This window comes from Aeromicrobium flavum, from assembly GCF_007992115.1.
Classification (GTDB): domain Bacteria; phylum Actinomycetota; class Actinomycetes; order Propionibacteriales; family Nocardioidaceae; genus Aeromicrobium; species Aeromicrobium flavum.
In genome coordinates, this window is the sequence record NZ_BJZQ01000006.1 from 110,417 (window position 1) to 165,984 (window position 55,568).

General features: G+C 69.9%; 53 protein-coding genes and 1 other RNA gene (1 of these 54 cut by a window edge). 8 read left to right on the forward strand and 46 right to left on the reverse strand.

The window, feature by feature from the left end:
• Positions 1 to 210, reverse strand: partial view of an LLM class flavin-dependent oxidoreductase gene (locus AFL01nite_RS08250; protein WP_146827193.1) — the beginning only. Its footprint begins 819 nt before the window's first position; only the first 210 of its 1,029 coding nucleotides appear in the window; its start codon is at positions 208 to 210; its stop codon lies beyond the left edge, outside the window.
• Between the two features lie 54 nt (positions 211 to 264).
• On the opposite strand from AFL01nite_RS08250, the gene AFL01nite_RS08255 reads away from it, so the two are divergent.
• Positions 265 to 1,296 (forward strand): aminotransferase class V-fold PLP-dependent enzyme, encoded by a 1,032-nt coding sequence (locus tag AFL01nite_RS08255; RefSeq protein ID WP_146827194.1) that lies wholly within the window; start codon positions 265 to 267, stop codon positions 1,294 to 1,296.
• Positions 1,297 to 1,394: 98 nt separating this feature from the next.
• Here the strand turns inward: AFL01nite_RS08255 and AFL01nite_RS08260 are convergent, their stop codons facing one another.
• Genes AFL01nite_RS08260 through AFL01nite_RS08280 form a run of 5 tightly spaced genes read right to left on the reverse strand, consistent with a single transcriptional unit; the run spans position 1,395 to position 5,809 of the window.
• The gene (locus AFL01nite_RS08260; protein ID WP_146827195.1) at positions 1,395 to 2,222 is read right to left on the reverse strand and encodes an oxygenase MpaB family protein; all 828 of its coding nucleotides are present in this window, start codon (positions 2,220 to 2,222) and stop codon (positions 1,395 to 1,397) included.
• Positions 2,219 to 3,184 (reverse strand): alpha/beta hydrolase, encoded by a 966-nt coding sequence (locus AFL01nite_RS08265; RefSeq protein WP_146827196.1) that lies wholly within the window; start codon positions 3,182 to 3,184, stop codon positions 2,219 to 2,221. The genes AFL01nite_RS08260 and AFL01nite_RS08265 overlap by 4 nt, the downstream gene beginning before the upstream one ends.
• Positions 3,185 to 3,239: 55 nt before the next feature.
• Positions 3,240 to 4,931 (reverse strand): DEAD/DEAH box helicase, encoded by a 1,692-nt coding sequence (locus tag AFL01nite_RS08270; protein ID WP_146827197.1) that lies wholly within the window; start codon positions 4,929 to 4,931, stop codon positions 3,240 to 3,242.
• Positions 4,928 to 5,203 (reverse strand): DUF3039 domain-containing protein, encoded by a 276-nt coding sequence (locus tag AFL01nite_RS08275; protein WP_146827198.1) that lies wholly within the window; start codon positions 5,201 to 5,203, stop codon positions 4,928 to 4,930. Before AFL01nite_RS08275 ends, AFL01nite_RS08270 begins: the two co-directional genes overlap by 4 nt.
• 54 nt (positions 5,204 to 5,257) lie before the next feature.
• Positions 5,258 to 5,809: a YqgE/AlgH family protein gene (locus AFL01nite_RS08280; protein WP_146827199.1), complete on the reverse strand. Its 552-nt coding sequence runs from the start codon at positions 5,807 to 5,809 to the stop codon at positions 5,258 to 5,260.
• A 48-nt stretch (positions 5,810 to 5,857) separates the two neighbouring features.
• Here AFL01nite_RS08280 and AFL01nite_RS08285 point away from each other — a divergent pair, with 48 nt between their 5' ends.
• Entirely contained in the window at positions 5,858 to 6,622 is a 765-nt protein-coding gene (locus AFL01nite_RS08285) for a MerR family transcriptional regulator (RefSeq protein WP_186813876.1), read from the forward strand.
• On the opposite strand, the gene AFL01nite_RS08290 is transcribed toward AFL01nite_RS08285, so the two are convergent.
• A complete protein-coding gene (locus AFL01nite_RS08290; RefSeq protein ID WP_146827201.1) occupies positions 6,623 to 7,615 on the reverse strand; it encodes a DUF3048 domain-containing protein in 993 nt (330 codons plus the stop codon).
• A 102-nt stretch (positions 7,616 to 7,717) separates the two neighbouring features.
• Between AFL01nite_RS08290 and AFL01nite_RS08295 the strand changes: the two genes are divergently transcribed.
• Together AFL01nite_RS08295 and AFL01nite_RS08300 are read left to right on the forward strand one after the other, a co-directional pair.
• Positions 7,718 to 12,253, forward strand: a complete 4,536-nt coding sequence (locus AFL01nite_RS08295; protein ID WP_146827202.1) for an ATP-dependent helicase — start codon at positions 7,718 to 7,720, stop codon at positions 12,251 to 12,253.
• The gene (locus AFL01nite_RS08300) at positions 12,246 to 13,058 is read left to right on the forward strand and encodes a DNA-formamidopyrimidine glycosylase family protein (protein ID WP_146827203.1); all 813 of its coding nucleotides are present in this window, start codon (positions 12,246 to 12,248) and stop codon (positions 13,056 to 13,058) included. The genes AFL01nite_RS08295 and AFL01nite_RS08300 overlap by 8 nt, the downstream gene beginning before the upstream one ends.
• Positions 13,059 to 13,150: 92 nt before the next feature.
• Here AFL01nite_RS08300 and AFL01nite_RS08305 read toward each other — a convergent pair whose 3' ends face one another.
• The 13 genes from AFL01nite_RS08305 to AFL01nite_RS08365 all read right to left on the reverse strand — a co-directional run bounded on the left by AFL01nite_RS08305 (position 13,151) and on the right by AFL01nite_RS08365 (position 26,610).
• On the reverse strand, positions 13,151 to 14,083 hold the full coding sequence (locus AFL01nite_RS08305) for a DUF559 domain-containing protein (protein WP_146827204.1): 933 nt from the start codon (positions 14,081 to 14,083) through the stop codon (positions 13,151 to 13,153).
• 165 nt (positions 14,084 to 14,248) lie between these two features.
• Positions 14,249 to 15,274, reverse strand: a complete 1,026-nt coding sequence (locus tag AFL01nite_RS08310; RefSeq protein WP_146827205.1) for an NAD(P)/FAD-dependent oxidoreductase — start codon at positions 15,272 to 15,274, stop codon at positions 14,249 to 14,251.
• Positions 15,275 to 15,326: 52 nt separating this feature from the next.
• Entirely contained in the window at positions 15,327 to 16,802 is a 1,476-nt protein-coding gene (locus tag AFL01nite_RS08315) for a flavin-containing monooxygenase (RefSeq protein ID WP_146827206.1), read from the reverse strand.
• Between the two features lie 121 nt (positions 16,803 to 16,923).
• Positions 16,924 to 19,239: a hypothetical protein gene (locus AFL01nite_RS08320; protein ID WP_146827207.1), complete on the reverse strand. Its 2,316-nt coding sequence runs from the start codon at positions 19,237 to 19,239 to the stop codon at positions 16,924 to 16,926.
• Positions 19,240 to 19,292: 53 nt separating this feature from the next.
• Positions 19,293 to 20,177 (reverse strand): type II secretion system F family protein, encoded by an 885-nt coding sequence (locus AFL01nite_RS08325; RefSeq protein ID WP_146827208.1) that lies wholly within the window; start codon positions 20,175 to 20,177, stop codon positions 19,293 to 19,295.
• Positions 20,177 to 21,115, reverse strand: a complete 939-nt coding sequence (locus AFL01nite_RS08330) for a type II secretion system F family protein (RefSeq protein WP_146827209.1) — start codon at positions 21,113 to 21,115, stop codon at positions 20,177 to 20,179. The genes AFL01nite_RS08325 and AFL01nite_RS08330 overlap by 1 nt, the downstream gene beginning before the upstream one ends.
• The gene (locus AFL01nite_RS08335; protein ID WP_146827210.1) at positions 21,112 to 22,473 is read right to left on the reverse strand and encodes a TadA family conjugal transfer-associated ATPase; all 1,362 of its coding nucleotides are present in this window, start codon (positions 22,471 to 22,473) and stop codon (positions 21,112 to 21,114) included. The genes AFL01nite_RS08330 and AFL01nite_RS08335 overlap by 4 nt, the downstream gene beginning before the upstream one ends.
• The gene (locus tag AFL01nite_RS08340; protein ID WP_146827211.1) at positions 22,470 to 23,675 is read right to left on the reverse strand and encodes a CpaE/TadZ family protein; all 1,206 of its coding nucleotides are present in this window, start codon (positions 23,673 to 23,675) and stop codon (positions 22,470 to 22,472) included. Before AFL01nite_RS08340 ends, AFL01nite_RS08335 begins: the two co-directional genes overlap by 4 nt.
• Positions 23,672 to 24,346, reverse strand: a complete 675-nt coding sequence (locus tag AFL01nite_RS08345; protein WP_146827212.1) for an RcpC/CpaB family pilus assembly protein — start codon at positions 24,344 to 24,346, stop codon at positions 23,672 to 23,674. Before AFL01nite_RS08345 ends, AFL01nite_RS08340 begins: the two co-directional genes overlap by 4 nt.
• A gap of 34 nt (positions 24,347 to 24,380) precedes the next feature.
• Complete coding sequence (locus AFL01nite_RS08350; protein WP_146827213.1) at positions 24,381 to 25,565, reverse strand: TadE/TadG family type IV pilus assembly protein; 1,185 nt, start codon at positions 25,563 to 25,565, stop codon at positions 24,381 to 24,383.
• Positions 25,556 to 25,945: a TadE family protein gene (locus AFL01nite_RS08355; RefSeq protein ID WP_246119649.1), complete on the reverse strand. Its 390-nt coding sequence runs from the start codon at positions 25,943 to 25,945 to the stop codon at positions 25,556 to 25,558. Before AFL01nite_RS08355 ends, AFL01nite_RS08350 begins: the two co-directional genes overlap by 10 nt.
• Positions 25,946 to 26,063: 118 nt before the next feature.
• On the reverse strand, positions 26,064 to 26,246 hold the full coding sequence (locus AFL01nite_RS08360) for a Flp family type IVb pilin (RefSeq protein ID WP_146827215.1): 183 nt from the start codon (positions 26,244 to 26,246) through the stop codon (positions 26,064 to 26,066).
• A gap of 199 nt (positions 26,247 to 26,445) precedes the next feature.
• Positions 26,446 to 26,610, reverse strand: a complete 165-nt coding sequence (locus tag AFL01nite_RS08365) for a Flp family type IVb pilin (protein ID WP_146827216.1) — start codon at positions 26,608 to 26,610, stop codon at positions 26,446 to 26,448.
• Positions 26,611 to 26,770: 160 nt separating this feature from the next.
• On the opposite strand from AFL01nite_RS08365, the gene AFL01nite_RS08370 reads away from it, so the two are divergent.
• From AFL01nite_RS08370 to AFL01nite_RS08380, 3 genes are all read left to right on the forward strand, one after another.
• Positions 26,771 to 27,907 (forward strand): cation:proton antiporter, encoded by a 1,137-nt coding sequence (locus tag AFL01nite_RS08370; protein ID WP_146827217.1) that lies wholly within the window; start codon positions 26,771 to 26,773, stop codon positions 27,905 to 27,907.
• Between the two features lie 27 nt (positions 27,908 to 27,934).
• Complete coding sequence (locus AFL01nite_RS08375) at positions 27,935 to 28,927, forward strand: NYN domain-containing protein (RefSeq protein ID WP_146827218.1); 993 nt, start codon at positions 27,935 to 27,937, stop codon at positions 28,925 to 28,927.
• A gap of 181 nt (positions 28,928 to 29,108) precedes the next feature.
• Positions 29,109 to 29,312 (forward strand): cold-shock protein, encoded by a 204-nt coding sequence (locus AFL01nite_RS08380; RefSeq protein ID WP_146827219.1) that lies wholly within the window; start codon positions 29,109 to 29,111, stop codon positions 29,310 to 29,312.
• 79 nt (positions 29,313 to 29,391) lie between these two features.
• On the opposite strand, the gene AFL01nite_RS08385 is transcribed toward AFL01nite_RS08380, so the two are convergent.
• From AFL01nite_RS08385 to AFL01nite_RS08395, 3 genes are read right to left on the reverse strand one after another with little or no spacing between them, the layout of a single operon-like run.
• Complete coding sequence (locus AFL01nite_RS08385; protein WP_146827220.1) at positions 29,392 to 30,180, reverse strand: MBL fold metallo-hydrolase; 789 nt, start codon at positions 30,178 to 30,180, stop codon at positions 29,392 to 29,394.
• Between the two features lie 43 nt (positions 30,181 to 30,223).
• On the reverse strand, positions 30,224 to 30,709 hold the full coding sequence (locus AFL01nite_RS08390; RefSeq protein WP_146827221.1) for a hypothetical protein: 486 nt from the start codon (positions 30,707 to 30,709) through the stop codon (positions 30,224 to 30,226).
• A gap of 29 nt (positions 30,710 to 30,738) precedes the next feature.
• Complete coding sequence (locus AFL01nite_RS08395) at positions 30,739 to 31,137, reverse strand: pyridoxamine 5'-phosphate oxidase family protein (RefSeq protein ID WP_246119646.1); 399 nt, start codon at positions 31,135 to 31,137, stop codon at positions 30,739 to 30,741.
• 65 nt (positions 31,138 to 31,202) lie between these two features.
• On the opposite strand from AFL01nite_RS08395, the gene AFL01nite_RS08400 reads away from it, so the two are divergent.
• A complete protein-coding gene (locus tag AFL01nite_RS08400) occupies positions 31,203 to 32,282 on the forward strand; it encodes an NADH:flavin oxidoreductase (protein ID WP_146827223.1) in 1,080 nt (359 codons plus the stop codon).
• Positions 32,283 to 32,286: 4 nt separating this feature from the next.
• Here AFL01nite_RS08400 and AFL01nite_RS08405 read toward each other — a convergent pair whose 3' ends face one another.
• From AFL01nite_RS08405 to AFL01nite_RS08515, 23 genes are all read right to left on the reverse strand, one after another.
• A complete protein-coding gene (locus AFL01nite_RS08405; RefSeq protein ID WP_146827224.1) occupies positions 32,287 to 33,501 on the reverse strand; it encodes a fibronectin type III domain-containing protein in 1,215 nt (404 codons plus the stop codon).
• 123 nt (positions 33,502 to 33,624) lie between these two features.
• Positions 33,625 to 33,995, reverse strand: a transfer-messenger RNA (tmRNA) gene (gene ssrA / locus AFL01nite_RS08410).
• Positions 33,996 to 34,179: 184 nt separating this feature from the next.
• Entirely contained in the window at positions 34,180 to 35,046 is an 867-nt protein-coding gene (locus AFL01nite_RS08415; RefSeq protein ID WP_146827225.1) for an amidohydrolase family protein, read from the reverse strand.
• Positions 35,043 to 35,516, reverse strand: coding sequence for an SsrA-binding protein SmpB (gene smpB, locus AFL01nite_RS08420; RefSeq protein WP_146827226.1), 474 nt, complete (start codon positions 35,514 to 35,516; stop codon positions 35,043 to 35,045). The genes AFL01nite_RS08415 and smpB overlap by 4 nt, the downstream gene beginning before the upstream one ends.
• Positions 35,517 to 35,550: 34 nt before the next feature.
• Positions 35,551 to 36,873 carry a M23 family metallopeptidase gene (locus AFL01nite_RS08425; protein WP_146827227.1) on the reverse strand — a complete coding sequence of 441 codons (1,323 nt, stop codon included), beginning with the start codon at positions 36,871 to 36,873 and terminating at the stop codon, positions 35,551 to 35,553.
• A 128-nt stretch (positions 36,874 to 37,001) separates the two neighbouring features.
• A complete protein-coding gene (ftsX, locus tag AFL01nite_RS08430; protein ID WP_146827228.1) occupies positions 37,002 to 37,916 on the reverse strand; it encodes a permease-like cell division protein FtsX in 915 nt (304 codons plus the stop codon).
• A 5-nt stretch (positions 37,917 to 37,921) separates the two neighbouring features.
• Positions 37,922 to 38,611 carry a cell division ATP-binding protein FtsE gene (gene ftsE, locus AFL01nite_RS08435; RefSeq protein ID WP_146827229.1) on the reverse strand — a complete coding sequence of 230 codons (690 nt, stop codon included), beginning with the start codon at positions 38,609 to 38,611 and terminating at the stop codon, positions 37,922 to 37,924.
• A 58-nt stretch (positions 38,612 to 38,669) separates the two neighbouring features.
• Entirely contained in the window at positions 38,670 to 39,833 is a 1,164-nt protein-coding gene (locus tag AFL01nite_RS08440) for a Dyp-type peroxidase (RefSeq protein ID WP_146827230.1), read from the reverse strand.
• Between the two features lie 3 nt (positions 39,834 to 39,836).
• The gene (locus AFL01nite_RS08445; protein WP_146827231.1) at positions 39,837 to 40,310 is read right to left on the reverse strand and encodes a copper chaperone PCu(A)C; all 474 of its coding nucleotides are present in this window, start codon (positions 40,308 to 40,310) and stop codon (positions 39,837 to 39,839) included.
• Between the two features lie 51 nt (positions 40,311 to 40,361).
• Positions 40,362 to 41,861, reverse strand: a complete 1,500-nt coding sequence (locus AFL01nite_RS08450; protein WP_146827232.1) for a CoA-acylating methylmalonate-semialdehyde dehydrogenase — start codon at positions 41,859 to 41,861, stop codon at positions 40,362 to 40,364.
• Positions 41,862 to 41,886: 25 nt separating this feature from the next.
• Entirely contained in the window at positions 41,887 to 43,212 is a 1,326-nt protein-coding gene (locus AFL01nite_RS08455; RefSeq protein ID WP_146827233.1) for an aspartate aminotransferase family protein, read from the reverse strand.
• 88 nt (positions 43,213 to 43,300) lie between these two features.
• On the reverse strand, positions 43,301 to 44,431 hold the full coding sequence (locus AFL01nite_RS08460; RefSeq protein ID WP_146827234.1) for an ABC transporter substrate-binding protein: 1,131 nt from the start codon (positions 44,429 to 44,431) through the stop codon (positions 43,301 to 43,303).
• Between the two features lie 51 nt (positions 44,432 to 44,482).
• Positions 44,483 to 45,301, reverse strand: a complete 819-nt coding sequence (locus AFL01nite_RS08465; RefSeq protein ID WP_146827235.1) for an ABC transporter permease — start codon at positions 45,299 to 45,301, stop codon at positions 44,483 to 44,485.
• On the reverse strand, positions 45,298 to 46,110 hold the full coding sequence (locus tag AFL01nite_RS08470; RefSeq protein ID WP_146827236.1) for an ABC transporter ATP-binding protein: 813 nt from the start codon (positions 46,108 to 46,110) through the stop codon (positions 45,298 to 45,300). Before AFL01nite_RS08470 ends, AFL01nite_RS08465 begins: the two co-directional genes overlap by 4 nt.
• Positions 46,107 to 46,967 (reverse strand): ABC transporter permease, encoded by an 861-nt coding sequence (locus tag AFL01nite_RS08475; RefSeq protein WP_146827270.1) that lies wholly within the window; start codon positions 46,965 to 46,967, stop codon positions 46,107 to 46,109. The genes AFL01nite_RS08470 and AFL01nite_RS08475 overlap by 4 nt, the downstream gene beginning before the upstream one ends.
• Positions 46,968 to 46,972: 5 nt before the next feature.
• Complete coding sequence (locus AFL01nite_RS08480) at positions 46,973 to 47,989, reverse strand: TIGR03842 family LLM class F420-dependent oxidoreductase (RefSeq protein WP_146827269.1); 1,017 nt, start codon at positions 47,987 to 47,989, stop codon at positions 46,973 to 46,975.
• A 5-nt stretch (positions 47,990 to 47,994) separates the two neighbouring features.
• Positions 47,995 to 49,434 carry a dihydropyrimidinase gene (gene hydA / locus AFL01nite_RS08485; RefSeq protein WP_146827237.1) on the reverse strand — a complete coding sequence of 480 codons (1,440 nt, stop codon included), beginning with the start codon at positions 49,432 to 49,434 and terminating at the stop codon, positions 47,995 to 47,997.
• 13 nt (positions 49,435 to 49,447) lie between these two features.
• Positions 49,448 to 50,296: a nitrilase-related carbon-nitrogen hydrolase gene (locus AFL01nite_RS08490; protein ID WP_146827238.1), complete on the reverse strand. Its 849-nt coding sequence runs from the start codon at positions 50,294 to 50,296 to the stop codon at positions 49,448 to 49,450.
• Between the two features lie 203 nt (positions 50,297 to 50,499).
• Positions 50,500 to 51,495: a glucose-6-phosphate dehydrogenase (coenzyme-F420) gene (gene fgd / locus AFL01nite_RS08495; protein WP_146827239.1), complete on the reverse strand. Its 996-nt coding sequence runs from the start codon at positions 51,493 to 51,495 to the stop codon at positions 50,500 to 50,502.
• The gene (gene hydA, locus AFL01nite_RS08500) at positions 51,492 to 52,886 is read right to left on the reverse strand and encodes a dihydropyrimidinase (RefSeq protein WP_146827240.1); all 1,395 of its coding nucleotides are present in this window, start codon (positions 52,884 to 52,886) and stop codon (positions 51,492 to 51,494) included. The genes fgd and hydA (AFL01nite_RS08500) overlap by 4 nt, the downstream gene beginning before the upstream one ends.
• A 3-nt stretch (positions 52,887 to 52,889) precedes the next feature.
• On the reverse strand, positions 52,890 to 53,315 hold the full coding sequence (locus tag AFL01nite_RS08505; RefSeq protein ID WP_146827241.1) for a carboxymuconolactone decarboxylase family protein: 426 nt from the start codon (positions 53,313 to 53,315) through the stop codon (positions 52,890 to 52,892).
• The gene (locus AFL01nite_RS08510) at positions 53,312 to 54,718 is read right to left on the reverse strand and encodes an aminotransferase class III-fold pyridoxal phosphate-dependent enzyme (RefSeq protein ID WP_186813877.1); all 1,407 of its coding nucleotides are present in this window, start codon (positions 54,716 to 54,718) and stop codon (positions 53,312 to 53,314) included. Before AFL01nite_RS08510 ends, AFL01nite_RS08505 begins: the two co-directional genes overlap by 4 nt.
• Positions 54,715 to 55,551 carry a nitrilase-related carbon-nitrogen hydrolase gene (locus AFL01nite_RS08515; protein WP_146827243.1) on the reverse strand — a complete coding sequence of 279 codons (837 nt, stop codon included), beginning with the start codon at positions 55,549 to 55,551 and terminating at the stop codon, positions 54,715 to 54,717. The genes AFL01nite_RS08510 and AFL01nite_RS08515 overlap by 4 nt, the downstream gene beginning before the upstream one ends.
• Positions 55,552 to 55,568: the final 17 nt, after the last annotated feature.

Here is a 55,568-nt window from a genome sequence, read left to right on the forward strand (position 1 = left end):
GCGGATCCGCTCCGTGGCGGCGGCGAGCAGGGCGATGAGGACCGGCGGGGACGCCGCGGCGACGGCCGGCATGTTGTGGTGCTCGGCCACCCAGTAGCGCTCGAATCCCAGCCGATCGGCCGTGCGCGCCAGGTCGGTGGCCGCGGCGACGGCATCACCCGTGGTCTGGTCGGTGCGGACAGGGACGAGATCCAGGACCGAGAACTTCATACGGGTTCCAACCACGACGGGACCTCGCCGATTCCCGGGCGCTAGCGTCGGGACATGCGTGAGGCATTCGGAGCGACGTTCATCGGACCGGAGGGCTACCTCAACACGGCCTCGTACGGCCTGCCGCCGAAGACCACGGTCGATGCGCTCGAGCGCGTCCACCGGGGGTGGGCCGCGGGCACCATCGCGGGTCCGGACTTCGACGCGGACATCGCCACGGCTCGCGCCGCGTTCGCCTCGCTCGCAGGCGTCCCGGCGGGGTCGGTCGCCATGGGGTCCTCGGTCGCCGCGCTCCTCGGGCCCGTGGCATCGTCGCTCCCCGACGGTGCGCGCGTGCTCGTCGCGGAGGGCGAGTTCACCTCCGTCAGCTTCCCGTTCGCGGCGCACGGCGGCCGGGGCGTGACCGTCACGGAGGTGCCCCTCGAGCGACTGCCCGAGCTGGCCAGCGAGCACGACGTCGTCGCCGTGTCGACCGTGCAGTCCGCCGACGGGGCCCGGGTCGACCTCGCGGCGCTGCGTGCGGCCACCCGAGGCACCGACACGCTCGTCGTCCTCGACGGCACCCAGCAGCTGGGCTGGCTGCGCCTGGACCTGGCGTGGGCCGACGTGGTCGTGAGCTCCAGCTACAAGTGGATGTTGGGGCCGACGGGCGTCGCCTGGGCGTCCTACGCCGACACGCTGGCCGAGCGCCTCGTCCCTCACCACGCCAACCGCTACGCCGGCGGGCTGCCGTGGGAGACGACCTACGGACTGCCCCTGCGGCTGGCGGACGACGCGCGCCGCTTCGACATCTCGCCGGCGTGGTTCCCGGTCGTGGGCGCCGCCGCCAGCCTGTCGTGGATGGCGTCCCTCGACCTCGAGAGGGTCACCGCGCACTCCCGGGCCCTGGCGGACGCGGCACGCGGCGCACTGCACCTGCCGCCGGGCGACTCGGCCATCGTGTCGATCCCGGCCGAGCATGCGGCGAAGCGCCTGCAGGAGGCGGGCTTGCGCGCCTCGGTGCGTCAGGGTGCGGCCCGGATCGCGTTCCACCTGTACAACACGCAGGACGACCTCGACCGCGTCGTCGACGCCCTGACGTCGTGATGCCCGGTCCCGCGGGGGAAGCTGCGGGACCGGGCATCACTCCCATGTGGGGAACCCTTAGTTGTACGTTCGCACAACTTATGTGAAAACGCGAGGCCTCAGGTGCCCAAGTTCTCGATGAGGAAGCCGCCGGCGTAGCTGCGGATCCGCGGCGAGTCCGCGACCCGGCGCGGCTCTCGCCGCTCCGGGAGGAAGCGCACGACCCGGCCCCGCAGCCGCAGGGCGCCGTGGGAGGCGCGCTCGAACCACACCGGCGGATGGTCGTAGCCGAAGGCCTCGCGCAGGTGCGGGTCCATGATGGCGATGCTGAAGCGACGCACCACCGGGGCCAGCGGCCGCGGGTAGAACGAGATCAGCAGGTCCAGCGTCGCGTCGGCGACGGCTCGCGACTTCGGGTCGAACACGAAGTGCTCGGCCTCGTAGTCGTCCAGCAGGCGCGCGAAGCCGGTGAGGTCCTCGGGCAGGTCGCGGATGCCCATGAGGGCGCCGAGCCGGCGGTAGTAGGCCACGCCCGCGACGTCCTCCTCCGGGGTGGGCCGACGCCACCCGTAGCGATGGACCCACCGGTTCGGCATCACGACGAACGTGGCCAGGACGTAGCGCATGTCGTCGTTGGTGATGTCGTACCTGCCGTGCATCTGGTTCATCCGGCGGATGGCGGCCCGGCCCGGATCGGTCTCCATCCCCCGGTCGACGATCTCGCCGAGGATCAGGGCGGTGTCATCGTGCCGTCGCTGCGTGTCGGTCGTGAACTGTTGCGTGTCGTACAGCAGGCGACCGATCGACGGCACCGCGTACGTGCGGAACAGCGCGAAGCTGAGCGCCTGCTCGAGGTCCCACGGGAAGTCGTACTGGCCGAAGAGGCGCGAGATCTCCTCGTAGTCGACCAGCGGGTCGAGGCCGGCCGACCGCACCCGGCGGGTCACCCCGGCACCACCACGTGGGCGGCGACATAGTCGACGATGTCCGAGACCGCGCGGTGCGCCACGGGCGAGACGCCGGGGAGGCTGAGGAACCCGTGCACGGCGCCCGGGTACTCGCGGTACCGCACGCGCACTCCCGCTCGCTGGAGCGCGTCGCGGTAGTGCACGCCGTTGTCGAGCAACGGGTCGTGGTCGGCGGTCAGGATGAACGCCCCGGGGAGGTCGTCGAAGGACTTGGCGCGCAACGGCGACGCCAGCGGGTCCTGCGTGCCGTACGCGTCGCCGAGGTACAGGTGGGCGAACGCGGACATGTTCTTCGCGCTGAGGACCGGCTCGTCGGGCATCCGCAGCTCGGAGGCGAACTTCTCGTACATCTCGACCGCGGGGTAGATCAGCACCTGGGCGCGCAGGCGCGGGCCGCCCTCGACGACCGAGCGCTGCGCCGCGACGGCGGCGAGGTTGCCCCCGGCGCTGTCGCCCATGACCCCGATCCGGTCGACGTCGAGGCCGAGCTCGTCGGCGTGGTCGGCGATCCAGTTCAGCGCCTCCCACGTGTCGTCGACCGCGGCGGGGAACGGGTGCTCGGGAGCGAGGCGGTAGGACGGCGAGATCACCGTGGCGCCGCTGCCGGCGGCCACCCGCGAGGCGAGCCACGCCGACTGGTCGGGCGACCCCTGCACCCAGCCGCCGCCGTGGAAGTTGACGATCACCGGACGCCTCCCACCGACGCCGGTCGGACGGTGGATCAGCGCGGTGAGCGTCCGGCCCCGGAGGGGGATCTCGATGGTCTCGGCACGGGCCCGTCGATCGGGCGTGCCGAACACGGCCCGACCGACGGGCGTGTTCATCAGCCGCGTGCGCTGGGCCCGCAGCGCGGCGTGGTCGGTGGCCTCCTCGACGGGGGTGGCGAGGCGTCCGAGGACGGTCGCGAAGACCTGGGTGCGCAGCGGCAGTCGGGCAGTCACGCGGCCAGCCTAGGGGTCAGGCGTGACGTGGGTCACCGTCCCGCCGCTCCCCCGGTCAGCCGGACGCGCGCAGGGCCCAGTCACGGAGCTTGTCGATGCGGCTCTGCAGCTGGGGCACCGTGGCCTGCGCGGCGGCGGGGCCGCCGCACTCCTGGCGCAGCTTGTTGTGCGTGACGCCGTGCGGCGTGCCGGTGCGGTGGTGCCATGCGGCGACGAGGGAGTTGAGCTCGCGGCGCAGCTCGGCGCGGCGCTCGTACTCGACGTCGGCGGCGGCGCGGACCGGCGCCTCCACGCGCTTGCGGGCGCGCGCGCTGCGCAGCAGCTCGGCCACCTGGTCGCGCTCGAGCAGGCCCGGGATGCCCAGGAAGTCGAGCTCGTCGCCGTCGCCGGCGACCATCTCGTAGTCGATCGGCGAGAACTCGTCGCCGTCGAACAGGACCCGGTCGAAGGACGCCTCGCTGCCGATCGCGGCGTACTGGTTGCCCAGCTCGTCGCTGGCGCCCTCGGACGCGTTGGCGCGCGCGATGAGCGCCTCCTCGGCGGCGAAGAGGTCGCCCTCGTCGTGCACCGGGCGGCCGATGACGTGGTCGCGCTCGGCCTCGAGGTCGGCGGCCAGCTTCAGCAGGCCGGGGACGCTGGGCAGGAAGACCGAGGCGGTCTCGCCGCGACGGCGCGCGCGGACGAAGCGGCCGATGGCCTGGGCGAAGTACAGGGGCGTGGCGACCGTGGTGGCGTAGACGCCGACCGCCAGGCGCGGCACGTCGACGCCCTCGCTGACCATCCGCACCGCCACCATCCACGGGTCGGTGCCCGCCGCGAACTCGGCGATCCGCGCACTCGAGCCCGGCTCGTCGGACAGCACGAGCGTCGGCTCGGAGCCCGTCAGCTCCTTCAGCAGCTTGGCGTAGGCGCGGGCCGAGGTCTGGTCGCTGGCGATCACGAGGCCGCCGGCGTCGTGGATGTCGCGGCGGACCTCGAGGAGGCGCTTGTGAGCGGCCTGCAGCACCGCCGGCACCCACGAGCCGTTCGGGTCGAGCGCGGTGCGCAGGGCCTGGGCCGTCTGGTCCTTCGTGAGCGGCTCGCCCAGGCGCGCCGATACCTCGTCGCCGGCGCTCGTGCGCCACTGCATCTCGCCCGAGTACGCCATGAACAGGACGGGCCGGACGACGCCCTCCTTCAGCGCGGACCCGTAGCCGTACGCGTAGTCGGCGACGCTGGAGATCGATCCGTCGCCGACCGGCGCGTAGGTGACGAACGGGATCGGGTTGTCGTCGGAGCGGAACGGCGTGCCGGTGAGCGCCAGGCGCCGGACGGCCGGCTCGCACGCCTCGAGCACGGCGTCGCCCCAGCTGAGGGCGTCTCCGGCGTGGTGGATCTCGTCGAGGATCACCAGGGTGCGGCTGCGCTCGATGCGCACGCGGTGCCCGACCGGGTTGGTGGCCAGGCCCGCATAGGTGACGCAGTACCCGTCGAAGCGGGCGCCGAGCGCGCCGCTGAGGTTGGGCTCGAGCGCGATGCCCGAGCGTGCGGCGGCCTGCGCCCACTGGCTCTTGAGGTGCTCGGTGGGAGCGACCACGACCACGCGCTCGATGATGCGGCGGTGCAGCAGATCGGCCGCGATCGTCAGCGCGAACGTGGTCTTGCCCGCGCCGGGCGTGGCGACGGTGAGGAAGTCGGCCGGTTGCGTGCGGGCGTACTGGTCGAACGCCTCACGCTGCCAGGCCCGGAGTGACTGGGCCGAGCTCACTGGTCGGAGTCACTCCCGGAGCCGTCGTCGTCGCCGGGGTTGAAGTTCTCCCAGATGTCCTTGCACTCGGGGCACACGGGGAATCGCTGGGGGTCGCGGCTGGGGACCCACACCTTGCCGCACAGCGCGATGACGGGCGTGCCCATCACCATCGCCTCGGTCAGCTTGTCCTTCGGGACGTAGTGGCTGAAGCGCTCATGGTCGCCGTTGTCGAGGCGCTGTTCGGTGCGCTCGTCTGTGACGGTCTGGGCACCGCGGCCGAAGAATCCCACCCCCACATCGTAGGCGACGGATCCGACACCGGGCGCCGGTCCACGCCGACGATCTCAGTTCAGGCCGGGATCCTCGGGCAGGTTCGCCCAGAAGCGCACCTCGCCACGCTGGCGGCGCAGCACCTCGGCCCACAGTCGCTCGGGCGCCGGCGAGATCAGGTCGCCCTCCTGGGCGGGCAGCACGATCCACGCACCCTCGGCGATCTCCGCCTCCAGCTGGTCGGGCGACCACCCGGCGTACCCGGCGAAGACCCGCAGTCCCACGAGCTCGCCCCCGGCGGGCCGGGGACCGTCGAGGTCGACGAGGCCGACACGTCCATCGGTCTGCCGCCAGCCGAGGGGGCGCATCGCCATGTCGGTGACCACGCCCACGGCCAGCGCGGAGTCCATCCCCACGGGGCCGCCCTCGAACAGGCAGCCGGGGGCGTTGGCGACCTCGGCCCAGCCCGGGAGGACGTCGTCGATGTCCGACTCCAGGGGCCGGTTGACGATCACGCCCAGCGCGCCGTCCTCGTCGTGGTCCAGGACGTACACGACGCTGCGCCAGAAAGGCCCGGCCGCGATCGCGGAGGTGGCGACCAGCAGCTGGCCTCGCACCGATGCCATGACTCCATGATGCCTGAAACGGTGAAGTCCTCCCCTAGACTTGCCGTCATGGCCGACGCCCAGCGCGACGAGGAGTTCACCGTCGACGTCCTCGCGGAGCGGGCCGGGATGACGGTGCGCAATGTCCGCGCGTACTCGACCCGCGGCCTCATCGACCCGCCGCGGCTCGAGGGACGCACCGGGTACTACACCCAGAAGCACCTGCAGCGGCTGGTGCTGATCCGCACGCTGCTGGGTCGCGGCTTCACGCTGGCGGCGATCGAGGACGCGATCCTGAAGTCGCCCTCCACCGCGTCGAGCGTCGCGCTGGACCTCATCAACATCTTCGAGGTCGAGGACGACGAGGACCCGACCGAGCTGATCAGCCGCGCCGAGCTGGCCTCGCTCTCGGGCGTGAGCCCCGACCACAAGCTGATCGACCAGATGATCGAGCTCGGGCTGCTCGAGCAGGTCGATGAGGACACGATCCGCATGCTCGAGCCCAGCGTCGTCCGGCCGGGAGCCGCGTCGGTGGCGATCGGGCTCAACCCCGACAGCGTCGTCGACATCGTCCCGCACATGCGCGAGCACCTCGAGCAGATTTCCGACCGCTTCGTCCACCACGTCAGCCGCGACGTGGCCCAGCCGTTCCTCGACGCGGGGCTGCCGCAGGACGAGTGGCCGGTCGTGTTCGAGAAGATCGACCAGCTGATCCCGATCGCCAGCCAGGTCGTGGTCTCGATGTTCCGCAGCGTGCTGCGCGAGGCGATCGAGGTCGAGATCGGTCACAAGCTGGAGGAGCTGGCCGCCGAGAGCGACCAGCCCGCTCCCTGACTACTTCGCGCTGAGCGCCGTCGACTCGTTCTTGCTCAGCAGCTCGATCCACGTCTTGCCGCGCGGCAGGGTCATGGCCTGTCCGTTGCGGGTCCGCAGGACGATAGTCGAGGCGTTGTTCGGCTTCTTCCACGTGGCGTTGACGCGCGTGCCGCCGACGAACACGACCGCCTTGCCGCTGCCCTCGAAGGTGGTCTCGGGCACGCGGTTGCCGGCCGGGTCGGTGTAGCCGGCGTCCTTCTCGTCGGCCCACAGGACGACGAGGTTCTTCGCGCCGAACTCCTTGGCGCTGGTGCCGTTCGTGCGCTTCCACGCCTTGCCGTTGAAGCGCCACGACGTGGTGTGGGTGCGCGAGAACTTCACGGAGGCACTGGTGACCTGCGGGCCCTTCGGCGCCGCGGCGCCGGCCGGCGACCACTGGAAGTACGGCCGCTCGGGCTGCGTGTTCTTGACGTCCTTGGTGAGCCGGGCGAGGTCCACCACGACGTTGTAGGGCGCGGAGCCGCTGTCGCGTGACAGCCCGGGCGAGCCCGCGTCCTGCGAGTGGATCGGGATGCCGGCGTCCTTGATCCGCGAGATCGTCCTGCCCGCGCCGCCTGAGGCGACCACCTGTCCGCGCACCGGCTTCGCGATGCCGATGTCGGTGGCCCGCATCGAGCGCACGTGGCCGACGTTGCCGGGCAGGCGCGTGTAGAAGAGCGCGGCCAGGCGGGTGATGCCGCCCTCGACGGTCTGCTCGACGACCAGGTCGGCCTTGTCGACGCTGGTCTGCGGGGCGGAGGCCGGCGTGTTGTCGATCTTGACGACGAAGACGGGGTTCGCGGGTGCCTTGGCCAGCGTGCCGCCCGTCAGCGGGTTGACCGCCGCGATCTTGGCGGCCGTCGTCTTGTTCGGCTCCTTGGGGTCGGGCTCGGACGTCTTCTCCTCCCCGCCTGAGCAGGCCCCCACGGAGAGCAGGAGGGCACAGGTCACCGACAGCATCCGCAACTTCATGCCCCAAGGATGCCTGAGGCCAGGTCGCCTTCGGGGCTGGGGCGGCGGTGTCGGCCGATCTTCTGCAAGGCCGGTGTCGGACTCCGGTGCCACCATGGGTCCATGGGTTTCGGCAAGGCCACCGCCACGTGGTTCGACGAGTCGTTCTCGGCGCCCACCACGGCCCAGACCGGGGCCTGGCAGGCGATCGAGCGCGGGCGGCACACGCTCGTGGTCGCGCCCACCGGCTCGGGCAAGACGCTCGCGGCGTTCCTGTCGGCGATCGACGGGCTCCTGCACCGTGATCCCGAGGTCGAGCCCGCGGGCACCTCCGTGCTGTACATCTCGCCGCTGAAGGCCCTTGCCGTCGACGTCGAGCGCAACCTGCGATCGCCCCTGGTGGGGATCTCGGGCGTCGCCGCGCGACTGGGCCACGAGCTGGCGCCCGTCACGGTCGGGGTGCGCACGGGCGACACGCCCCCCGCCGAGCGGCGGCGCCTGCAGTCCCACCCGCCCGACGTGTTGATCACGACGCCCGAGTCGCTGTTCCTCGTGCTCACGTCCGCCTCGCGCGAGATGCTGCGGGGCGTCCACACCGTCATCGTCGACGAGGTCCATGCCGTCGCGGGCACCAAGCGCGGTGCCCACCTGGCGGTCTCGCTGGAGCGACTCGACGACCTCCTCGACTCCCCCGCCCAGCGCATCGGCCTGTCGGCCACGGTCAGCCCGCACGACGAGGTGGCGCGCTTCCTCGGCGGTCGCGCGCCGGTCGAGGTCGTGGCTCCGGACGCACCCTCGCGCCTCGAGCTGTCGGTGCGCGTGCCCGTCGAGGACCTCACCGAGATGCCGCCGCGTCACGAGGGGCCGCGCGAGGGCAGCGCCGCCCGGGCGCTCGACGAGTCGCGCCCGCCCGAGGGTGGCGGCACCATCTGGCCCCACGTCGAGGAGGCGATCGTCGACGCGATCACGGCGGCTCGCACCACGATCGTCTTCGCCAACAGTCGCGGCGTGGCCGAGCGGCTCACCCAGCGGCTCAACGAGGTGTGGGTCGAGCGCGAGACGGGGTACCGGCCCGAGCCGCACACCCGCCAGCCGGCGCAGCTGGGCGGGGGCTCCAACATCTCGCTGGGCGCCGAGCCCGTCCTGGCCCGCGCCCACCACGGCTCGGTCAGCAAGGAGCAGCGCGCCCTGATCGAGGACGATCTCAAGTCGGGTCGGCTGCGGTGCGTGGTCGCCACGTCCTCGCTCGAGCTCGGCATCGACATGGGCGCGGTCGACCTCGTGATCCAGGTGTCGGCCCCGCCGTCGGTGGCGTCCGGCCTGCAGCGCGTGGGCCGCGCCGGGCACCAGGTCGGCGAGGTCTCGCGCGGGCTCGTGTTTCCCACCGGCCGCCACGACCTGCTGTCCACCACGGTCACCGTCGAGCGGATGCTGGCCGGCCGCATCGAGCGGCTCTCGGTGCCGGCCAACCCGCTCGACGTGCTCGCCCAGCAGACGATCGCCGCCTGCGCCCTCGAGCCGATCGACGTCGAGGCGTGGTTCGAGACGCTGCGCCGCTCGGCGCCGTTCGCGACGCTGCCGCACGCCGCGTTCGAGGCCACGCTCGACCTCGTGGCGGGGCGGTACCCGTCCGACGAGTTCGCCGAGCTGCGCCCGCGCGCGGTGTGGGACCGGCAGGCCGGCACCCTCACCGGACGCCCCGGCGCCCAGCGCCTGGCCGTCACCAGCGGCGGCACCATCCCCGACCGCGGCATGTTCTCGGTCGTGCTGGCCGGCGAGGAGGGCACGCCGGGCCGGCGCGTGGGCGAGCTCGACGAGGAGATGGTCTACGAGTCGCGCATCAACGACGTCATCGCCCTCGGCGCCACCAGCTGGCGGATCCTCGAGATCACCGCCGACCGCGTCATCGTCGTGCCCGCGTTCGGCCAGCCCGCGCGCCTGCCGTTCTGGCGCGGCGACGCGATGGGTCGCCCGTACGAGCTGGGCGAGGCGATGGGCGCGTTCCTGCGCGAGCTCAGTGCCCTCTCCCCGGCCAAGCAGCGCGCCCGCGTCGAGCAGGTCGGCCTCGACGCGTACGCCGTGGCCAACCTCGGTGCGCTGATCGCCGACCAGTACGAGGCCACGCGCCAGCTGCCCACCGACACCACCCTGGTCGTCGAACGGTTCCGCGACGAGGTCGGCGACTGGCGCCTGGTGCTGCTGTCGCCGTACGGACGGGCGGTGCACGCGCCGTGGGCGCTCGTCGTGGGGCGGCGGATCGAGCAGCGGTACGGCGTCGACGGTGCGGTCGTGGCCTCCGACGACGGCATCGTCGTCCGCGTCCCCGACGTCACCGGCGAGCCACCCGGCGCCGAGCTGTTCGACCTCGAGGACCCCGACGACCTCGAGCCCCAGGTCACCGAGCTGGTCGGCGGATCCGCCCTGTTCGCGGCCCGGTTCCGCGAGTGTGCGGCCCGCGCGCTGCTGCTGCCGCGACGCAATCCCGGCACGCGCGCACCGTTGTGGCAGCAGCGCCGGCGTGCGGCCATGCTGCTCGACGTCGCGCGCAAGTACCCCGACTTCCCGATCCTGCTCGAGACCGCGCGCGAGGTGCTGCAGGACGTCTACGACCTCCCGGCCCTGGTCACGCTGGCGCGGCGGATGCGGTCGCGCGAGGTCGCGCTGGTCGAGGTGGGCACCGACAAGGCGTCGCCGTTCGCCCAGCGCCTGCTCTTCGGCTACGTCGGCGCCTTCCTCTACGACGGCGACCTGCCCCTGGCCGAACGGCGTGCTGCTGCGCTCACGCTCGACCCGGAGCTGCTCGGCCAGCTGCTGGGGCGGGCCGACCTGCGCGAGCTCCTCGACCCGGAGATCGTGCAGCTGACCGGGGCGGAGCTGCAGCGGCTCGTGCCGGAGCGCCAGGCCAAGAACCTCGAGGGCGTGGCCGACCTGTTGCGCCTGCTCGGTCCGCTCACCACCGACGAGGTCGCCGAGCGCACGCTCGAGGACGCCCGGCTGCAGGTCGGCGGCTGGCTCAAGGAGCTGCGTGAGTCGCGCCGCGCGATCGAGGTGCAGGTCGGCGGACAGGCCCGCTGGGCGGCGGTCGAGGACGCCGGACGCCTGCGCGAGGCCCTGGGCACGGCGTTGCCCCTGGGCATCGCCGAGGCGTATCTCGACACCGGCAACGACCCCCTGGGCGAGATCGTCGCCCGGTTCGCCCGCACGCACGGCCCGTTCACCACCGACGACGTCGCCGAGCGGCTGGCCCTCGGCCCGGCCGTGGTGCGCGACGCGCTGCAGCGTCTCGCCGACGCCGGGCGCATCACCCGCGGCGAGTTCCTGCCCGTGGCCTCCGGCGACACCGAGTGGGTCGACACCGAGGTGCTGCGCCGGCTGCGCAACCGGTCGCTGGCCGCGGCGCGCAAGCAGGTCGAGCCGGTCGACGCCGCCGCGTTCGCGCGCTTCCTGCCCTCGTGGCAGCACGTCGGATCGCGCCTGCGCGGGGCGGACGGTGTGCTCACCGTCATCGAGCAGCTGGCCGGCGCGGCGCTGCCGGCGAGCGCCTGGGAGTCGCTCGTGCTGCCCGCGCGCGTCACCGACTACTCCCCCGCCATGCTCGACGAGCTAACCACGGCCGGCGAGGTCACCTGGACCGGCGCCGGCACGCTGCCCGGTCGCGACGGGTGGGTGCGCCTCCTCCCGGGCGACACCCCGGGCCTGCCCACGGGCGACCTGGTCGACCCCGGCGACGACACCACGGCCGGCAAGCTGCTCGAGGTGCTGGGCGACTCCGGCGCCTGGTTGTTCAGCGAGCTGTCGAGCCGCATCGACGCACCCGACCGCGAGGGCCTGGTCGAGGCCCTGTGGGAGCTGGTCTGGAGCGGGCAGGTCAGCAACGACACGTTCGCCCCGGTGCGCAGCCTGGTCGCCGGCGGAGGCTCCCACCGCACCAAGCGGGCGGCGCCCCGCGCCCGGATGGTCGGCGGGCGGATGCGAGCGCCTCGAGCCGTCGTCCCGCCGATTGCGTCGGGTCGCTGGTTCTCGGTGCCCCTCGGGGGCCAGACCACGGCCGAGCACGTCGCCCGGGCCGAGACCCTGCTGAACCGCTACGGCGTCGTCACCCGCGGATCGGTGCAGGCCGAGCAGACACCCGGCGGCTTCGCCGCCGTCTACCGCGTCCTGCGCGAGATGGAGCAGAACGGCACGGCGCTGCGCGGCTACTTCGTCGACTCGCTGGGGGCGGCCCAGTTCGTCGCGCCGGGCGTCGTCGACCGGCTGCGGTCGTTCGTGCGCGAGGACGACGAGCCCGCCGACACCCCCGCGGTCACGCTGGCCGCCACGGATCCCGCCAACCCGTTCGGCGCCGCCCTGCCGTGGCCCGACCGTGGCGCCGACGGCCACCGCCCGGCCCGCAAGGCCGGATCCCTGGTCGTCATCCACGACGGCCGCGCGATCGTCTACCTCGAGCGCGGAGGCAAGTCGGCGCTCACCTTCAGCGACGACGCGCACGCCCTCGCCGCCGCGGCCGAGTCGCTGGTCTCGACGGTGCGCCGGGGACGGCTCGGTCGTCTGACGGTCCAGACCGCCGACGCCGAGCCCGTCGCGTCCACCCCGCTGGGCGAGGCGCTCGCTGCCGCCGGCTTCGAGGCCCACCTGAAGGGACTGCGGCTCGATGCCTGAGGGCGACACCGTCTGGCGCGCCGCCCACCACCTGAACGAGGCGCTGGCCGGCCGGGTGCTGACCGGCACGGAGTTCCGGGTGCCGCGGTACGCCACGGTCGACCTGGCCGGGCAGGTGCTGCACGAGGTGGTCAGCGTGGGCAAGCACCTGCTGATGCGCACCGACGACTGGTCGATCCACTCGCATCTGAAGATGGAGGGCTCCTGGCACCTCTACCGGCCCGCCACGCTCGCGCGAGGCGGCACGGGCCTGCGGCGCCCGGCGCACACGGTGCGGGCGATCGTGCGCACCGACGAGTGGGTCGCCGTGGGGTTCAGCCTCGGCAAGATCGAGGTCCTCGCCCGCGACGACGAGGCGTCCGCGGTCGGACACCTCGGTCCCGACGTGCTCGACCCGGAGTTCGACCGCGAGCTCGCGCTGGCCAACCTGCGGCGCGACCCGGACGCGCTGGTCTTCAACGCCCTGCACGACCAGCGGAACCTGGCCGGCTTCGGCAACGAGTTCGTCAACGAGATGCTCTACCTCTCGGGGATCGACCCGCACACCCGTGTCGGCGACGTCGACCTGGAGCGCGTCGTCGACCGCGGCGTGCGACTCATCGTGGCCAACCGCGACCGCGTCGAGCGCACCTTCACCGGCAATGCCCGGCCCGGCCAGATGACCTGGGTCTTCGGCCGCACCGACCGCCCCTGTCGCCGCTGCGACACCACCATCCGCGAGACCGCCCTCGGCCCCCTCACCCGGGAGCGCCGCGTCTACTGGTGCCCGACCTGTCAGCCCGCCTCGAGCGGGCGAGATCTGTAGCGTTCCGCACCCCGTGCGCGAGATGTGTAGCGTTCCGTTCGCTTCCGCAGCGCAGAAGGTACGCAAGGCTACGAATCTCGGGCGCCGAGGCGTCAGAAGGCACCGGGGGCGAACAAGGCCGCGTCGTCGAAGGTCAGCCGGGGTGCCGGTCCGGTGTGACCGTGATCGCGGAGTCGCCGGTCGATCCGGCGCAGGATGTCGACCGGCACGCGCAGGTCGCGGTCGACCAGCACGATCACACTCCAGCCTTGCGACTCGAGGTACTCGCGACGATCGCGGTCACGGACACGCTGCCGCTGCCCTTCGTGCCATCGGCCGTCGTACTCCACCGCGACCCTGAGGTGGGGCCAGGCGAAATCCGTGCAGGCGAGGAAGATCCCGCGTTCGTCATGGACGTCAAGGTTGCACACGGGCACCGGAAGTCCACCGAGCGCGAGAAGCATGCGCACGAAGGACTCCATCGGCGAACGACTCTCGGGACCGACATGATCGAGTGCACGACGCGCCGCGGCCACGCCGTCCAGGTGCCTCGTCTCGCAGTAGGTCGCCAGACGGTCCCGCGTCGTCAGCCGCTGGTGAATCAGCCAGTCGGCGGCCGCCACGAGTTGCACCAGCGTGAACTGGGTGGCGCAGTCGACGAACGTCCGCTCCGGTGACGTCACCGGGACTCCCCGCACGTCCCGCGTCGAGATCGAGTGCAGGCGACGGTGAATCCGGATGCGAGGTTCCCGACACACGGCGTTCTGCCGGGTCGAAAGATGCAGCCGCCCGTCGCTGCCACCACTCAGATCGAGGCCGTACCAAGCCAAGGCCGTGCGGTGACTGACGGCCGCATCACTCGGCGCTGCCAGCAGTGCCGCGAGCAGCCACTCGCGAAGGCCCATCGTCAGGCCCGCCAGCGCATACACGCCTCGGAACACCCGCACGAACCGTGCACCACCGAGGGCGCGCCGCGTCAGGCCTCTCGCTTGGGCCTCGGCGAGCGAGAACGGACGGTGGCGAAGCTCGGGCGGGACAGGGAGCATCCTGCGAGATTGGTCCCAGCCGAGCAGCCGGGGAAGGCCTCGAAAACAGTCTGTGGACGCCGGCGCAGCCGTCAACAGTTCTCAGACGGAAGATGTGCAGCGGCGCGCACACTCTGGCTCCTCAGAAGGTACGCAACGCTACAGATCTCGTCCGCCGGAGGCGGATCAACCGCGGATGAGGGCGGCGGCGTGCTGCGAGAGGGCCGGGGCCATCTGGATGCCGTAGCCGGCCTGGCCGACGTACCAGAAGAAGCCGTCGGCCTTCTCGTCCCAGCGGGTGACGGGGTTGCCGTCGGGAGCGAAGGTGCGCAGGCCGGCCCACGCGGTGCGGACGCTGCGCAGTCCGAGGGTCGTGACGTCGTTGACCGCCTCGATGGCGCGGGCGATCTCGAGCTCGTCGGCCTTGGGGTCGCCGGGCTCGTGGAGTGACGCGTCCTGCGGCGAGCAGAGCACCGCGCCGCCCTCGGCCTTGAAGTAGAAGCCGTCGTCGATGCCCGCGGTGAAGGGCACGCCCTCGAGGGAGGCGTTCGTCGGTGACTGGAAGATCGTGCGTCGACGCGGCTCCAACCGCAGCCGCTCGGCCCCGAAGACGGCACCCACCACGTCGCCCCAGGCGCCCGAGGCGTTGATGACGACGTCGGCACGGAACTGGTCGCCCGCCGTCGTCGTGACGACCCACTCCCCCGCCTCGCGCAGCGCCGAGGCGACGCGGGCCGAGGTGGCGATGGTGCCGCCGCGGGCCCGGAAGGCGCGGGCGTACGCGTGGTGCAGTCCCATGACGTCGAGGTCGAGGGCGGTCTCGTCCCACGCCGCGACCCGGACCGCGCCGGGCCGCAGCACCGGGCACAGCTTCTCGGCCTCGGCGCCGTCGACGAGCTCGGCCGGCGTCTCGGCGACGAGGCGGCGCACGTCGTCGTCGCGGCCGTTGACGCCCAACCACAGGCAGGCCATCGGCGAGGCGACCGGACCGTCGACCTCGAAGGGCGGGTCGATCAGGTAGGCGTGGCTGGCGGCGGTGAAGTCGCGCACGACGGCCGGCCCGTACGAGCCGATCCACGTCGCAGCCGACCGGCCGGTGGTGTGGACCGCGAGAGACTTCTCGGCCTCCAGCACCAGGACCTCGCGGTCGAAGGCCAGCTCGTACGCGATGGCGACTCCCGAGATCCCGCCGCCGATGACGATGACGTCCATCGACCCATCATGGCCGACCTCGAGGGGAAGGACCCGAGGAACACCCGCCTGTTCACACGACCTTCACGGGAGCGGCGGGGAGGTCGGCGGTGCGCACCCAGACCATGTCCTCGTCGAGGTCGGTGTGCTTGGCGTCCCACGAGTCGAGGAACCAGTTCTGGCGCACCTTCCACGGCGTGCGGGCACCCGAGCGCGGCAGCAGCTCGTCGGCGCGCGCGATGTAGCCGGAGTTCAGGTCGAGCAGTCGCTCGTCATGGCCGAAGTCGGCCGCGGGGTCGGGGATGCCGTAGGCGTAGCCCTTCACCTCGAGGTGGTTGAGGTAGTCGGCCACGTACTTCCACGTGAGGTCGGCACGCAGCGTCCAGGAGGCGTTGGTGTACCCGACGCACCAGGCGAGGTTGGGCACGCCGCTGAACATCTGGCCCTTGTACGTGTAGAGCTCGTGCGGGTCGACCTTGGCGCCGTCGATGGTGACGTCGATCTGGCCCAGGGCGACCAGCTTGAGGCCGGTGGCGGTGACGACGATGTCGGCGTCGAGGTGCTCGCCCGACTGCAGGGCGACGCCCTTCGGCGTGAACTCGGCGATGCGGTCGGTGACGATGTCGGCCTTGCCCTCGCGGACCGACTTGTAGAGGTCGCCGCCGGGCACCACGCACAGGCGCTGGTCCCACGGGTTGTAGGGCGGCCTGAGGCTGCGGCGGTCGACGTTCGGCATCGACTTGCCGGTGAGGCCGAGCAGGATCGTGCGCGCGATCCGCGGGAACGCGCGGCAGAGCATGTAGAAGCCGACCGTCATGACGGCGTAGCGCAGGCGGGCCACGCGGTGCACGAGCTGCTTCGGCAGGAACCTCTTGGCGAGGTTGGCGACCGGGTCGGTGCCGGGCTGGCTCAGCACGTAGGTGGGGGTGCGCTGCAGCATCGTGACCTTGGCCGCGTCCTTCGCCATCGACGGCAGCAGCGTGATCGCGGTGGCGCCCGAGCCGATGACGACGACGTTCTTGTCCGTGTGGTCGAGGTCCTCGGGCCAGAACTGCGGGTGCACCAGCTCGCCCTCGTAGGACTCCAGTCCCGGGAAGTCGGGCGTGTAGCCCTCGTCGTAGCTGTAGTAGCCGCTGCAGAGGTAGAGGAAGCTCGCCGTGATGGTCTCGGTGGAGCCGTCGGCGAGGGTGCTGGTGACCGTCCAGGTGGCGTCGTCGCTGGACCACTCGGCCGTGCTCACGCGACGGCCGAAGCGGATCCGGTCGGCGATCCCGTGCTTGGCCGCGGTGTCCTCCAGGTACTGGCGGATGTCGGCGCCGTCGGCGATGGCCCGGTGGTGCGTCCAGGGCTCGAACGGGAAGCTCAGGGTGTACATGTCGGAGTCCGAGCGCACGCCCGGGTACCGGAAGAGGTCCCACGTGCCACCGATGGCATCGCGCTGTTCGAGGACGGTGTAGCTGCGGCCCGGCGCCCGCTCCTGCAGGCGGTACGCCGCCCCGATTCCTGAGAGGCCGGCACCGACGATGATGACGTCGACGTGATCGGTCATGGCACGCTCCTATGTGACATTGGTGGTGTCACATTAACAGGGGTTGTGGCCCACGTCACTGGTCTGACCCAACGGCGAAGGCCCGGCCGGGAGAACCGGCCGGGCCTTCGTTGTTGTCCTGCTACTTCTTGGCGACCTTCTTGTACGCCGAGTACCGGTTCACGGTCGTGTAGCCGGCCTTCGTCGCCGTGACCTTCACGCGGATCTTCTTCCCGCGGTACTTCTTCGGGATCTTGTACGACGACTTCGTCGCCCGCGAGATCTTCTTCGACCCGACGTACCACTGGTACCGGTAGACGATGGGAGCCGGACGCCACGACGCCGAGACTCGCAGGGTCCCCTTCGGGCGCGCCGAGCCGAAGATCCGCGGCGTGTTCGTCGTCAGCACGCCACGGGCCACGGGGGCCGTCGGAGCGCTCACGATCGTCTTGGGGGCATACCCGGTGCGCTCACCGCGCACCTGCACCGTGATGCGCTGGCCGGCGGCCGACGCGGGCACCGTGAAGAAGGTCGAGGTGCCCTCCTGGACGGCGCGTCCACCCACGAACCAGGTGTACTGACGGGTGGCCGGCGAGACGGGCAGCCACCCGGTCGCGCTGGCACTGAGCCGCTGGCCGACCCGCGCGGTTCCCGACACGGCGACCTTGCCACCGGTGAAGCTGGCGCCGGTCACCACCATCGAGTTCGTCGGGCGCGACTGCGGGTTGTAGCCGGCCTTGATGCCCTTGACCACGGCGTGCACCCTCGCGCCCATCAGCGACGACGAAGGCGTGTACGTCGCGCGCGTCTGGTTCGCGATCTTCACGTTGTCCGCGTACCACTCGTACTCGAACTTCTCCGCGGCCGGAACCCACGCCCCGGGGTCCACCGTCAACGGCTTGCCCTGGACACCCGTGCCCACGAGCCGCGGTGCGGGAATCGTGTCGAAGTTGAGGTTGGTCACGGCCACGGTCGGCGAGCTCTCGATCGTCATCTCGTCGAAGTTCAGCCGCCGAGCCGTGACGCGGACCTTGATCTGCTTGCCCGCCTGCGCTGCCGTCACGCGGAACGTCGAGTCCGTCGCTCCCGAGATCGGCTGGGTGCCGGCCCACCACTGGAAGGACGACGAGTCGGGGCGCGGACTGAAGGTACCCGTGGTGGCCGACAGCGTGTCGTTCACCTTGATGCCACCGATCGGCGACGTGATCGTGGGGACGGCCGTGTTCGTGAAGACGCCGTCCTGGATCGGCAGGGTCGGAACCCACTGACTCGAGGCCGGACTCGGGAACGTCTCCTCGCGGTAGCCGTCCTTCTTGCCCGTGACCACGGCGATCACGCAACGGCCCTTCTCGTTCAGGGTCGGTGAGAACGCCTGGCGATCGGCGTCCGGGATCGGCTCCCAGTGGGCCAGCAACCCGTCGTTGCAGTTCGACGTCTCGATCCAGTACCGGTACCACCGGAAGCGAAGCTCGACACCGCCGGGATGCCAACCGTTGTCCGTCGCGTCGTAGCGCTCGACTTGCGGCGTGTCGGGCTTCAGGTCGACGGTCAGGATGTTCTGGACGCCTCGGTGACCCAGGACGACGGCCGGCTTCAACGGGGTCAGACCGGTGTCGGCCGCGGACGAGGACGAGCAGTGAGGGGCCATGCGCACCCGGTCGACCATCGCGACCGAGTCCAACGACTCATTGTTCGCGTCGGCGATCGAGAGCGTTACCTTCGACCCGCTCGTCACCGGAACCTCGAAGGTGTCCACCGAGCTGAAGTAGTCGAAGGGCGTGATCTGGGGCAGCAGCGGAGCGGCGTGCACGTCGGGCTGGCGATCGAACTCCTGCTCCACCTCGGACGTGCCGTGCCAGTACTGGATCGAGTTGACGGCCATCGGCTTCTTCTCGACCCTGGTGGTCTCGAACTCGCGATCGGCGATCTGCCCGATGAACCAGTTGCCCTGGTGCTTGGCATACTCCGTCTCGTCGCCGTCCCGCGTCAACGAGATGACATCGGACTTGTGGACGTCCGGGTCGTACATGTGCACGCGTTCCTCCGTGCCCATGGCGACGTCCACCAAGAGGCAGGACCCGACTGCGGCACCGACCGAGAAGGTCATGGAGACCTTGTCCGCACCGGCCAGGTTCGTCGAGGGTGCGAGGGCCGGCACGGTCATGTCGAATAGGTCCGCTGCCTTGCCCGTCGACATGACGGCGTACTGATGGTTGCCACCTCGACGCGGGAAGTCGTTGAAACGCTGCGCCGGCGCGGTGGGGTTCGCCTTGTAGAACGACGCGACGCCGAACCCTCGTGGATCTCCCGTACGGGTCATCGTGACGCCGGTCGGCAGGTCGAGGGCCGTTTCGAGTGCCGTTTGCGACACGTCGGCGTGCGCGACCGTGCCGGTCGTGGCCGCGAGCAACCCTCCCAGCACGGAGCCCGCGATGATCGGGCTGAAGAACCTACGCATGATGAAACTCCCTCGATTTCGAATACCGACGCCGGAGCAGCCCGGCGGCGGGGTCACGCACCCTTGAACTGCGCGATCGCGGCGATGACCGCCGGACCGATGACGATGATGAACAAGACCGGCAGGATCGTGCCCATGAGCGGCAGCAGCATCTTGACCGGGATCTGGTTGGCGACTCCTTCAGCGCGAAGGCGTCGCCCGACCCGCATCGCGTTGGCCTGGTCGCGGACGATGTCGGAGACCGGCACGCCGAACTCCTCGCCCTGCAGGATCGAGCGGACGAACTTGCGCAGCTCCTCGACGTCCGTGCGCTCCATCAGCGACTCGTAGGCCTCGCGACGCGGCAGTCCCAGGCTGATGTCCTGGACGGTGCGGACGATCTCTTCCGAGAGCGGCCCCGAACCTGTCTGTCCCGTTCGCGCCAACGCATTCTCGAAGCTGGTGCCGGACTCGATCGAGATCGTGATCTGGTCCAGCAGGTCCGGCAGCGCGTACTGGATCTCCTCCTGGCGCCGCACGGCCTTGCCGTTCAGGATGATGTCCGGTCCGAAGTAGCCCATCAGAGGGGCGCCGAACAGCATCATGACGCCGAGCAGGCCACCCTTGCTGGAGTAGATCATGATGCCCAGCCCCAGGCCGATCGCACCGATGATGACCTTCTGCATCAGGATCTTGGCGACGCTCGAGCCCTCCGGACGTCCCGCGAGCATGTAGTTGCGCTCGGCCTTGGCCACGATGCCGCTCGGCGTGAGCCGGTAGCCGAGCCCGCGGCTCGCACTCGCGTGGAGGTTCTTGGCGGACCCCGCCACGACGACCTCGGACTCGGTCAGCTCACGCAGGCGCGCGGCCGCGGCCGACTCCTGCTTGCCGAAGATGCCGAGGGCCTTGAACATCAGGCCGAGCGCGCCGAAGATCGCGATGATTCCGATGAGGAGCATTACAGTTTCACCTTCGTGATCGACCGGAGCCACAGTCCGCCCAAGGTGTAGAACACCAGGGAGATGACCATGAGGATCTTTCCGGCGCCGGTGTTGAACAGCGGCATCATGTACTCGCGGTTGATCAGCAGGAACATCAGGCCGACGCCGACCGGCAGACCCATCAGGATCACGGCGGAGGCCTTGCCCTCCGCGGCCAGGGACTCCACCTTCTGACGCAGCTCGTTCCGCTGCGAGATCGTCTCGGTGACGCGATCGAGGATCTCGCTCAGGCGGCCACCGGACTCACGCTGGATCGCCACCGCCTCCGTCACCCACAGGAAGTCCGCGCTCTCCATTCGCTCGGCGGTGTCCTTCATGCCGTCGATCAGGTCACGACCCAGCCGCGTCTCGTTGACGATCCGGGCGAGCTCCTCGCCCATCGGCTCGTCCATCTCGGCCGCGACGCTGCCCAACGCGTTCGGCACATTCATGCCCGACTTCAACGCCGAGCTGAACTGCGTCATCGTCTCGGCCATCTGGAGACCGAACTTCTCGCGGCGACGCGACGTCTTGACGCCGACGTACATCTTGACCAGGAACGGTGCTGCGAGCAGCAGGATGAAGGCGAAGAAGAACGAGCCGGTCAGGGCCAGGCCCGCGGCGAACGCGATGAACGCGATGAGCAGGGTCGTCGCCACCACCGAGGTGACGCTCGACTTGAGTCCGGCGAGGGCCAGCTCCTCCTCGGAGAACGGCTTGAGACCGAAGGTCTTGAGGACCCTCTCGATGACGTCGTAGACCGGGGTCGAAGCCTTCATGCGCGCGCCGTCGCCGGCCTGCTCGGCCCTCATCTGCTCCGAGCGCAGGTTGGCCAGCTCGGGCTGCAGCATGACGTAGCCGAACGCCGCCACCGAGATCAGGATCGACACGACGCCGATCGACAGCAGGCTGATCACGAGGCGGTCTCCTTGCGGGCGGTGAGCAGGTGCGGCGGGATCTTGATCCCGCGCTCGTCGAGCATCTCGATCAGGTGGACGCCGTCGCCGACGGCCTGGACCGAGCCGCGAGGGTGGCCGTCCTCGTCGTAGCCGGCACCGAAGTCGAAGCGGTAGAGGTCGCGCAGCACCGGCTGGTCGTCCTCGATGCCGATCAGCTCCGTCACGTAGGTGATGCGGCGTGAGCCGTCACGCAGGCGCGAGATCTGCACGATCATGTCGACGGCGGACCCGATCTGCTCGCGGATCGCGCGCAGCGGCAGGTCCATGCCGGCCATCAGCACCAGCGTCTCCAGACGGGCGATGCAGTCGCGCGGCGAGTTGGCGTGCAGGGTCGAGATCGAGCCGTCGTGGCCCGTGTTCATCGCCTGCAGCATGTCGAGCGCCTCGCCCGAACGGCACTCGCCGATCACGACGCGATCGGGGCGCATGCGCAGCGAGTTCTTGACGAGGTCGCGGATGGTGACCTCGCCACGGCCCTCGATGTTGGCCGGCCGTGCCTCCAGCTGGACGACGTGCGCCTGCTGGAGCTTGAGCTCGATCGCGTCCTCGATGGTGACGATGCGCTCGTCCTCGGGGATGAACGACGAGAGCACGTTCAGCAGCGTGGTCTTGCCGGTGCCGGTACCACCCGACACCAGGATGTTGAGCCGCCCGCGCACGCAGAGCTCCAGCAGCTCGGCCAGGTCGGGGCTCATCGACCCGTAGTTGATGAGGTCCTGGATGCTGAGCGCCTTCTTGGCGAACTTACGGATCGTCAGCGAGGAACCGCGCACCGCCAGCGGCGGGATGACCGCGTTGACACGGGACCCGTCGGTGAGGCGGGCGTCCACGAGCGGCGACGACTCGTCGATGCGGCGACCGACCTTGCCGACGATGCGCTCGATGACGCGGCGCAGCTGGTCCTCGGAGCTGAACGACTCGTCGGCCAGGGTCAGCTTGCCCTTGCGCTCGACGAAGATCTGCGAGGGGTGGTTGACCATGATCTCGCTGACGTCGTCGTCGTCGAGGAGTCGCTGGATCGGGCCGAGGCCGAGCGCGTCGTCCTCGATCTCGCGGGTCAGCTGGGCGCGCTCGGAGGCACCGAGCTGGACGTGCTCCTCCTGGAGGATCACCTCGAGCTCGGCCCGCACGAAGTCACGCAGCTGCAGGTCCGTGAGCGACGCGTCGTTGATGCGGGAGCCGATCCGGCGGAACAGCGACTCGACGGAGCGGCGCTTCAGGTCGTCCAACACCGCCGAGCGCTGCAGGACGGTCGTGGGTCGATTGGTCGTGTCGGACACCTTCTCGGCGGCCAACAGACGGTCGGTGATGCTCATTCGTCCCTCCTGAACAGTCCGCCCTTGCGGCGCGCGGTCTCGCCGCGCAGCTTCGCCACGATCGAGTCGACGGCGCCGGACAGCTCCGCCGAGCGCTTGGCCTGCGCCAACGGCCGGCCGGTGTTCACGGACAACGCGATGTCGACCGATCGGGCGATCGACACGTCGACCGGCATCTGCATCGCCTGGGCGATGTCCTCGACCTCGAGGCCGGTGCCGGACTCGGTCATGTTGACGACCAGGTGACGGCTGCGCGGCAGCAGGTCGATCCGGTCGAGCAGGTCGGCGGCGCGGCGCAGGGCCTTGACGCTCGACACGTCCATGGTCGTCACCATGATCACGTCGGTGGCCACCTCGAGGGCCGCCATCGTCTCGTCGGTCAGGCCCGAGCCCGTGTCGACGACGACGTAGGCGTACTCCTTCGACAGCTGGCGCAGCAGGTCACTCTCCTGCTGGGGCGCGATCTTCTCCAGCGCCGCCGGCGACTCGGACGCCGCGAGCACGAGCAACTGCTCGTCGAACGCGTTGAGCAGCCCCTTGACCACCAGCGGAGGGTGCACCGAGTTCTCGGTGAAGGCGTCCTCGAGCGTGTGCTGGGCGTTGATGTTCAGGACGCTGCCGACGTCGCCGAACTGCGAGTCGAAGTCGACGACCACCGTGTCCAGCGGAGCGCGGCGGGACAGCGCGATGGCCAGGTTGGTCGAGATCGTCGTCTTGCCGACGCCGCCCTTCGGCGACAGCACCACGACGACGCGGTGCTCCTCCGGATCCACGCGGATGACGGGTGCGACAGGGACGGGAGCGGACGCGGCGGGCGCTCGCTCGTCCGTGACGCCGGGCATCGCCGAGCCGATGTGGCGGGCGAGAAGCCGCTCGATCTCCAGGTCGGACGAGATCGCCGAGACGGACTCGACGACGCCGAACTGGCGCTGCTCCGTCGACAGCGGCTCGGGCTTGTCCCGGACCAGCACGACGGGCACGTCCAGCTGGTGGTCGTGCACGATGTCGGCCAGCTCCATGGACTGGTCGTCATCGACGTCCTCGCAGATGATCACCAGGTCGATCGCCCGCATCGTGCCCAGCATGGAGTTGAGGGCGTGCTCGGTGAAGGTGGGCTTGAGACCCACGACCTGGCGGTCCGCGACGCGTCGGAGCCTCCCCGCGAAGGGGCTGGCCTCGGTGATGACGACGATGATGCTCATTTCACAAGATTCCCCGCATCCACGGCCGACGCACCATCACGCTTGGTCTTGTCGTTCTGGATGGTCAGACGGACCTGCCCGAACTGTGCGGCGGCGGCCACCTGCGTGGCCTGTGAGGTCGTCACGCCGAGCGTGACCACCATGGAATTGTCCTCATTGGACTTGACGTGCGTGACCAGGACGTTCTGCGCGATCATCCGGCTCCGCTTGTCCTCACCCTTCTCGACGGTGGCGATGACCCCGACGCGCACGTTCTCGTCGATGCGCTCGCCCACGCCCGCGGCCGCATCGAGCGACAGCGAGATCTCCTGCAGGCCATCGGGCAGCTTCGCACCCGAGGCCGCCTTGGCGCCCTCCTTGTCGAAGCGCGTCGAGAGAAGCTGCTCACCGGCCACCAGTGGCACGGTCGTCTTGAGGCCCTCGATGTCCTTCAGGTCCGTGACGCGGTTCTTGGCGACCGCGGCATTCGGGAGCTTCACCAGCTCGACGTTGTCGGCCACGGTCGCCGAGTCGGCATTGGCGTCCAGGTCGGACACCACGCGGTACGCCTCGACCAGCTCAGCGCCATCGAAGGCCCGGCTCTTGGCGCTCGCCGCATAGGCGACGACAGCACCGATGCCGATGATCGCCAAGACTGCGGCGGCGATGGCGGCGATGACGCGAGAGTTCATGAACCGTGTCCTTCGAGAGAGTGGGGGAAGCGAGTCACTTGATGAGCTTGACGTTGGTGAGGCCGAGGTTGGGAGCGTCGCCGCTCAGCCCCGATCCGGTGTTGTTGTAGAACGACCCGTACTGGGTGAATCCGTTGAAGAGAGCGCCCTCGGACGAGCGGACGAATTGCCCGCGGACACCGGTGCACCCGCCGCCGATGGTGGCGAAGTTGAACTTCATGTCGCAGTTGTTGGTGTAGCTCAGAGCCGAGAAGCTCGGCTGCACCCCGAAGTACAGGAAGGGGTAGTTGACCCACTTGTCGACCTTGAACGGTGCGAATCCGAAGATCACCAGGCGGCTGGTGTAGGTGACCGAGCCCCAGAAGATCGACTTCTTCTCGACCGCGTAGATGGGCATCATGACGACCGAGCCGGGACCCACGCCGGCCAGCTTGCTCTCCATGCACGTGTCGACCGTGATGAGGGACCAGTCGTCCAGCATGTTGCGGTAGACGTCCCACAGGTTGGCACTGAAGTCGCAGTTGGTGTTGACGCCGGGGAAGAACGAGCGCGTGAAGTACATGGCCTGGCCGACCGCGCCGTAGCCGGAGGCCGAACCGCGCTTGGAGTAGACCGTCGCGGTGCTGGCGCCGGTGCCGGGGCAGCTCGTCTCCGCCGTGCTGTACCGCGCCCAGATGTAGGTGCGCATGGCGCCGGGCGAGGCGGCCGAACCGGGCTGCGCCGCGAGCCAGTCGCAGTACGGCAGGCCCATCGGGATGAGCTTCGTGCCCACGAGGGGCACGCTGTTCCACGTCGCCGTCGCCTCGGAGGCCACCGTGCTCGACGAGTCGCCGAGGACCTTGGCGAAGGTGTGGTTCACGTTCTTCGAGACCCGGACCGTGACCTTCGCGTCCTCGTAGGTGGGGCTCTTGACCACGCCGTTCTTCAGCGTCTGGACCGAGGCGGTGGGGCCGGCGTTCTGCTGGCCGTAGAACGTCGCGGTGCTCGGCAGGCAGGTCGGCTTCTTGAGCGAGCAGTCCGTGGCCAGCGCGAGGACGGCCTGGTCGGCGGCGTTCTGGACCTCGGCCTTCTCGCTGGAGGCGACGGCGAAGTCGATCGACACGGCGGCCATGCCGAGCAGGGCGACCATGGAGAGCGTCACCAGGACGATCGTCGCGCCGCGCTCCTTCTTGCGAAGGCCGAAGCGTCGCTTCGTGCGGTTCGTGGGCGTCAGACGCACTGGGCCACCCCCTTTCCGCGGTAGGTGAAGTTCGCGCCGAAGAGGCCGGTGTAGGTCGATCGGACGACGGTGGCCGTCACGGTCACGGCCTTGCCGCTGTTGGAGGCGTTGCAGTCGAGTGATCGCGTGACCGCGGCCGTGGGTGCCAGGCCGGTGACGTTGGCGCGCGCCGCGTTCCAGTCACGATCGATCGAGTAGTTGCGCGCGGCGATCTGCGTGGCGTTGTTCAGCTGCGTGCGGTAGTTGAACGCCATGCCGAACTCGACGATGCCGATGATGATGGTCATCAGGATCGGGACGACGAGCGCGAACTCCACGGCAGCGACACCGCGCTCGCGCCCTCGGCGCGAACGTCGTGTCCAGGTCGTGAAGTGCTGCATCACGTCTCCCTCCCTCAAAGGACGTCATGTGGTGGGGCGACGGTGCCCCGGGACGGGTGTGCCGCGCCGCGAGTCGCGACGCGGCACACCCTGGTCGGTTCGTGCGAACCGGCTCGGATCAGAGGCCGAGCTGGCCGCCGAGGCCGTTCCAGAAGCCGGTGAGCTCGCCACCGAAGACGGCGATCGCGCCGACGATCGCGACGGCGATGCCGGCGATGATGAGCGCGTACTCCGTGGCGGTCGCGCCCTTCTCGTCGCGCTTGCCCAGGATGGCGGCCAGGAAGTTGAAGGTCTGCAGCATGGTTTTCTCCTCTGTGTGTCGTGGTGAACTCGCACACTGCGAAGTCCCCTACGGAGGAAACTAATGGGGCCCTAGTGCACTGGATGCGGTTTCTGAGAAAACAACACACCTAAGCGGAGAAAATAGTCCGTTGGGACTACCGATACGGGTGTTACTCGTGTGGTTTGGGTTCCGAAGCGACGAATTTCGGGCAGACGACTCAGAAAATCGCGCCGAAACCCTGCAGGTTCGCAGCCAGGGAATCGCCGAAGAACACGATGATGCCGACCAGCATGACGGCGACGCCGGCGATCAGCAGGCCGTACTCCGTGGCGCTCGCACCGCGCTCGGACCTGACGGTCCCGAACCAGCTGTGCAGTCTCATGGCGCCTCCCGTGGGCCTCGCCGCCCTCGGCCCCGAGGTGGGAGCGCTGTGACGGTTGGGGACGAAGGTAATGGAACACCGCGGGCCTCCGCCGCCGATCGACCACATTGGAACCCAGCCGTCACAGGGCATTCCCCCTCCGACCGGCGCACAATCGAGCATGACCTTCGAGACCCTCGCGCTGGTCTGCCTGATCGGCCTGATCGGGCCGTTGCTGGCGGTGCCGGCGCGGTGGCGGGTGCCGGTGGTCGTGGGCGAGCTGCTCGGCGGACTCGGGGTGGGTGCCAGCGGCGCGGGCTGGCTGGACGCGGACGACGAGACGTTCCGGTTCCTGGCCGAGCTGGGCTTCGCCCTGACGATGTTCGTGGTCGGCACGCGCGTGCCCATCCCGGAGCGCGGGCTCAAGTCCGCGCTCGCGGCCGGGCTCGGACGGGCCGTCCTCGTCGGCGTAACCGCGGCGTGCCTCGGCGCGGCGCTCGCGTGGGCCTTCGACTCCCCGCACGCTGCACTCTTCGGTCTCCTCATGGCCTCGTCGTCGGCGAGCCTTGCGATGCCCGTCGTCGAGGAGCAGGGCCTCGAGGGAGCCCCGCTGGCCCGACTGCTCGCCCAGATCGCCGTCGCGGACGTGGCATGCATCGTCGCGCTGCCCCTGGTCGTCGCTCCGGCGCGCGCCGGTGAGGCAGCGCTCGGCACGCTGGCCGTGACCGCGGCGGGCGTCACCCTCTTCTTCGTGTTGCGAGCGCTCGAGGCCCGCGGCATCTGGGAGGCCGTCCACGAGGAGAGCCGCGAGCGCCGCTTCGCCCTCGAGCTGCGGATCAGCCTCATCGTCCTGACCGTGGTCGCCGCACTGGCGGTCGCCACCCACGTGACCGTCATGTTGGCGGGCTTCGTCTGCGGGCTGGCGATCGCCGCGGTCGGGCCGCCCCGCCGGCTCGCCCGTCAGCTGTTCGCCCTCGCCGACGGCTTCCTGGGCCCGGTGTTCTTCGTCTGGCTCGGCGCGTCCCTCGACGTGGCCGCCGTCGCCGACGAGCCGCGGCTGATCCTGCTCGGCGCGTGCCTGGGTGCCGGCGCGATCGTGGCGCACCTCGCCGCACGGCTGACCGGCGTGCCGGTGCCCGTGGCGATCCTGACGGCCGGACAGGTGGGCGTGCCGGTCGCGGCGGCCACGATCGGCACCCAGACCGGCGAGCTCGACGGCGGCCTGCCCGCCGCCCTCATCCTCGGGGCCCTCGTCACGGTCGCGGGAGTCTCGATCGCCGCGCGGTTCCTGCCCGAACACGCACCGGACCGCGAGTGAGTCGGCCGCGACGGGCAGACTGGACCCATGACCAACCCGAGCGACTCCGCCGTCGCCGTCTACCTGGACTTCGACAACATCGTCATCTCGCGCTACGACCAGGTCCACGGCAAGCAGGCGTTCTGGAAGAACCGTGACGCGGGCTTCGACGAGGCCAAGCTCCGGCAGGCCGAGGTCGACGTGCACGCCATCCTCGACTACGCCTCCTCCTTCGGACGCCTCGCGCTGACCCGCGCCTACGCCGACTGGTCGATGCCCGTCAACACGCGCTACAAGAAGCAGCTCGTTGACCGCGCCATCGACCTCATCCAGCTGTTCCCCGCCTCCGGCTCCAAGAACGGCGCCGACATCCGCCTGGCCGTCGACGCGCTCGAGGACATGGCCGGCATGCCGCACGTCGGCACCGTCGTCCTGGCCGCGGGCGACTCCGACTACATCCCGCTGGCGCAGCGCCTCAAGCGCATGGGCCGCTACGTCGTGGCCGTGGGCGTCGCCGGCGCCACGAGCCGCTCGCTCGCCGCGGCCTGTGACGAGCTGCTGACGTACGACAACCTCCCCGGCCTCACCCAGACCGGTGACGAGCAGGACCTCGAGGAGGCCACTCCTCCCCTGGCCAAGAAGACGTCGCGCCGCGGTGGCGGCCGCAAGCCCGCGGCCGCCAAGGACGAGGCCGAGCCGGCGGCCGAGCCCGTCAGCAGCCCGCCCGCCGAGGTGGCGCTCAAGCCGATCTTCGTGCCTGCCGGCGGCGACCCCGAGGAGGAGAACGACGAGTACGCGATGGCCCGTCAGGCCACCCGCCTGCTGCTGCGCGCCTTGCGCCTGCTCGGCGAGAAGGACTCCGACGACGAGTGGATCCACTCCGGCACGGTGAAGAGCCAGATGAAGCGCATGGACTCCTCCTTCAACGAGAAGGACCTGGGATACAAGACGTTCACCGACTTCCTCAAGTCGCGCAACAACGCCGTCGAGGTCGACGAGACCAACCAGACGCGCAAGGTGAGGTTGCGACCCGGACACTGAGTTCGCGCTTTCAGGCCACGTGCACTACAGTGAAGATTGTTGTTGCATGGCATGACTCGGCAGATTGAATGGTCGAGCCTCGTTTGAGGCTGTTCGGTTTTCTCTTTGGTTCGAAGTGACGCGTGACATCTAGTTAGTCGCACGCGATTCACGAGTGCGCATTACCTCCCAAGGAGACAACATGGCTACCGGAACTGTGAAGTGGTTCAACTCTGAAAAGGGCTTCGGCTTCATCGCGCCCGACGACGGCGGCGAGGACCTGTTCGCTCACTTCAGCGAGATCCAGGGCAACGGCTACCGTTCGCTCGAGGACAACCAGAAGGTCGAGTTCGAGGTGACGCAGGGCCAGAAGGGCCTGCAGGCCGCCAAGATCCGCGCGATCTGAGTTTTCTCAACAACACGAGAACTCCGAGAAAGCCCCCGCTTCGGCGGGGGCTTTCTCCATGCCCGGGGGTTTCCTCGGCTCAGACCTCGATGACCTGACCGTCGCGCCCGGTCTCGAAGCCCAGCATCGCCAGCCGCGCCTCCACGTCGGGCGGGTTGTGGTGACTCAGGTGCACGGCGACCACGCGGGTGCGGTCGTCCACGGCACCGGTCGCGCGCAGGGCCACGACCGCCTCCTCGAACGTCCGCAGGCCGTGGTGCCGCTCCCCCGCGAGGTCGGTCCGCTCGCCGAAGGTCTGCTCCATCAGCACGAGGTCGAGGCGCTCGGCGCCGATCTGCGCCAGGGCGCCGTCGGCCCACGGCCCGGTGTCGCAGGCGTAGAGGAGCGACCCGTCGGCCGCGTCGAGGCGGTAGAGCACCGCCTCACCCAGGGCCTCGTGAGCAGCGCGCACCACGCGGACCCGGTGCCGACCGGCTTCGAACGCGTTCCCCGCCGTCACCTCGACGAGACGCACCGACGTCTGGTCAGGCGCGAGCCAGTCCCGGCACAGCTCGATCGCCGGCGCCGGTCCGTAGACCGTCAGCGGCTGGTCACTCACCCAGCTGCGGTGCAGCAGGAACGCCGGGTCGAGATGGTCGGTGTGCGCGTGCGAGATCAGCACGGTGTCCACGTCGACCAGGTCGGCGCCCGCCCGCAGCGCCTGACGCGGCGCCTCCGGACCGGGGTCGATCCAGATCCGCCGGTCGACCAGCACGCTGGTAGGTGTGCGGAGGATTCCCTCTCGCAGCATCGCGACGCAGGAGTCGCACCGGCAGAACGGCGTCGGCCAGCCGTCGGCCGAGCCCGTCCCCAGCAGCAGCGCCTCCACGTCCCGAACGGTAACGGTCGTCTTGACCGCGCGGATCAGGGCTTCAGCGCGACGCCCCCACGCCCACGACGATGACGGCGGTCTCGTCGGCGGCCTTGGCGTCGAGGACCACGCGCGCGACGGGCTCGGAACCGAAGCCGGCTCGACCCACCTCCACGCGGTGCCCGCGCTGGTCGCACGTGATCTCCGCGCCGGCTCCGCGGGCCTGGTTGCCGGCGACGTTGTGGAGCGTGTAGCCGAAGTCGAGCTCCTCGCCGCCGTAACACGCCACCTCGAAAGCGGACACGATGGTCGGCTCGTCGAGCTCGAAGCTCATGTCGCCGTCCTCGTCGTGGATCTCCTCGGCGACGACCTCTTCGTCGGAGGGTTCGGTGAACCAGTTCCCCGACACGACGAACTCCCCGACTGCGGCCTCGAGCCGGGGCCGGTACTCTTCGGACCATGCCTGGGCGTCCTTCGGGGCCGGTTCGGGCCCTTCCGAGCACCCCGCCAGCAGGAGCAGGCACAGGGCGACGGCAACGATGCGCATCCGGGCACGCTAGCGGAGGACGCGGACCGTCAGTCGCGGACGGGCGGCTCGTCCCGCAGGCTGGGCGAGCACATGACCTTCTCGGGCGTGATCTCAATGACGACCCGCTGCGGGTTCTCGCGGGGCTGCCGGTAGCGCTGGGCGTACAGGTTCTCCGCGAGGGTGATCGAGTCGCGGTCGCGCAGGATCCGCGCCGTTCCGGCGATGCTGAGCCACTGCGGCCCCGCGACCTGGGCGACGGTGGCCCGCGGGTCGCGCTCGACGTTGCGCACCTTCTGGCTGCCGTCCATCGTCGTGATCCGCACGAGCCCCTCGAAGACCGTGAACCCGACCGCGACGACGTGGATCTGACCCTGCGGGCCCATCGTCGACAGCGTCGCCAGGTGGCGGTCGGTCAGGAAGTCGCCCTCGGGCAGCCAGACGGTCATGCCCACCATCATCGCGAGTCGCTCCCAGCGTTCTGGACTGGGAGCCGGTTCGTAGGCTGGAGGGCGTGCCGAACTCCCCCGCCGCTGCGCCCCTGACCCTCGCCCACGGACCCCGGTGGCCCAACCGCTGGACCCTGGCGCCCCTGACGAACAAGCAGAGCCACAGCGACGGTGTGCTGTCCGACGACGAGTACGCGTGGTTGGTCGCCCGCGCCCGCGGCGGGTTCGGCCTCGTGATGACCTGCGCGGCCTACGTCTCCCCCGAGGGGCAGGCGTGGGACGGCCAGCTCGGCATCAGCGACGACCGCCACGAGCCCGGCCTGCGCCGTCTCGCCGGCGGGATCCGCGAGCTCGGCGCGGTCTCCTCGATCCAGCTGCACCACGGCGGCATGCGCGCCGACTCCCGCCTCACCGGCACGCCCGCCGTGGCGCCGTGGGCCGACCCTGAGCGGGGTGTCGAGGCGCTCTCCACCGCCGACGTCCAGCGCGTGATCGACGACTTCGTCGCGGCCGCCGTCCGTGCGGAGCAGGTGGGCTTCGACGGCGTCGAGGTGCACGGCGCCCATGGCTACGTGCTGTGCCAGTTCCTCGACGCCCGCAAGAACCATCGCACGGACGGGTACGGCGGCTCCCTCGAGGAGCGCAGCCGGCCGCTGCGCGAGGTCCTGAGCGGGATCCGTGCGGCGACCGGACCGGACTTCCAGGTGGGAGTGCGCGTGTCGCCCGAGGGCTACGGCATCTCGATCGACGACGCCACGACGCTCGTCGAGCAGCTGATGGCGTCCGGCGACGTCGACTACCTCGACCTGTCGCTGTGGGACGTCACGAAGGAGCCCCGCGAGCCCGCCGCCAGCGGCCTGCTCATCGACCAGTTCGTCGACCTCCCCCGCCACGGCACCCGTCTCGGCGTCGCGGGCAAGATCCTCTCGGCGCAGGACGCCGACTGGTGCCTCGAGCGCGGTGCCGACTTCGTCACCGTGGGCACAGCCGCGATCATCCACCACGACTTCCCGCGCCGCGCGGCGGAGTCGGCCTCGTTCGTCAGCGAGCCGCAGCCGTTCCCCCGCGAGCGCCTCGAGCAGGAGGACCTTGGTCCCGCCTTCATCGACTACCTCGCCGACAACTGGGACGACTTCGTCGCCTGACCGGTCAGGACATCCGCAGGCGCACCAGGATCGGGCAGTGGTCCGAGCCGAGCGGGCCGACGTACTTCGTCCCGCGGATGGGGTTGGCGTTCGCCCACGACTCGACGCCGATCCCGTCGCCCCGACGGACCCACACCTTGTCGATGTGATCGCCGTGCGTGAAGCTCCGCACCGGCTTCAGGGCGCCCTTCGTGACGCTGTTGAAGTTCGGTCGCGTCAGCGTGCGCGCCTGGTCGTACGCGTCCAGGTAGCCGGCTGAGCCCATCACCCGCGCGGGAGTGTCGCCCGCGTGCCCGCGAGACTTGTTCGAGTTGAAGTCGCCGAGGTAGACCACGCGCGAGCGGTGGGTGTTGGCAGCGCCGACCTGCACCAGGAGCGAGCGGGTCTCCACGCGCCGTCGTGCGTTGGCGGCGCTGCCCGTCTGGTCGGAGATGTGGGCCGAGACGAACACGGTCTTCCGGCCGGTCCGGCGGTCGCGCAGCTCGGACCAGGTGGCGCGCTTTCCGTTCGGGAGGTTGATCGTCGCGGCGCGCGGCGTGGTCTCGACGACCGTCTCACCACCGTCCCCGTACGTGACGGTGTCGACGACCTGCTCGAACCGCGAGGTCCTGAAGGCGAGGGTGGAGACCTGGTAGTACCCGAACTCCGGGACCACCGTGTAGGCCGAGCGCAGGTCGCCGGCGATGGTCTTCCAGCCGAACGACTCCTGCAACGCCACCACGTCGGCGCCCGAGCGCAGGATCGTGTTCGTGACGACGCCTCGGCGCACGCTCCACGGCTTCATGCGCAGCTCGGGCCGGCGGTCGCACACCTGCGAGCAGATGTTGTAGGTCATGGTCGAGACGGGCGCCCCGGCCCTCGGCACGGAGATCGCCGCCGCGGGCTTGCAGGTGCGCGCGCTGGTGGCGACGTGCTGGCCCTTGCGGTTGTACGCCCGCACCTTGAAGCAGTACTCCACTCCGGAGCGCAGTCCGCGGACCGTCGCTCGGTTGGTCTTCGCCTTCGTGACCCGGAGGCCCTTCGTGAACGCGTAGTTGGCCGCGCGATGGACGCGGTAGGTCTTCGCGCCGCGGTACTTCGGCCACGTGAGCGTGACGGAGGACGAGGTGACGCCGGCGGCCTGGACCATACCCACACGCGGAAGGGCCTGGGCGGGAGTCGCGAGGAGACCACCGAGGGCGATCGTGAGCGCGAGCAGGGTGGTGAGGAAGGGGCGCATGTTCACAGTGGGAACAACGGTACGGAATTCGTCGGCCGCCCGCGGGCTTCTGATGCACCTCGCTCACCTCGAGACACAGCGAGAGCCGCTCCGACGGATCGGAGCGGCTCTCGTCCATGAGGGCTGTGGAGCTGCCGGGAATCGAACCCGGGTCCTATGACGCTGAACCAAGACTTCTCCGGGTGCAGTTCGTCTGGCGCTTTTCTCGGCCCCGGTGCTCGGACGAACGCGTCACCGACAGGCTCAGTAGCGAAAAAGTCCCGATCTGATCGCGCTACACGGTCAGATCAGCAAGTCCTCTAGATGAGATGGACGATCCGGGACGAGGACGCTCCCGGGTCCACCCTCCGCAAGTCGCTGTCAGGCAGCGAGGGCGAAGTCAGTGCGCTTGGAATCGGCACTTATGGGTTTGCAACGATCGTTTGAGAGATGACGTTGCCTTCTCTACCCGCTTCTCTTGGATCGAACGACCACAGTCGAAACCGATCAGCCCCTCTGGAATTGTCAATCTTCATCCATTCTAACCGCCTCACCCGCCGAATTGTTCCGCTCGATCCGTGACACTCTCGGTCGGGGACGTCGAGTGGCGCATTCCGGGGTCGCGAGTGGCGCAGAAAGGCCCGCCACTCGGCGAGTGGCGGGCGATTTTGCGCCACTCGCGGGGTGGGTGGGGCCGGGTCAGGAGCCGAGGAGATCGGCGCCGTTGGTCCACAGGACGGCGCGCATCCAGTCGTCGCCGAGCCCGAGCCGGTCGAGCGCCTCGACCTGGTGCGCGTACGGGTACGGGATGTTGGGGAAGTCGCTGCCGAAGACGATGCGGTCCTGCAGGGCGAGCAGCCGCTGCGGGTCCACCGGCGGGCGATCGGGGAAGAAGTCGACGAACGTCATCGTCGTGTCCAGTCGGACGTTCGGGTACCGCTCGGCGAGGTCGCAGAACCCGTCGACCTCGGGCATGCCGAGGTGGGCGATCACCAGGGGAAGCTCCGGGAAGCGCTCGAGCACGTGGGCCACGCCCTGCGGACCCGTGTGGGGGCCCGGCATCGGACCCGAGCCGGCGTGCAGCACGACCGGCACCTGCGCCTGCTCGATCGTGGCCCACACCGGATCGAGCAGCGGGTCATCGGCGGCGAACTCCCCCACCTGCAGGTGGGCCTTGAAGACGCGCGCGCCCTCGGCGATGACGGCGGGCACGTACTCGGCCGCCTCCGGCTCGGGGAAGAACGTGGCCGAGTGGACGCTCTCGGGCACCCGCGCCGCGAAGCCGGTCAGCCAGTCGTTCATGAAGGTGGCCACGCCCGGCTTGTGCGCGTACGACAGGGCGGTGAACCGCTTCACACCCAACGCACGCAGCGTCTCGACGCGCTCGTCGTCGCTGGTCCGGTAGTGGATGGGCCACGGCCGCCCCAGCTTCGGGCCGGCGGCGTCGAAGTACGCCCACACCTTCGCCAGCACCTGCGGGGCCATGAAGTGCACGTGCACGTCCGCGATCCCCGGCACGCCCAGCCGCTCGAGGTACGCGGCGAGCTCGGCGTCCTGCCAGGTCATATGCCCTTGAGGCGCCTGCCGACCTCGCGCTCGGCGTCGCGGGACGCCTGGCGCTCGGCGAGCGAGTGGCGCTTGTCGTACTCCTTCTTGCCCCGGGCCAGCGCGAGCTCGACCTTGGCCCGACCGTCCTTGAAGTACAGGCTGAGCGGGATGATCGTCAGGCCCTTGGCCTGCGTCCGGTGCTCGATCTTCTCGATCTCGTGCCGGTTCAGCAGGAGTTTGCGGCGGCGACGCGTCTCGTGGTTGGTCCACGTGCCGTTGTCGTACTGCGGGATGTGGACCTGCAGCAGCCACGCCTCACCGCGATCGATCTCACCGAAGCCGTCGACGAGCGAGGCACGACCCTGACGCAGCGACTTGACCTCGGTGCCGGTCAGGACGAGACCGGCCTCGAAGGTGTCCTCAATGTGATAGTCGTGCCGCGCCTTCTTGTTCTGCGCGATCATCTTGCGACCGGTCTCCTTGGCCATTCGACCATTCTGACAGGTCGGGTCCAGCGTGGGGTCAGAGCCAGTTCATCGGCTGGGTCGTCTGTCCGTTCGCCAGCACCATGAAGTGCAGGTGGCAACCGGTGGAGTACCCCGTCGAGCCGACGTAGCCGATGACCTCGCCGCGACTGACCTTCGCCCCCGACCCGCGCGCGAACCGCGACAGGTGGTTGTAGGTCGTGATGATGCTCTTGCCGCGCTTGACCCCGTTGTTGAGGATCACGCGGTTGCCGTAGGCGCCGTTGTAGTACTGCGAGATGATCCGGCCACCGGCCGCGGCACGGATCGGGGTGCCGCAGCCGACGCCGAAGTCGGTGCCGTCGTGGAGCTTGTAGACGCCCGTGATCGGGTGCCGGCGCATCCCGTACGGCGAGGTGATCGGTCCGGGGACCGGACGGCTGAGCGCACCGCCGGAGTCGCCTGAACCGCCGCCGCCACCGCCGTTGTCCTTGCCGCCGCCTCCTCCGCCGCCCTTCTTCCTGCGGGCACGCTCGGCGGCCTCGGCTGCCTTGCGAGCGGCCTCGAGCTCCTGCCGGACGATCTCGGCCATCTGGCTCTCGAGCCGGGACCTCTCGGCCTCCTGCTCGGCCAGCAGCTTCTGGTCCTCGGCCAGGGCGGCCTCGGCGCTGCGCTTGGCACCGGCGCGGGCCGTGACCAGCTGGGCCACGGACGCGGCCTGGGCCTCGGCCTGGGCGGTGAGTGCCTGCATCTGCACGACGACGGCCTCGGCCTGCTGCTTCTGGTCGGCGACGCGGTCGCGCAGCTTCTCGACCTTGTCGCGCTCGATGCCGAGCATGACCTCGGACGCCGCCAGCTCCTGCATGAGGGCGATCTGGGCGTCACCGATCGAGGTCGACGCACTCATCTGCTCGGAGAACTCGCCCGGGTCGGCGCCACGGAGCAGGTCGCCGAACGCCTTGAGCCCGGAGTCGCCGGCCATGACCGACTCGACGGCGAACGACTCGACGGCCCCGCGGGACTGCTTGAGCTCCTTCTCGGCCGCGTTCAGCGCAGCCTCGGCGGCCTCCAGCTCGGCCTCGGCCTTGTCGAGTTCGGCGCGCAGGCGCGCGTCCTCGGCCTGGGCGACGGCGAGCTTGCCGCGCGTCTGGCCCAGCTCGGTCTCGGCGGCGGCGAGGCGCGACGAGGCGGCATCGAGCGCGCGCTTGGCGTCGCGAGCGGCCTGCGTGGACTCCTGGACCTCGTCCTGGGCGTCCTTGAGCCGCTGCTTGTTCGCGCGCTGCTCGCGCTTGACGTCGTCCTTCTCGCCACCGAAGGTGGGCGCGCTCAAGCTGGCCACCAGCGTGATGCTGAGGGCCAGGGCGAGCAGCGGCTTGCGCATTCTCGTCATGGTCTCGAATCCGGGGAAGTGTCCACAGGGGACGGAATCGTGCGAACTGACGCGAGCGACTCTACGGCAGAGGTTGAGGGTTTGGCCGCCACATCGCTCCGCCGCGTGTCGGCCGCGGGCTAGACGTCCAGGTACTTGCGCGTCATGACGAACGTCGGCACGAGCGCCAGCAGCAGGGCCAGGACCGTGGTCATGCCCATGACGAGGAAGGCGTCCTCCCAGCGCACCCACGTGGTGATGCGGCCGAGCGTGTCGCGCAGGTAGCCGTAGACGACGAAGTGCATGAACGCCGCCAAGCCGCCGGCCGCGAGCGCCGCCGAGATGAAGGCCGCGACGAGCGACTCCAGCACGAACGGCGCCTGGATGTGCCAGCTGGAGGCGCCCACGAGGCGCATGATCCCGATCTCGCGACGGCGCGCGAACGCCGTCATCCGGATCGTGTTCGAGACCTGCAGGATCGCCGCGATGATGAGCAGGCCGGCCGTGGCCAGTGCCGCCCACTGCATCTTGTCGAGCATCTCGAACAGGGGTCCGAGCAGGTCGCGCAGGGAGTTGACGTTGCCCACGCCGTCCATGCCCGAGACCTCACTGACCACGCCGTCGAACTGCTGCGGGTCCTTCAGGGTGACGAAGTACGACTCGGGGAACGAGTCGACGCCGAGCGTCTCGAGCTGCTTGCGACCGGTGTCGGTCTGCCCGAGCAGCTCACGGGCCTGGGCGTAATTCTCCTTGGGGCTGCGGACGGCGAAGTCCTTGACCTCGGGGTTGTCCTGGAGCGCCGTCTGCACGGCCTGCTTCTGCTCGTCGGTGGCCGCGCCGCCGACGCACGTGGCCGCCGGGGAGTTCTTGGTGCACAGGTTGACCTGCAGCTGCAGCCGGTCGCCGAAGTACTGCTCGGTGCGCTCGGCCTGCGCCTGGATCAGCAGGCCCAGGGACGCCAGCAGCAGCGACACGCTCATGGTGACGATCAACGAGATCGTCATGGAGGTGTTGCGGGTCAGGCTGGCGCGCAGTTCGTTGAGGATCGCTCGCATGGGTCTCAGTTCTCGTAGCCGTAGATGCCGCGGGCCTCGTCACGGATCACGCGGCCCTCGTCGAGCTCGATGACGCGCTTGCGCATCTGGTCGACGATCGAGGAGTCGTGCGTGGCCATCAGGACGGTCGTGTCCTCGCGGTTGATCCGGTCGAGCAGCTTCATGATGCCGACGCTGGTGGTGGGATCGAGGTTGCCGGTGGGCTCGTCGGCGATGAGGATCATCGGCCGGTTGACGTAGGCGCGGGCGATCGCCACGCGCTGCTGCTCGCCACCGGAGAGCTCGTCGGGGCGCCGGTGGCCCTTGCCGTCGAGGCCGACCAGGTCGAGCGTCTCGGGGACGAGGCGCTTGATCTCGTCGCGCGGCTTGCCGATCACCTCGAGGGCGTAGGCGACGTTCTCGAAGACGGTCTTGTTCGGCAGCAGCCGGAAGTCCTGGAACACCGTGCCGAGCTGGCGCCGCAGCTTGGGCACCTTCCAGCTCGAGAGCTTGTTGATCTCCTTGCCGGCGACGTAGACGTGACCCGACGTGGGCCGGGCCTCACGCAGGATCAGGCGCAGGAAGGTCGACTTGCCGGAGCCGGACGAGCCGACCAGGAAGACGAACTCGCCCTTGTTGATCTCGAGGTCGACGCGGTCGAGGGCAGCACGCTTCTGGCCGGGGTAGGTCTTGGTGACCTTGTCGAAGCGAATCACTCGATCGAGTGTAGGTGGGTCGCCTGAGGATTCCGTGCAAGCGAGCCGCGCTCCGCGCTCACGTGAACAACGCCTCACCGACGTGCTCGCCGGGGCGCACTCCGCACGGGATCGCGAAGACCGCCGAACCGATCGGCGTCGTCCACGCGTTGAGGGCGTCCTGCTCGGCCAGGCGCGCCTGGATCGGCAGGTACTGGCGCTCCAGGTCGGCCTGGAAGGCCGAGAAGACCAGGCCTGATCCGGTCGCGTCGTCATAGTTGTAGCCCCGCCGGAAGATGCGCTGGCCGGCGTCGTCGGGCCGGGCGCGACGCACGTGGGCCGCCGGCCCCACCACGGTGAACCCCCGCGCGTCGACTGCCTCGAGGTCGACGTCGTCGGCCTCGCTACCGCCGGTCGTCGGAGCACCGTCGGCCAGCCGGCGACCGATCGAGAACTCGCGGCCCGCCCGGCCCACCTCGTCCCAGGTGTCGAGGTTCATGGCGATGCGTCGGACCACCATCGTCGTCCCGCCGTCGAGCCACGCGTCGGCGCCGGTGCGCCACACGATCTCGTCGAACGCCCGCGAACCGGGCGCCTCGTTCGCGCTGCCGTCGACCTGGCCGAAGAGGTTGCGCATCGCGGTGCCCGGACGGTGCGTCCCGGCACCGTGGCGAAAGCCGTCCTGACGCCAGCGGACCGTCGTGAACGCCCGGGAGTCACGCACCAACAGGCGCACGGCGTGCGCCACCGTCGTGGGGTCGTCGGCGGCCACCTGCAGCAGCAGGTCTCCCCCGCTCCACCGCTCCTCGAGGCGGTCGATCGTGCGGTAAGCGGGCAACGGGCCCAACCAGGTCGGAACGGCGCGCCGCCCCCGGACCGTCGCGACGAGACCCGGGCCGAACCCGAAGGTCACCGTGAGGCGGGCCGGCACCGCTGCGAGCTCGGGTTCCTGGTCGGCCAGGGGCGCTCGACCACGGGTCATGCGCTCGGCGTCGTCGGTCAGCAGCAGGAGCAAGCGGCGGACCGCCTCGGCGTCGATCCCGGGCCGGAGGTCGAGCGCGAGCAGGCTCTGGTGCGCCTGCGGATCCATCGACACACCGGCCTGGTGCGGGCCGTGGAAGTCGACGGTGAGCGGTCCGGTGGCGGCGGCGTCCGCGCCGCCCATCACACCGCCGAGCGCCGCGCCGCCCACGGCGGCGGCACCGACGGCCGCAGCTCCCCCGAAGAGGGCACGACGCTTCATCGGTCAGTGCTCCTCGGTGCCCTCGTAGTCCTCCGCGCCACCGGCGAAGTCCTTGGCCGTGGCAGTGACGTCGAAGGTCGAGCCGTCGTCGAACTCGAGCGTGAACGTGACCTCCTGACCGGGATCGATCGCCTCGGTCAGCTCCATCAGCATGAGGTGGTTGCCGCCGGGCTCGAGCATGAGAGAGCCACCCGCGGGGACCGTCAGGCTCTCGACCGGACGCATGGTGCCGTCGGCAGTCTCGTGCAGCTCGGCGGTGTCGGTGAGGTCGGTCGTGACGCCGACGATCGTGGCGTCCTCCTCAGCGCTGTTGCTCACCACCATGAACGCGGCGCTCATGTTCATGTCGGTGGCCTTGACCCAGGCGTTCGCGGCGGCGACGCCGGAAGCCTGGGTGTTGTCGTCGGAACCGCCGTCACCACACCCCGAGAGGACCAGAACCGCGGCGAACAGGACAGGGAGGAGGCGAGGGAACACGCGGCCAGCCTACCCCCCGGGGGGTTCGCCCCGGGGGTGCTGGGCGCCACCTCAGTCGTGCTGGGGGAAGCCCAGGTTCAGGCCGCCGTGACTGGGATCGAGCCAGCGCTGCGTGACGGCCTTCTCGCGGGTGAAGAAGTCCAGCCCGTGCGGTCCGTACGCCTTGGCGTCGCCGAACAGCGAGGCCTTCCAGCCGCCGAAGGAGTGGTAGGCCACCGGCACGGGGATCGGCACGTTGACGCCCACCATCCCCACCTCGACCGAGCGGACGAAGCGCCGCGCGGCGCCGCCGTCGTTGGTGAAGATCGCCGTGCCGTTGCCGTAGAGGCCCGAGTTGATGATCTCGAGCCCCTCCTCGTACCCGGACACGCGCACGATCGACAGGACGGGCCCGAAGATCTCGTCGGTGTAGACGGCCGAGGTGAGCGGGACGTGGTCGATCAGGGTGGGGCCGAGCCAGAACCCCTCCTCCGGGCCGTCGATGTCGGTGTCGCGGCCGTCGACGACGAGCGTCGCGCCGTCGGCCTGCGCCACGTCGAGGTAGCCCGCCACCTTGTCGCGGTGCTCGCGCGTGATCAACGGCCCCATGTCGCAGCCCTTGCGGCCGTCGCCGGTCACGACCTGCGCCATCCGCTCGGAGATCTTCGCGACCAGCTCGTCGGCGATGCTGTCGGTGGCCAGGACGACGCTGATCGCCATGCACCGCTCCCCCGCCGACCCGAAGCCGGCGTTGACGGCCGAGTCGGCGACGAGGTCGAGGTCGGCGTCGGGCAGCACGAGCATGTGGTTCTTGGCGCCGCCGAGGGCCTGCACGCGCTTGCCCGCCGCCGTGCCCTTCTCGTAGACGTACCGCGCGATCGGCGTGGAGCCGACGAACGAGATCGAGGCGACCTGGGGGTGGTCGAGCAGCGCGTCGACGGCCTCCTTGTCGCCGTGCACGACGTTGAACACCCCGTCCGGGAGGCCCGCCTCGGTGAACAGCTCGGCCATCCAGTTGGCGGCCGTGGGGTCCTTCTCGCTGGGCTTGAGGATCACGGTGTTGCCGGTGGCGATGGCCAGCGGGAAGAACCACATCGGCACCATGGCCGGGAAGTTGAACGGGCTGATGATGCCCACCACGCCCAGCGGCTGTCGCAGCGAGTAGACGTCGACACCGCCCGACACCTGGTCGGAGTACGCGCCCTTCGTCAGGTGGGGCATCGAGCAGGCGAACTCCACGACCTCCAGACCGCGGGCGATCTCGCCGCCGGCGTCGGACAGGACCTTGCCGTGCTCGGCGGTGAGGATCTCGGCCAGCTCGCCCTTGCGCTCGTTCAGCAGTTGGCGGAACGCGAACATCACGTTCTGGCGCGTCGTGATCGACGCCTCGCTCCACTGGGCGAAGGAGGTGCGGGCGGACAGGACCGCGACGTCCACGTCGGCGGCGGTGGCGAGGCGCACCTGCTTCTGCACCACACCCTCGGCGGGGTTGTAGACGGGGCTCGTCCGCTCGGACTGGCCGGCGAACGCGGCGCCGCCCACGTAGTGGTCGAGGATCGGGGTGTCGGTCATGGCAGGGCTCCTGGGGGAAGGGGTTTCAGAGGGACGGGTCGACGAGGCTGAGCACCTCGTCGTAGATGGTGACGGCCTCGGCGACGTCGTCGCGGGTGACGACGCACGGAGGCACCGCGTGGATGCGGTTGTCGACGATGAACGGCAGCAGGCCGCGCTTCACGAGCTCGGCCTTCACCGTGCCCATCGCGGCCGCGGGCAGGGGCGCGCGGGTCTGCGGGTCGGCCACCAGCTCGATCGCCCAGAAGACGCCGACGCCGCGCACCTCGCCGACGCTCGGGTGGCGCTCCGCGAGGTCCTGGAGCGCCGGGCCGAGGACGTCGCGGCCGATCGTGGCGGCGTTCTCGACGATGCCCTCGGCCGTCATGGCGTCGATCGAGGCGACGATGGAGGCCATCGCCAGCGGGTGGCCGCTGTAGGTGAGCCCGCCGGGGAACACGCGCTCGTCGAAGGTGGCGGCGATCGCGTCGCTGATGATGACGCCGCCCACCGGGACGTAGCCCGAGTTCACTCCCTTGGCGAACGTGATCAGGTCCGGCACGACCCCGTGCGCGGTGTGGGCGAACCAGTCGCCGGTGCGGCCGAAGCCGGCCATGACCTCGTCGAGGATCAGCACGATGCCGTGCTGGTCGCACACCTCGCGGACGCCCGCCAGGTACCCCGGCGGCGGCACGAGCACGCCGGCCGTGCCGGGGATCGACTCGAGCAGGACCGCGGCGATCGAGGCCGGCCCCTCCACCTCGATCATCCGGCGCAGGTGCTGCAGGGCCCGCTCGCACTCCTGCTCGGGCGTCTCGGCCCAGAACTCGCTGCGGTAGAGGTACGGGCCGAAGAAGTGGACGTGACCGCGGGCGAACTCGTTCGGCACGCGCCGCCAGTCACCGGTCGCGACGATCGCCGCGCCGGTGTTGCCGTGGTACGACCGGTACCGCGAGAGGACCTTGTCGCGGCCGGTGTGCAGGCGCGCCATCCGGATCGCGTTCTCGACCGCGTCGGCGCCGCCGTTGGTGAAGAAGACCTTGTCCATCCCGTCCGGCGCCACCGCGGCGATCCGGCGGGCCGCCTCACCACGGACCAGGTGGGCCGTCGGCGGGCTGATCGTCGTCAGCTGCTGTGCCTGCTCGACGATCGCCTGCACGACGGCCGGGTGCTGGTGGCCGATGTTGACGTTGACCAGCTGGCTGGAGAAGTCGAGGTACTCGCGTCCGGCGTGGTCCCAGACTCGCGTGCCGCTGCCGCCGGCGATGACCACGGGATCGAGCGCGCCCTGCGCGGACCAGGAGTGGAAGACGTGCGCCCGGTCGAGCGCGTACGCGCGGGCGTCGAGGTCAAGGGTGGCGTCGTGGTCCATCGGTGTGGCTTCCTTCGGTGAGTCGCTGCGGTGTCGCCGGGTGTCGTCCCGGGGCTGGCGAGCCCCGGGACGACGCCCGGCCGTGGTCCTACTTGCCGCCCTCCTTCAGGGTGACGGCGATCGGCTCGAAGTCCTCGTCCAGCACGTCGAGCCCTTCGTCCTTGAGCTCGGCGAGAGCCTTCTCGACATACTCGTTGGTGAAGGCGGTCGCCGGGGGCTCCTTGCTGATGATCGTCGCACCGGTCTCGTTCTTCGTGCCCAGCGCGATGTCGACGGTGCGCTTCCACGCCGCCTCGTCGATGAGGCCGACGCCGTTCGTCGACGGCCAGATCAGCTTGTTGACCTCGTTGGTCATCCACAGCTGGTGGCTCTCGCCCAGCTGCGAGCCGGCCTCGGTGACGATCGTCGCCGCGTCCTCCGGGTTGTCCTTGGCGTACGCCCACCCCTTGATCGAGGCCTTGATGAACGCGACGGTCTGCTCGGCGTACTCGGTGTCCTCGAGCTTGTCTGCCTGGGCCCAGATCGCATCCTGCAGCATGGCCGTGCCGGCCTCGTTCCAGTCGATGACCTCGAGGTCCTCGGGCTGGTAGAGCTTGCCGGTCTTCGGGTTCTTGGTCTCGAGCACCTGCGCGTACTCGTTGTAGGTCATGGCCTGGGCCGCGTCGATGTCACCCGCGAGGAAGCCGTTCATGTCGAACGCCTGCTGGACGAGCTTGATGTCCTTGACGCCCACGCCGTCCTTCTGCATCCCGGCGAACAGCTCCCACTCGTTGCCGTAGCCCCACGACCCGACCTTCTTGCTCTTCAGGTCGGCCGGCTTCGCGATCCCCCGGTCCTTGAACGAGATCTGGGTGGTGGCCGACCGCTCGAAGATCTGCGCGACGTTCGTGATTTCGGCGCCCTGTTCGATCGCTCCGAGCACCTTCGGCACCCAGGAGATCGCGTAGTCGACGTCGCCCGCGCTGAGGACGTCCTGCGGCACGATGTCCGGCCCGCCCTCGACGATCTCGACGTCGAGCCCCTCGTCCTCGTAGAAGCCCTGGTCGACCGCGGCGTAGTACCCCGCGAACTGCGCCTGCGCGACCCACTGCAGCTGCAGCTTGACCTTCGTGAGATCGCTCTCGGCACTGTCGTCGTCGCTGCCCCCGCAACCGGCGAGCGTGAGCGACGCCACGGCCACGATGGCCGCCGCCTTCCCCCAGATGCTGTTCTTCCTCATGGTTCTCCTCGATGGGTGTTGTGGTGGCCGGCCGCTGGAGCGGACGGGGTCTCAGGTGGTCGCGCGATGGCGGGTGAACCACAGCTCGGCGGCCAGGGTGGCGACGTAGAACGTCAGTCCCAGCACGATGGAGCCGAAGACGTACGCCCACGCCAGTGCGTAGTCGCTGCCGGCCGCGGCCGACGTGATCGACTTGCCCAGTCCCCCGATCGGACCGCCGAAGTACTCGGCGATGAGCGCGCTGATGACGGCCAGGCTCGAGGCGATGCGCAGCCCGGTGAACACGAAGGGCACGGCGGTCGGCAGGGTGACGGTCGACGCGACCCAGGCCGGGCGGGCGGCGTAGGCGCGCATCAGGTCGCGGTGGACCGGCAGCACCTGACGCAGGCCGCGCAGCGTGTTCAGGTAGACCGGCACCACGACCGACAGGGCCGCGACGAGGATCCGCGCGGTGTCCGCCGCAGCTCCGAACATCGTGTAGAGCACCGGCGCGAGGGCCACGATGGGCACGACCGAGAGGGCGGCCACGACCGGCGCGGCCATCTGGTCCAGCACGCGGCTCGCACTCGACACGAGGGCCGCGAGCACGCCGACGACTGCGCCGATCAGCAACCCGGCCAGGGCGTTGCGCCCCGTCACGACCGAGCCCGAGCAGATCGTCGGGAGGTTCTCGAGCACCTCGCCCGCGATCGCCGCGGGCGCCGGCACGACGAACGGGTCGATGTCGAACAGCCGCACGCCGAACTCCCAGGCGCCGAGCAGGACCACGCCGAGCCCGATCGGCGCCAGGACGGCGTGGCTGCCGGCTCCCGAGAGGCGGAACCGTGTCTCGGCGGCCTGGGCCGCACCCACGGCGGCTGTGCTGGTCATCGCGTCTCGACTCCTCGGACCGCGACGGGCGCCGTGCCGTGGAGGTGCTCGCGGACCGCCGCGACGGCATGGAAGAAACCCGCCTCGTCGCGCACCGCGTCCGTGCGACTGCTGGACGAGCCCAGCTGGCAGTCGACCACGCCCGTGATGCGTCCGGGTCGCGGCGACATCACGACGACGCGGTCGGACAGGAAGACCGCCTCGGGGATGGAGTGGGTCACGAACACGACCGCTGCGCCCGTCTCCGCGGCGATCCTGACCAGCTCGTTCTGCATCCGCTCGCGGGTGATCTCATCGAGGGCGCCGAACGGCTCGTCCATCAACAGCAGCTTCGGGCTCTCGGCGAGGGCACGGGCGATCGCCACCCGCTGCTGCATGCCGCCCGACAGCTGGTCGGGGTGGTGGTCGGCGAAGTCGGTCAGCCCGATCAGCTCCAGCAGCTCGGCCGCGCGCGCCCTCCGGGCCCCCTTCGCCACCCCGTGCACCTGCAGCGGCAGCTCGATGTTCGCGGCCACCGTGCGCCACGGCAGCAGGCCGGCCTGCTGGAACGCGATCCCGTACTCCCGGTCGAGCCGCGCCTGCCGCGGGCCCTTGCCGCGCACGGCGATGGTGCCGGACGTGGGCTGGTCGAGGTCGGCGATCAGCCGCAGCAGGGTGCTCTTGCCACACCCGCTCGGGCCGATCAGCGAGACGAACTCGCCCGCGGCGACCGTGAGGTCGACGTCGTCGAGCGCGACGACGGGTCCCTTCTTCGTGTCGAAGACGCGGCTGACGCCGGCAACCTCGACGGCGTGGGTGCCGGCACTCATGACAGGACCTCCTGGCGACGGTAGGGCTTGAGGAAGAGGCCGAGCAGCGCCACGACACCCCCGGCGACCAGGCCGACGGCGACCGCGCCGAAGATCGGGGCCCACGGCTTGGCCGGGTCTCCCCCGGCCGACTGGGCGTACTCGATGACGAGGCGGCCGATGCCCCCGCGCAGTCCGATCGAGGCCTCGGCGACGACCGTGCCGATCACGGCGCTGGCGGCCGCCAGGCGCAGGGCCGAGAGCAGGTAGGGCACCGAGGAGGGCAACCGCAGGGTGCGCAGCGTGGTCCACCAGCCGACCCCGTACGCGTGCATGAGGTCCACCTGGCTGGCGACCGGAGACTTGAGCCCGCGCAGGGCGCCGACCGCGATGGGGAAGAACGCCAGGTACGCCGCGATCACCGCGACGGAGTACTCGTTCTGCCACTCGAGGCCGCCGACCTCCAGCTGCGAGCCCCACCGCCGCACCAGCGGCGCGATCGCGATGAGCGGCACGGTCTGGCTGAGGATGACCCAGGGCAGGATCGCCGACTCCGCCAGTCCCGACCGCGCCATCAGCACGGCCAGCGCCAGTCCGACGACGACCGCGACCAGCCAGCCGACCGCGGCGATCCGCAACGTGAACCCGGCAGCGCCGAGGACGACCACGAGGACGCTGTCGGCGTCGGAGGCGCCGCTGGCCGGCTCACCGAAGACCCGCAGCATCTCCCACACGTGCGGCATCGCGAGGTCGCTCGTGCGGGGCAGCACGACGGTCCCGCCGACGGTGACGCCCGCCTCGGGCCCGACCGCACGGTAGAGCTCCCACGTCGCCACCAGCGCGAGCACCCCGAGCAGTCCCGCGACCAGCGCACGCATCCTGCTCACGTCGTCGCCGCGATCGTGTCGGTGAGGGCCGGGATGACGGTCTCGCCGTAGACCCGCAGGGACTCCTCCTTGTTGTCGTGCTGGAGGTAGCCCGCGAAGTGGTCGACACCGATCGACTCGAGCTCCTGGAGCTTCTCGACGTGGTCGGCCGCCGTGCCCAACACGCAGAACCGGTCGACGATCTCGTCGGGGACGAAGTCGACGTGGTCGTTGTGCGTCTTGCCGTGGCTGTTGTAGTCGTAGCCCTGGCGGCCCTCGATGTAGTCGGTCAGCGCCTGCGGCACCGCGCCGCCGTCGCCGTACTTGGCCACGATGTCGGCGACGTGGTTGCCGACCATCCCGCCGAACCAGCGGCACTGGTCGCGCATGTGGGCCCAGTCGTCGCCGATGTAGAACGGCGCGGAGACGCAGAAGGTGATCTCGTCGGGGTCGCGGCCGGCGTCCTCGGCCGCCCGGCGCACCGTCGTGATCATCCAGCGGGCGATGTCGACGTCGGCCAGCTGCAGGATGAACCCGTCGGCGACCTGCCCGGTCAGCTCGAGCGCCCGGGGACCGTACGCCGCCACCCACAGCTCGAGCTCGGACGTCGAGACCCACGGGAGCCGCAGCGTGGTGTCGCGGTACTCGACCTCGCGGCAGTTCGCGAGCTCGCGGATCACGTGGATCGACTCGCGCAGCTCCTGGAGCGTGCTGGGCCGCCCGTTCGTGACGCGCACCGCGGAGTCGCCGCGGCCGATGCCGCAGATCGTGCGGTTGCCGTACATCTCGTTGAGCGTCGCAAAGATCGAGGCGGTGACGGTCCAGTCGCGCGTCGCCGGGTTCGTCACGAACGGTCCGACCTTGATGCGGTGCGTCTCAGCCAGGATCTGGCTGTAGATGACGTACGGCTCCTGCCACAGCAGGTGCGAGTCGAAGGTCCACACGGTGCTGAAGCCGTGGGCCTCGGCCAGCTTCGCGAGCTGGACGGTCCGCCACGCGGGCGGGTTGGTCTGGAGTACCGCGCCGAAGTCCATCGTCGTCACACCAGGTACTGCGAGAGGCCGCGCTTGAGGAACCGGCCGTGCGTCTTCGATCCCAGGTACTCGTCGTCCCGGATCAGCACGCAGCCACGACTCAGGACGGTGTCGACCTTGCCGTCGATCTCGAAGCCCTCCCACGCCGAGTGGTCCATGTTCATGTGATGCGTCTTCCCCTCGCCGAAGCCGATGGACGTGTGACCGTTCGGGTCGTAGACCACGACGTCGCCGTCGGCGCCGGGCTGCAGGACGCCCTTCTGGCCGTGGAGCCCGAACATCCGTGCCGGGGTGGTCGAGGTCAGCTCCACCCAGCGTTCGAGCGTGATCTTCCCGGTGACGACGCCCTGGTACATCAGGTCCATCCGGTGCTCGATCGAGCCGATCCCGTTCGGGATCGCACGGAAGTCGCCCGCGCCCAGCTCCTTCTGGTCCTTCATGCAGAACGGGCAGTGATCGGTCGAGACCATCTGCAGGTCGTTGGTGCGCAGGGCCTGCCACATGGCGTCGAGGTGGCCCTCCTCCTTCGAGCGCAACGGCGTCGAGCAGACCCACTTGGCGCCCTCGAACGCGCCCCACTGGTCGCTCGTCGCCGCGAGCTGCTCCTCCAGGGAGAGGTAGAGGTACTGGGGGCAGGTCTCGCCGAAGACGTTCTTGCCGCGGTCGCGGGCCCAGGCCAGCTGCTCGACGGCCTGCTTGGCGCTGACGTGCACGACGTACAGCGGAGCACCCGTGAGGTCGGCCAGCATGATCGCGCGGTGCGTGGCCTCTTCCTCCATCTGCCAGGCCCGGGCGATGCCGTGAAAGTACGGATCGGTCCTGCCCTGCTGGTGGAGCTGCTCGGCGAGCACGTCGATCGCCGGGCCGTTCTCGGCGTGCATCATCGTCAGCAGGCCGAGGTCGGCCGCCTTCTGCATGGCGCGCAGGATCTGGGCGTCGTCGCTGTAGAAGACACCCGGGTAGGCCATGAAGAGCTTGTAGCTGGTGATGCCCTCGTCGACGAGCGTCTCCATCGCCTTGAGGCTGAGCTCGTCGACGCCGCCGATGATCTGGTGGAAGCCGTAGTCGACCGCGCAGTTCCCGGCGGCCAGCTCGTGCCAGTGGGCCAGTCCGTCCTCGACCCGCTCGCCCGTGCGTTGCACCGCGAAGTCGATGATCGAGGTCGTCCCGCCCCACGCTGCGGCGATCGTGCCCGTCTCGAACGTGTCCGAGGCGTGGGTGCCGCCGAACGGCAGCTGCATGTGGGTGTGCGCGTCGATCCCACCCGGGATCACGTACTTGCCGGTCGCGTCGATGACCGTGTCGACCGAGCGCTCGAGGTCCGAGCCCCAGACGTCGGAGCCCGGCGACACGAGCGCGACGATCTTCTCGCCGTCGATCAGGACGTCGGCCGTGGCGGTGCCGGTGGAGTTGACGACGGTGCCGCCGCTGATGAGGGTCTTCATCGCTGCTCCTGGCTCAGGGCTTCGGGATGGACAGGTAGGTGTCGGGCCGGCGGTCGCGGTAGAACTGCCAGTCGTCGCGCATTTGCCGGACGAGGTCGAGGTCGAGGTCGCGGACGAGCAACTCCTCGTCCGTCGCGGAGCCGAGCTCGCCCACGAAGTTGCCCCGCGGGTCGATCACCTGGCTGGTGCCGTAGAAGTTCACCGCCTCGTCGCCGTACTCGTTGTCCTCGAGGCCGACCCGGTTCGGCTGCAGCACGAAGTAGCCGTTGGCGACGGCCGCGGCGGGTCCTTCGACCTCCCACAACCGGTTCGACAGGCCGGGCTTGGTGGCGTTGGGGTTGAAGACGAGGTGCGCGCCGTTCAGGCCCAGCTCGCGCCAGCCCTCGGGGAAGTGGCGGTCGTAGCAGATGTACATCCCGACCTTGCCGATCGCGGTCTCGAACACCGGGTACCCGAGGTTGCCCGGACGGAAGTAGAACTTCTCCCAGAACTTCTCGACGTGGGGGATGTGGTTCTTGCGGTAGGTGCCGAGCACCGTGCCGTCCGCGTCGACCAGCACCGAGCTGTTGTAGTAGACGCCCGTCTGCGCCTCCTCGTAGATCGGCAGCACGGTGACGAGGCCGAGCTCCTTCGCCAACGCGGCGAAGCGCTGCACGATCGGGCCGTCGACCGGCTCGGCGTACCGGTAGTACCTCTGGTCCTGCGTGATGCCGAAGTAGGGGCCGTAGAAGAGCTCCTGGAAGCACATCACCTGCGCGCCCTGCGCTGCGGCGTCGCGAGCGAACTGCTCGTGCTTGTCGAGCATCGACTGCTTGTCGCCGGTCCAGGTCGTCTGCGAGATCGCGGCACGGACGATCGTCATGTTGGGCTCCTCCCACGGATGTCCCGTCATCGTGGAACCTCAACGTTTCGGAACGGTTTCCTGCCGTGGCGCGCCCGTTAAACCTCGGATTCCTCGGCGGTCCGCGATCCGCACCATCGATCTCGTGGCGCAGGAAGCGCTGGCAGTGACGTTTGCGGGGTCGCTCACGGCGTGTCGGCCCCGCAAACGTCACTGCCAGCGCTTCATCCGCGCAACGCGGGCGCCACCTCGGCGCCAAAGGCCTGCAGGAAGGCTCGCTGGTCGTGGCCGGGCGCGTGGAACACCAGGTGGTCGAAACCCAGGTCGAGGTACGGCTGGACCTGTTCGGCCACTTCCTCGGGTGTCGTCGCGACGATCCAGCGCTTCGCGACGTCTTCGATCGGCAAGGCGTCGGCCAGCCGAGACATCTCGACCGGGTCGTCGACCCCGTGCTTCTGCTCGGGCGTCAGCGACAGCGGCGCCCAGAAGCGCGTGTTCTCGAGTGCCTCCTCGCGAGTCGGCGCATAGGACAGCTTGATCTCGATCATGCGGTCGACCGAAGCGGGATCCTTGCCCGCAGCCGCGGCGCCATCGGCGACCGCCGGAAGCAGCTTGTCGGAATACAGCTCCATCCCCTTGCCCGAGGTGCAGATGAAGCCGTCGCCCGCGCGCCCGGCGTACTTCGCCACGACCGGGCCACCAGCGGCGACATAGACGGGGATCGGCTCGTCAGGTCGGTCGTACACCGTCGCGTTGAGCGTGGAGTAGTACTCACCCTCGAAGGTCACGCGATCCTCGGTCCACAGCCGCCGGATGAGGGCGACGGACTCGCGCAGGCGGGCGAACCGCTCCTTGAACGCCGGCCACTGCAGTGTCGGATCGACGACGACCTCGTTGAGCGCCTCACCGGAGCCGACGCCCAGTGCGATGCGTCCGGGGCACAGCGCCCCGAGCGTGCCGAACGCCTGCGCGATCACGGCGGGGTTGTAGCGGTAGGCCGGCGTCAGGACGCTGGTGCCGAGCAGGACGTGTTCGGTTCGCTCTGCCGCCGCGGCGATCCACGCCGGCGCGAAGGGCGCATGGCCGCCCTCGTGCCGCCATGGCTGGAAGTGGTCGCTGATCCAGACCGAGTCCAACCCGGCCTGCTCGGCCCCGACGGCGAAGTCGATGAGATCGCGCGGGCCGAACTGCTCGGCAGACGCCTTGTAACCGAGCCTCATGCCGCCGTGCTGCGGGCCAGGAAGCGGCCGTCGCCCTTGGTGCCGAGGTAGCGGCCGCCATCGACGATCTTCCTGCCGTGCAGGAACGTCGTCTCGACGCTGCCGGGCAGGCTCTGCCCCTCGAACGCCGAGTAGTCGTTGGCCATGTGGTGCGTGGCTGCCGAGATCGTGTGGGGCGTGTGCGGGTCGAAGATGACGATGTCCGCGTCCGCCCCGGCGGTGATGACGCCCTTGCGCGGGTGCAGCCCGAAGGTGCGGGCGACCTCGGTCGAGCACACCTCCACCCAGCGGTTCAGCGACAGGTGTCCGTCCACCACGCCCTGGTAGATCTGCTCGACGCGGTGCTCGACGCCGGGGATCCCGTTGGGGATGTTGCGGAAGTCGTCGCGGCCGAGCTCCTTCTGGTCCCAGCAGAACGGGCAGTGGTCGGTGGCGACGGTCGCCAGGCCGCGGTTGCCCAGCGCCTTCCACAGGGGATTCTGATTGCGCTTGTCGCGGATGGGCGGAGAGCAGACGTACTTGCTGCCGCCGAAGTCAGGCTCGCGCAGGTGGTCCAGGTCCAGGAAGAGGTACTGGGGGCAGGTCTCGGCGGAGATCTGCACACCCCGCTCGCGGGCGCGCAGCACCTCCTCGAGGGCGGGCTCAGAGGACAGGTGGACGATGTAGACCGGCGACCCGGCCACCTCCGCCAGTCGTCCGCAGCGGTGGACCGCCTCGGCCTCCATCGCCTCGGGCCGGGTCAGCGAGTGCCACACCGGATCGGTGTCGCCACGCAGGACGGCCTCCTCCCGCATCACGTCGATGACGATGCCGTTCTCGGCGTGCATCATCGGCAGCGCGCCGAGGTTGCCCAGGTGGCGGTAGGCGCGGAAGAGCTGGTCGTCGGTCGAGTACCAGTCACCCGGGTACGCGGTGAACATCTTGAAGCTCGTGATGCCCTCGCCGACCAGCTGTGTCATCTCCTTGAGACGCGTCTCGTCGATGCCCCGTGTGTTGACGTGGAACCCGTAGTCGACGGCGCACTGGCCCTCGGCCTTCGCGTGGTACCGGTCGACCGCCTCGACGAGGCTGTTCGCGCCGGGCACGGGTGCGGCAAAGTCCAGGATCGTCGTCGTCCCGCCGAAGGCCGCGGCGATCGTGCCGGTCTCGAACGTGTCCGACGCGGTGCTGTTGAACGCCTCGGCCTGCATGTGGGTATGAGCGTCGATACCACCGGGGATGACGTACTTCCCGGTGGCATCGACGAGGTCGGCGCCCTGCGCGAATGCCTCGACGAAGGACGACTCCGGATCGGCGACGGCGACGATCCGCTCGCCCTCGATCAGGACGCTCGCCCGGATCGAGTCACCGGCGTTGACGACCAGGCCTCCGTGGATGACGGTCCGACCCATGACCTACTCCTGCTCGCCCGTGGCGTCGAGGTCCTTGAACACGGCGTCGGCGACACCGGCCGCGGTGAGGACCGTCGGGAATCCCATGTAGGGCAGCAGGTGCAGGAAGACCTCGAGGATCTCGGCACGAGTGAAGCCTTGTTCCAGAGCCATCCGGATGTGACCCTCGAGCTGGATCGTCCGGCCCTGCGTCGCGAGTGACGTGAGGGTGATGATGCGCCGGGTCCGCTTGTCGAGCCCGTCACCGGCCCACACGTCACCGAAGCAGTACTCGCCGAGCAACCGGTCGATCTTCGGTCCGACGACCGGGTCGACGTCGCGCCACGCCGCCATGCCGTCCGGGTCGTTGTTCATTGACGCGAGCACCGCCTTGCCGCGCGCGTAGCGGTCGCTGTACTCGACGGTGTCGGTCGTCTCGGTCGTGGTCATCGGAGTGCCTCCAGTGCGGGTGGGAAGGTGTGGGTGGCGTGCGGGGGCGGTGGGGCGCCGGCGGCGGACGTGTAGCGGTCCGCCACCTCGAGGGCGGCGTCGAGGCCCTCGATGGCGGCATCGATCTCGGTCGTGGTGATGCACAGCGGGGGGCACGCCATGAGCCACGGACCGCGCAGCCCGGCAAGCAGGCCGTTCGCCTTGAGCGCCGCCCCGAGCTCGCCCTGGCCGGCGCTGTTCGGGCCCGTGAGGGTGAACAGCTCGACCTTGGTGTCGCGGTCGTGCACCAGCTCGAGCGTGTTGAACAGGCCGACGCCGCGGACGTCGCCGATGGACGGGTGCCGCTCCGCCAGCTCGTGCAGGCCCTGCCGCAGGTAGTGGCCCATCTTCTCGGAGTTCTCGATCAGCCCGTCGGACTCGTAGATCGCCAGCGTCGCCCGGGCGGCGGCCAGGCCGACGGGGTGCGACTGGTAGGTCAGGCCCGCGTTGATCTCGATGTCCTGCAGCGCGTCGCCGATGGCCTCACTGAAGACCGCGGCACCGAGGGGAACATAGCTGCTGGTCAGGCCCTTGGCCATCGTCATGATGTCGGGGCTGACGCCCTCGTGGTCGGACGCGAACCAGCGCCCGGTGCGCCCCACTCCCGACATCACCTCGTCGCAGATCAGCAGGATGCCGTAGCGGTCGCACAGGGCTCTCAGCCCTCGGAGCCAACCCTGCGGAGGCACGATCACGCCGTTCGAACCGGTCACCGGCTCGACGAAGACGGCCGCGATCGTGTGTGGACCCTCGAGCCGAATGATCTCCTCGGTGTCGGCCAGGACCGAGCGGCAGAACTCCTCCTCGGTCGCGGTGCCGAGGGCGCGGTAGTGGTACGGATCGGGGATCCGCACGATGTCGCCCACGCCGGGCTCGACGGCCCAGCGGCGCGGATCGCCGCCCATCGGCAGGACTCCCTGGGTGGCGCCGTGGTAGCCGCGGCGGCGGACCAGGATCTTGCGCCGGCCCGTGACGAGGCGTGCGGTGCGGATCGCGGCCTCGTTGGCGTCGGCTCCCGCCAGGGTGAAGAAGCTCTTCTTCAGGCCCGGTGGCGTGATCTGGGCGACCTTCTCGCCCACCTCGGCGCGCACCTCGGTCGTCCAGAACGGCGAGGCGAACTCGATCTTCGCCAGCTGCGCTGCCACGGCGTCCGCGACCCGGGTGTCCCCGTGGCCGATGTTGACCGAGACCGCGACCGAGTTGAAGTCGATGTACCGCGTGCCGTCGGCGGCGTAGACGTGGACGCCCTTCGCGTGGTCAACCACGAGCGGGGTGATGTTCTGGTGGCCCCACTCGAAGAGGGTGAACTCCTTCGTCCGGTCGACGATCGAGGCGATCTGCTCGGGTGTGTGGGTGGCGGTCACGGGGCGACCAGCTCGTCGTAGGTGTCGGGGCGGCGATCGCGCCAGAACGTGTTGGGCATCGTGCGCGCGTCCAGCGGCGACAGATCGATGTCGTGGATGAGGATCTCCTCGGTACGACCCGCCTGCGCCACGATCGTCCCGTTCGGATCGGCGAAGTAGGAGGTGCCGTAGAAGTCGTTCGGTCCCAGCTCCTCCAGGCCGACGCGGTTGATCGTGCCGACCCAGTAGCCGTTCGCCTTGGCGTGGCCGCGCTGCTCCAGCGACCACCACTCCTCGGACTCCCCCGACGTCGCCGACGGGATGAAGACGATCTCGGCGCCGTTGATGCCCAAGGCTCGTGCGCCCTCAGGGAAGTGACGGTCGTAGCAGATGTAGACGCCCACGCGGCCGAACGCGGTGTCGAAGACGGGGTACCCCAGGTTGCCCGGCTTGAAGTAGTACTTCTCGTAAAAGTAGTTTCCGTGCGGAATGTGGTTCTTGCGGTACTTGCCGAGGTAGCTGCCGTCGGCATCGATCACGGCGGCGGTGTTGTAGAAGAAGTTGTCGGCCTGCTCGTACAGCGGCACGACCAGCACGACGCCCAGGCGCTGGGCCGTCTCCATCATCAGCTGGGTCGTGGGACCGTTCGGCACGGGCTCGGCCAGCTGGAACCACTCAGGGTCCTCGACCTGGCAGAAGTAGGGACCGGTCGACAGCTCCTGCAGGCAGACGATCTGTGCTCCCTGCTCGGCGGCCTGTTCGATCAGGGCGACGTTGTGCTTGTTCTGGGCCTCGAGCGGGCTGACGCCCACGGTCTGGATGAGGGCGGTGCGGACGGTGCGAGCGGCGGTCATCGGGGTTCCTCGTTCTT

What these genes read in the sequence shown, in the direction of transcription:
- AFL01nite_RS08255 (WP_146827194.1), top strand. Translation starts at nt 265, where the DNA reads ATGCGTGAGGCATTCGGAGCGACGTTCATCGGACCGGAGGGCTACCTC.
- AFL01nite_RS08280 (WP_146827199.1), bottom strand. Translation starts at nt 5,809, where the DNA reads ATGGCATCGGTGCGAGGCCAGCTGCTGGTCGCCACCTCCGCGATCGCG.
- AFL01nite_RS08285 (WP_186813876.1), top strand. Translation starts at nt 5,858, where the DNA reads ATGGCCGACGCCCAGCGCGACGAGGAGTTCACCGTCGACGTCCTCGCG.
- AFL01nite_RS08290 (WP_146827201.1), bottom strand. Translation starts at nt 7,615, where the DNA reads ATGAAGTTGCGGATGCTGTCGGTGACCTGTGCCCTCCTGCTCTCCGTG.
- AFL01nite_RS08295 (WP_146827202.1), top strand. Translation starts at nt 7,718, where the DNA reads ATGGGTTTCGGCAAGGCCACCGCCACGTGGTTCGACGAGTCGTTCTCG.
- AFL01nite_RS08300 (WP_146827203.1), top strand. Translation starts at nt 12,246, where the DNA reads ATGCCTGAGGGCGACACCGTCTGGCGCGCCGCCCACCACCTGAACGAG.
- AFL01nite_RS08305 (WP_146827204.1), bottom strand. Translation starts at nt 14,083, where the DNA reads ATGCTCCCTGTCCCGCCCGAGCTTCGCCACCGTCCGTTCTCGCTCGCC.
- AFL01nite_RS08310 (WP_146827205.1), bottom strand. Translation starts at nt 15,274, where the DNA reads ATGGACGTCATCGTCATCGGCGGCGGGATCTCGGGAGTCGCCATCGCG.
- AFL01nite_RS08315 (WP_146827206.1), bottom strand. Translation starts at nt 16,802, where the DNA reads ATGACCGATCACGTCGACGTCATCATCGTCGGTGCCGGCCTCTCAGGA.
- AFL01nite_RS08320 (WP_146827207.1), bottom strand. Translation starts at nt 19,239, where the DNA reads ATGCGTAGGTTCTTCAGCCCGATCATCGCGGGCTCCGTGCTGGGAGGG.
- AFL01nite_RS08325 (WP_146827208.1), bottom strand. Translation starts at nt 20,177, where the DNA reads ATGCTCCTCATCGGAATCATCGCGATCTTCGGCGCGCTCGGCCTGATG.
- AFL01nite_RS08335 (WP_146827210.1), bottom strand. Translation starts at nt 22,473, where the DNA reads ATGAGCATCACCGACCGTCTGTTGGCCGCCGAGAAGGTGTCCGACACG.
- AFL01nite_RS08340 (WP_146827211.1), bottom strand. Translation starts at nt 23,675, where the DNA reads ATGAGCATCATCGTCGTCATCACCGAGGCCAGCCCCTTCGCGGGGAGG.
- AFL01nite_RS08345 (WP_146827212.1), bottom strand. Translation starts at nt 24,346, where the DNA reads ATGAACTCTCGCGTCATCGCCGCCATCGCCGCCGCAGTCTTGGCGATC.
- AFL01nite_RS08355 (WP_246119649.1), bottom strand. Translation starts at nt 25,945, where the DNA reads ATGCAGCACTTCACGACCTGGACACGACGTTCGCGCCGAGGGCGCGAG.
- AFL01nite_RS08360 (WP_146827215.1), bottom strand. Translation starts at nt 26,246, where the DNA reads ATGCTGCAGACCTTCAACTTCCTGGCCGCCATCCTGGGCAAGCGCGAC.
- AFL01nite_RS08365 (WP_146827216.1), bottom strand. Translation starts at nt 26,610, where the DNA reads ATGAGACTGCACAGCTGGTTCGGGACCGTCAGGTCCGAGCGCGGTGCG.
- AFL01nite_RS08370 (WP_146827217.1), top strand. Translation starts at nt 26,771, where the DNA reads ATGACCTTCGAGACCCTCGCGCTGGTCTGCCTGATCGGCCTGATCGGG.
- AFL01nite_RS08375 (WP_146827218.1), top strand. Translation starts at nt 27,935, where the DNA reads ATGACCAACCCGAGCGACTCCGCCGTCGCCGTCTACCTGGACTTCGAC.
- AFL01nite_RS08380 (WP_146827219.1), top strand. Translation starts at nt 29,109, where the DNA reads ATGGCTACCGGAACTGTGAAGTGGTTCAACTCTGAAAAGGGCTTCGGC.
- AFL01nite_RS08390 (WP_146827221.1), bottom strand. Translation starts at nt 30,709, where the DNA reads ATGCGCATCGTTGCCGTCGCCCTGTGCCTGCTCCTGCTGGCGGGGTGC.
- AFL01nite_RS08395 (WP_246119646.1), bottom strand. Translation starts at nt 31,137, where the DNA reads ATGACCGTCTGGCTGCCCGAGGGCGACTTCCTGACCGACCGCCACCTG.
- AFL01nite_RS08405 (WP_146827224.1), bottom strand. Translation starts at nt 33,501, where the DNA reads ATGCGCCCCTTCCTCACCACCCTGCTCGCGCTCACGATCGCCCTCGGT.
- AFL01nite_RS08415 (WP_146827225.1), bottom strand. Translation starts at nt 35,046, where the DNA reads ATGACCTGGCAGGACGCCGAGCTCGCCGCGTACCTCGAGCGGCTGGGC.
- smpB (WP_146827226.1), bottom strand. Translation starts at nt 35,516, where the DNA reads ATGGCCAAGGAGACCGGTCGCAAGATGATCGCGCAGAACAAGAAGGCG.
- AFL01nite_RS08425 (WP_146827227.1), bottom strand. Translation starts at nt 36,873, where the DNA reads ATGCGCAAGCCGCTGCTCGCCCTGGCCCTCAGCATCACGCTGGTGGCC.
- ftsX (WP_146827228.1), bottom strand. Translation starts at nt 37,916, where the DNA reads ATGCGAGCGATCCTCAACGAACTGCGCGCCAGCCTGACCCGCAACACC.
- AFL01nite_RS08440 (WP_146827230.1), bottom strand. Translation starts at nt 39,833, where the DNA reads ATGAAGCGTCGTGCCCTCTTCGGGGGAGCTGCGGCCGTCGGTGCCGCC.
- AFL01nite_RS08450 (WP_146827232.1), bottom strand. Translation starts at nt 41,861, where the DNA reads ATGACCGACACCCCGATCCTCGACCACTACGTGGGCGGCGCCGCGTTC.
- AFL01nite_RS08455 (WP_146827233.1), bottom strand. Translation starts at nt 43,212, where the DNA reads ATGGACCACGACGCCACCCTTGACCTCGACGCCCGCGCGTACGCGCTC.
- AFL01nite_RS08460 (WP_146827234.1), bottom strand. Translation starts at nt 44,431, where the DNA reads ATGAGGAAGAACAGCATCTGGGGGAAGGCGGCGGCCATCGTGGCCGTG.
- AFL01nite_RS08465 (WP_146827235.1), bottom strand. Translation starts at nt 45,301, where the DNA reads ATGACCAGCACAGCCGCCGTGGGTGCGGCCCAGGCCGCCGAGACACGG.
- AFL01nite_RS08470 (WP_146827236.1), bottom strand. Translation starts at nt 46,110, where the DNA reads ATGAGTGCCGGCACCCACGCCGTCGAGGTTGCCGGCGTCAGCCGCGTC.
- AFL01nite_RS08475 (WP_146827270.1), bottom strand. Translation starts at nt 46,967, where the DNA reads ATGCGTGCGCTGGTCGCGGGACTGCTCGGGGTGCTCGCGCTGGTGGCG.
- AFL01nite_RS08480 (WP_146827269.1), bottom strand. Translation starts at nt 47,989, where the DNA reads ATGGACTTCGGCGCGGTACTCCAGACCAACCCGCCCGCGTGGCGGACC.
- hydA (WP_146827237.1), bottom strand. Translation starts at nt 49,434, where the DNA reads ATGAAGACCCTCATCAGCGGCGGCACCGTCGTCAACTCCACCGGCACC.
- AFL01nite_RS08490 (WP_146827238.1), bottom strand. Translation starts at nt 50,296, where the DNA reads ATGACGATCGTCCGTGCCGCGATCTCGCAGACGACCTGGACCGGCGAC.
- fgd (WP_146827239.1), bottom strand. Translation starts at nt 51,495, where the DNA reads ATGAGGCTCGGTTACAAGGCGTCTGCCGAGCAGTTCGGCCCGCGCGAT.
- hydA (WP_146827240.1), bottom strand. Translation starts at nt 52,886, where the DNA reads ATGGGTCGGACCGTCATCCACGGAGGCCTGGTCGTCAACGCCGGTGAC.
- AFL01nite_RS08505 (WP_146827241.1), bottom strand. Translation starts at nt 53,315, where the DNA reads ATGACCACGACCGAGACGACCGACACCGTCGAGTACAGCGACCGCTAC.
- AFL01nite_RS08515 (WP_146827243.1), bottom strand. Translation starts at nt 55,551, where the DNA reads ATGACCGCCGCTCGCACCGTCCGCACCGCCCTCATCCAGACCGTGGGC.